General features: G+C 62.6%; 57 protein-coding genes, 1 tRNA gene and 1 pseudogene (2 of these 59 running past the window's edge). 22 read left to right on the top strand and 37 right to left on the bottom strand.

Going from position 1 to position 55,159, the window contains the following annotated elements:
* Positions 1–925, bottom strand: the start of a protein-coding gene (locus tag WFP36_RS12925) for a TonB-dependent receptor domain-containing protein (protein WP_336980928.1). 1,922 nt of this gene lie to the left of the window's left edge; the window shows 925 of its 2,847 coding nt (coding positions 1–925); its start codon is at positions 923–925; its stop codon lies beyond the left edge, outside the window.
* A gap of 293 nt (positions 926–1,218) precedes the next feature.
* Between WFP36_RS12925 and WFP36_RS12930 the strand changes: the two genes are divergently transcribed.
* Positions 1,219–2,394, top strand: a complete 1,176-nt coding sequence (locus tag WFP36_RS12930; protein ID WP_336980929.1) for a multidrug effflux MFS transporter — start codon at positions 1,219–1,221, stop codon at positions 2,392–2,394.
* On the opposite strand, the gene WFP36_RS12935 is transcribed toward WFP36_RS12930, so the two are convergent.
* From WFP36_RS12935 to WFP36_RS12950, 4 genes and pseudogenes are all read right to left on the bottom strand, one after another.
* Complete coding sequence (locus tag WFP36_RS12935; protein WP_336980931.1) at positions 2,382–3,398, bottom strand: LacI family DNA-binding transcriptional regulator; 1,017 nt, start codon at positions 3,396–3,398, stop codon at positions 2,382–2,384. The genes WFP36_RS12930 and WFP36_RS12935 overlap by 13 nt on opposite strands.
* Positions 3,399–3,645: 247 nt before the next feature.
* Positions 3,646–3,798, bottom strand: a pseudogene (locus tag WFP36_RS12940) (IS6 family transposase); the annotation flags it as partial.
* Between the two features lie 478 nt (positions 3,799–4,276).
* Positions 4,277–5,167 (bottom strand): ROK family protein, encoded by an 891-nt coding sequence (locus WFP36_RS12945; RefSeq protein ID WP_336980933.1) that lies wholly within the window; start codon positions 5,165–5,167, stop codon positions 4,277–4,279.
* Between the two features lie 3 nt (positions 5,168–5,170).
* Positions 5,171–6,250 carry a glycoside hydrolase family 68 protein gene (locus tag WFP36_RS12950; RefSeq protein WP_336980934.1) on the bottom strand — a complete coding sequence of 360 codons (1,080 nt, stop codon included), beginning with the start codon at positions 6,248–6,250 and terminating at the stop codon, positions 5,171–5,173.
* A 32-nt stretch (positions 6,251–6,282) separates the two neighbouring features.
* Here WFP36_RS12950 and WFP36_RS12955 point away from each other — a divergent pair, with 32 nt between their 5' ends.
* Both WFP36_RS12955 and WFP36_RS12960 read left to right on the top strand, forming a co-directional pair.
* The gene (locus WFP36_RS12955) at positions 6,283–7,032 is read left to right on the top strand and encodes a DUF3987 domain-containing protein (RefSeq protein WP_336981213.1); all 750 of its coding nucleotides are present in this window, start codon (positions 6,283–6,285) and stop codon (positions 7,030–7,032) included.
* Positions 7,029–7,460: a hypothetical protein gene (locus tag WFP36_RS12960; RefSeq protein ID WP_336980936.1), complete on the top strand. Its 432-nt coding sequence runs from the start codon at positions 7,029–7,031 to the stop codon at positions 7,458–7,460. Before WFP36_RS12955 ends, WFP36_RS12960 begins: the two co-directional genes overlap by 4 nt.
* Before the next feature lie 25 nt (positions 7,461–7,485).
* On the opposite strand, the gene WFP36_RS12965 is transcribed toward WFP36_RS12960, so the two are convergent.
* The 4 genes from WFP36_RS12965 to WFP36_RS12980 form a co-directional block, all read right to left on the bottom strand.
* Positions 7,486–8,250, bottom strand: a complete 765-nt coding sequence (locus tag WFP36_RS12965; RefSeq protein WP_336980938.1) for a hypothetical protein — start codon at positions 8,248–8,250, stop codon at positions 7,486–7,488.
* A 27-nt stretch (positions 8,251–8,277) separates the two neighbouring features.
* Positions 8,278–10,044, bottom strand: a complete 1,767-nt coding sequence (locus WFP36_RS12970; RefSeq protein ID WP_336980939.1) for an AIPR family protein — start codon at positions 10,042–10,044, stop codon at positions 8,278–8,280.
* A gap of 505 nt (positions 10,045–10,549) precedes the next feature.
* A complete protein-coding gene (locus WFP36_RS12975) occupies positions 10,550–13,165 on the bottom strand; it encodes an N-6 DNA methylase (RefSeq protein ID WP_336980941.1) in 2,616 nt (871 codons plus the stop codon).
* 172 nt (positions 13,166–13,337) lie between these two features.
* Positions 13,338–13,428 (bottom strand) — tRNA-Ser (locus WFP36_RS12980).
* A gap of 88 nt (positions 13,429–13,516) precedes the next feature.
* Here WFP36_RS12980 and WFP36_RS12985 point away from each other — a divergent pair.
* The 3 genes from WFP36_RS12985 (at position 13,517) to WFP36_RS12995 (ending at position 15,394) form a co-directional block, all read left to right on the top strand.
* A complete protein-coding gene (locus WFP36_RS12985; RefSeq protein WP_336980943.1) occupies positions 13,517–13,918 on the top strand; it encodes a metallopeptidase family protein in 402 nt (133 codons plus the stop codon).
* A gap of 128 nt (positions 13,919–14,046) precedes the next feature.
* Positions 14,047–14,970: a peptidylprolyl isomerase gene (locus WFP36_RS12990; RefSeq protein WP_336980945.1), complete on the top strand. Its 924-nt coding sequence runs from the start codon at positions 14,047–14,049 to the stop codon at positions 14,968–14,970.
* Positions 14,971–15,076: 106 nt separating this feature from the next.
* The gene (locus WFP36_RS12995) at positions 15,077–15,394 is read left to right on the top strand and encodes a DUF1905 domain-containing protein (protein ID WP_336980947.1); all 318 of its coding nucleotides are present in this window, start codon (positions 15,077–15,079) and stop codon (positions 15,392–15,394) included.
* Positions 15,395–16,241: 847 nt separating this feature from the next.
* On the opposite strand, the gene WFP36_RS13000 is transcribed toward WFP36_RS12995, so the two are convergent.
* Positions 16,242–18,326 (bottom strand): RelA/SpoT family protein, encoded by a 2,085-nt coding sequence (locus tag WFP36_RS13000; RefSeq protein WP_336980949.1) that lies wholly within the window; start codon positions 18,324–18,326, stop codon positions 16,242–16,244.
* A gap of 83 nt (positions 18,327–18,409) precedes the next feature.
* The gene (locus WFP36_RS13005) at positions 18,410–20,383 is read right to left on the bottom strand and encodes a M1 family metallopeptidase (protein ID WP_336980951.1); all 1,974 of its coding nucleotides are present in this window, start codon (positions 20,381–20,383) and stop codon (positions 18,410–18,412) included.
* 88 nt (positions 20,384–20,471) lie between these two features.
* Here WFP36_RS13005 and WFP36_RS13010 point away from each other — a divergent pair, with 88 nt between their 5' ends.
* Entirely contained in the window at positions 20,472–21,620 is a 1,149-nt protein-coding gene (locus WFP36_RS13010; RefSeq protein ID WP_336980953.1) for an aminotransferase, read from the top strand.
* 109 nt (positions 21,621–21,729) lie between these two features.
* Here WFP36_RS13010 and WFP36_RS13015 read toward each other — a convergent pair whose 3' ends face one another.
* Complete coding sequence (locus tag WFP36_RS13015) at positions 21,730–22,158, bottom strand: GlcG/HbpS family heme-binding protein (RefSeq protein WP_336980955.1); 429 nt, start codon at positions 22,156–22,158, stop codon at positions 21,730–21,732.
* 5 nt (positions 22,159–22,163) lie between these two features.
* A complete protein-coding gene (hemF, locus tag WFP36_RS13020) occupies positions 22,164–23,021 on the bottom strand; it encodes an oxygen-dependent coproporphyrinogen oxidase (protein WP_054530795.1) in 858 nt (285 codons plus the stop codon).
* Positions 23,022–23,170: 149 nt separating this feature from the next.
* On the opposite strand from hemF, the gene pdeM reads away from it, so the two are divergent.
* Together pdeM and infC are read left to right on the top strand one after the other, a co-directional pair.
* Positions 23,171–23,875, top strand: a complete 705-nt coding sequence (gene pdeM, locus WFP36_RS13025; protein WP_336980958.1) for a ligase-associated DNA damage response endonuclease PdeM — start codon at positions 23,171–23,173, stop codon at positions 23,873–23,875.
* Positions 23,876–23,994: 119 nt separating this feature from the next.
* Complete coding sequence (gene infC, locus WFP36_RS13030; RefSeq protein ID WP_336980960.1) at positions 23,995–24,516, top strand: translation initiation factor IF-3; 522 nt, start codon at positions 23,995–23,997, stop codon at positions 24,514–24,516.
* 86 nt (positions 24,517–24,602) lie between these two features.
* On the opposite strand, the gene WFP36_RS13035 is transcribed toward infC, so the two are convergent.
* Positions 24,603–24,995: a VOC family protein gene (locus WFP36_RS13035; protein ID WP_336980961.1), complete on the bottom strand. Its 393-nt coding sequence runs from the start codon at positions 24,993–24,995 to the stop codon at positions 24,603–24,605.
* An 87-nt stretch (positions 24,996–25,082) separates the two neighbouring features.
* Between WFP36_RS13035 and WFP36_RS13040 the strand changes: the two genes are divergently transcribed.
* The gene (locus tag WFP36_RS13040) at positions 25,083–26,495 is read left to right on the top strand and encodes an SLC13 family permease (RefSeq protein ID WP_336980963.1); all 1,413 of its coding nucleotides are present in this window, start codon (positions 25,083–25,085) and stop codon (positions 26,493–26,495) included.
* Positions 26,496–26,637: 142 nt separating this feature from the next.
* Here the strand turns inward: WFP36_RS13040 and WFP36_RS13045 are convergent, their stop codons facing one another.
* Both WFP36_RS13045 and WFP36_RS13050 read right to left on the bottom strand, forming a co-directional pair.
* On the bottom strand, positions 26,638–27,681 hold the full coding sequence (locus WFP36_RS13045; RefSeq protein ID WP_336980965.1) for an alpha/beta hydrolase: 1,044 nt from the start codon (positions 27,679–27,681) through the stop codon (positions 26,638–26,640).
* 96 nt (positions 27,682–27,777) lie between these two features.
* On the bottom strand, positions 27,778–28,311 hold the full coding sequence (locus WFP36_RS13050; RefSeq protein ID WP_336980966.1) for a J domain-containing protein: 534 nt from the start codon (positions 28,309–28,311) through the stop codon (positions 27,778–27,780).
* A 146-nt stretch (positions 28,312–28,457) separates the two neighbouring features.
* Here WFP36_RS13050 and WFP36_RS13055 point away from each other — a divergent pair, with 146 nt between their 5' ends.
* A complete protein-coding gene (locus WFP36_RS13055; protein ID WP_336980968.1) occupies positions 28,458–28,673 on the top strand; it encodes a hypothetical protein in 216 nt (71 codons plus the stop codon).
* On the opposite strand, the gene pal is transcribed toward WFP36_RS13055, so the two are convergent.
* The 13 genes from pal to hisB all read right to left on the bottom strand — a co-directional run bounded on the left by pal (position 28,670) and on the right by hisB (position 37,205).
* Positions 28,670–29,191: a peptidoglycan-associated lipoprotein Pal gene (pal, locus tag WFP36_RS13060; protein WP_336980969.1), complete on the bottom strand. Its 522-nt coding sequence runs from the start codon at positions 29,189–29,191 to the stop codon at positions 28,670–28,672. The genes WFP36_RS13055 and pal overlap by 4 nt on opposite strands.
* 62 nt (positions 29,192–29,253) lie before the next feature.
* A complete protein-coding gene (gene tolB / locus WFP36_RS13065) occupies positions 29,254–30,642 on the bottom strand; it encodes a Tol-Pal system beta propeller repeat protein TolB (RefSeq protein WP_336980971.1) in 1,389 nt (462 codons plus the stop codon).
* A complete protein-coding gene (locus tag WFP36_RS13070; RefSeq protein WP_336980973.1) occupies positions 30,639–31,529 on the bottom strand; it encodes an energy transducer TonB in 891 nt (296 codons plus the stop codon). The genes tolB and WFP36_RS13070 overlap by 4 nt, the downstream gene beginning before the upstream one ends.
* A 9-nt stretch (positions 31,530–31,538) precedes the next feature.
* Positions 31,539–31,994 carry an ExbD/TolR family protein gene (locus tag WFP36_RS13075; RefSeq protein WP_336980974.1) on the bottom strand — a complete coding sequence of 152 codons (456 nt, stop codon included), beginning with the start codon at positions 31,992–31,994 and terminating at the stop codon, positions 31,539–31,541.
* On the bottom strand, positions 31,994–32,695 hold the full coding sequence (tolQ, locus tag WFP36_RS13080; protein ID WP_336980976.1) for a protein TolQ: 702 nt from the start codon (positions 32,693–32,695) through the stop codon (positions 31,994–31,996). The genes WFP36_RS13075 and tolQ overlap by 1 nt, the downstream gene beginning before the upstream one ends.
* A complete protein-coding gene (locus tag WFP36_RS13085; protein ID WP_336980978.1) occupies positions 32,692–33,162 on the bottom strand; it encodes a YbgC/FadM family acyl-CoA thioesterase in 471 nt (156 codons plus the stop codon). Before WFP36_RS13085 ends, tolQ begins: the two co-directional genes overlap by 4 nt.
* An 88-nt stretch (positions 33,163–33,250) precedes the next feature.
* Positions 33,251–33,628 (bottom strand): histidine triad nucleotide-binding protein, encoded by a 378-nt coding sequence (locus WFP36_RS13090; protein ID WP_336980980.1) that lies wholly within the window; start codon positions 33,626–33,628, stop codon positions 33,251–33,253.
* Positions 33,628–33,942 (bottom strand): phosphoribosyl-ATP diphosphatase, encoded by a 315-nt coding sequence (locus WFP36_RS13095; RefSeq protein ID WP_336980982.1) that lies wholly within the window; start codon positions 33,940–33,942, stop codon positions 33,628–33,630. Before WFP36_RS13095 ends, WFP36_RS13090 begins: the two co-directional genes overlap by 1 nt.
* Before the next feature lie 68 nt (positions 33,943–34,010).
* Complete coding sequence (locus tag WFP36_RS13100; protein ID WP_336980984.1) at positions 34,011–34,202, bottom strand: hypothetical protein; 192 nt, start codon at positions 34,200–34,202, stop codon at positions 34,011–34,013.
* 188 nt (positions 34,203–34,390) lie between these two features.
* A complete protein-coding gene (gene hisF, locus WFP36_RS13105) occupies positions 34,391–35,149 on the bottom strand; it encodes an imidazole glycerol phosphate synthase subunit HisF (protein ID WP_336980985.1) in 759 nt (252 codons plus the stop codon).
* Between the two features lie 115 nt (positions 35,150–35,264).
* The gene (gene hisA / locus WFP36_RS13110; protein WP_336980987.1) at positions 35,265–35,993 is read right to left on the bottom strand and encodes a 1-(5-phosphoribosyl)-5-[(5-phosphoribosylamino)methylideneamino]imidazole-4-carboxamide isomerase; all 729 of its coding nucleotides are present in this window, start codon (positions 35,991–35,993) and stop codon (positions 35,265–35,267) included.
* A complete protein-coding gene (hisH, locus tag WFP36_RS13115; RefSeq protein ID WP_336980989.1) occupies positions 35,990–36,619 on the bottom strand; it encodes an imidazole glycerol phosphate synthase subunit HisH in 630 nt (209 codons plus the stop codon). Before hisH ends, hisA begins: the two co-directional genes overlap by 4 nt.
* On the bottom strand, positions 36,612–37,205 hold the full coding sequence (gene hisB, locus WFP36_RS13120) for an imidazoleglycerol-phosphate dehydratase HisB (protein ID WP_336980991.1): 594 nt from the start codon (positions 37,203–37,205) through the stop codon (positions 36,612–36,614). The genes hisH and hisB overlap by 8 nt, the downstream gene beginning before the upstream one ends.
* 95 nt (positions 37,206–37,300) lie before the next feature.
* Here hisB and WFP36_RS13125 point away from each other — a divergent pair, with 95 nt between their 5' ends.
* The 3 genes from WFP36_RS13125 to gmk are packed head-to-tail and all read left to right on the top strand — an operon-like array spanning position 37,301 to position 38,900.
* Positions 37,301–37,801, top strand: coding sequence for an SspB family protein (locus WFP36_RS13125; RefSeq protein WP_336980993.1), 501 nt, complete (start codon positions 37,301–37,303; stop codon positions 37,799–37,801).
* Positions 37,802–37,835: 34 nt separating this feature from the next.
* Positions 37,836–38,198 (top strand): hypothetical protein, encoded by a 363-nt coding sequence (locus WFP36_RS13130; protein ID WP_336980995.1) that lies wholly within the window; start codon positions 37,836–37,838, stop codon positions 38,196–38,198.
* Between the two features lie 60 nt (positions 38,199–38,258).
* Positions 38,259–38,900, top strand: a complete 642-nt coding sequence (gmk, locus tag WFP36_RS13135; RefSeq protein WP_336980996.1) for a guanylate kinase — start codon at positions 38,259–38,261, stop codon at positions 38,898–38,900.
* 1,069 nt (positions 38,901–39,969) lie between these two features.
* Here gmk and WFP36_RS13140 read toward each other — a convergent pair.
* Positions 39,970–42,324: a S8 family peptidase gene (locus tag WFP36_RS13140; RefSeq protein ID WP_336980998.1), complete on the bottom strand. Its 2,355-nt coding sequence runs from the start codon at positions 42,322–42,324 to the stop codon at positions 39,970–39,972.
* 321 nt (positions 42,325–42,645) lie between these two features.
* Here WFP36_RS13140 and dapD point away from each other — a divergent pair, with 321 nt between their 5' ends.
* From dapD to WFP36_RS13155, 3 genes are all read left to right on the top strand, one after another.
* On the top strand, positions 42,646–43,485 hold the full coding sequence (gene dapD, locus WFP36_RS13145) for a 2,3,4,5-tetrahydropyridine-2,6-dicarboxylate N-succinyltransferase (RefSeq protein ID WP_336981000.1): 840 nt from the start codon (positions 42,646–42,648) through the stop codon (positions 43,483–43,485).
* Positions 43,486–43,590: 105 nt separating this feature from the next.
* The gene (locus WFP36_RS13150) at positions 43,591–43,758 is read left to right on the top strand and encodes a hypothetical protein (protein WP_336981002.1); all 168 of its coding nucleotides are present in this window, start codon (positions 43,591–43,593) and stop codon (positions 43,756–43,758) included.
* Between the two features lie 11 nt (positions 43,759–43,769).
* Positions 43,770–43,952, top strand: coding sequence for a DUF3008 family protein (locus tag WFP36_RS13155; RefSeq protein WP_336981004.1), 183 nt, complete (start codon positions 43,770–43,772; stop codon positions 43,950–43,952).
* Here the strand turns inward: WFP36_RS13155 and WFP36_RS13160 are convergent.
* Positions 43,949–45,217 (bottom strand): dipeptidase, encoded by a 1,269-nt coding sequence (locus WFP36_RS13160; RefSeq protein WP_336981006.1) that lies wholly within the window; start codon positions 45,215–45,217, stop codon positions 43,949–43,951. The genes WFP36_RS13155 and WFP36_RS13160 overlap by 4 nt on opposite strands.
* A gap of 100 nt (positions 45,218–45,317) precedes the next feature.
* Here WFP36_RS13160 and WFP36_RS13165 point away from each other — a divergent pair, with 100 nt between their 5' ends.
* Complete coding sequence (locus WFP36_RS13165) at positions 45,318–45,755, top strand: cupin domain-containing protein (protein WP_336981007.1); 438 nt, start codon at positions 45,318–45,320, stop codon at positions 45,753–45,755.
* Positions 45,756–46,153: 398 nt separating this feature from the next.
* On the opposite strand, the gene WFP36_RS13170 is transcribed toward WFP36_RS13165, so the two are convergent.
* The 4 genes from WFP36_RS13170 to WFP36_RS13185 form a co-directional block, all read right to left on the bottom strand.
* Positions 46,154–47,419 carry a gallate dioxygenase gene (locus tag WFP36_RS13170; protein ID WP_336981009.1) on the bottom strand — a complete coding sequence of 422 codons (1,266 nt, stop codon included), beginning with the start codon at positions 47,417–47,419 and terminating at the stop codon, positions 46,154–46,156.
* A gap of 174 nt (positions 47,420–47,593) precedes the next feature.
* The gene (locus WFP36_RS13175; RefSeq protein WP_336981011.1) at positions 47,594–49,054 is read right to left on the bottom strand and encodes a tetratricopeptide repeat-containing sulfotransferase family protein; all 1,461 of its coding nucleotides are present in this window, start codon (positions 49,052–49,054) and stop codon (positions 47,594–47,596) included.
* 751 nt (positions 49,055–49,805) lie between these two features.
* Positions 49,806–51,068, bottom strand: a complete 1,263-nt coding sequence (locus WFP36_RS13180) for a gallate dioxygenase (protein WP_336981013.1) — start codon at positions 51,066–51,068, stop codon at positions 49,806–49,808.
* Between the two features lie 145 nt (positions 51,069–51,213).
* Positions 51,214–51,795 carry a YbhB/YbcL family Raf kinase inhibitor-like protein gene (locus WFP36_RS13185; protein ID WP_336981014.1) on the bottom strand — a complete coding sequence of 194 codons (582 nt, stop codon included), beginning with the start codon at positions 51,793–51,795 and terminating at the stop codon, positions 51,214–51,216.
* A 140-nt stretch (positions 51,796–51,935) separates the two neighbouring features.
* On the opposite strand from WFP36_RS13185, the gene WFP36_RS13190 reads away from it, so the two are divergent.
* A complete protein-coding gene (locus tag WFP36_RS13190) occupies positions 51,936–52,328 on the top strand; it encodes a hypothetical protein (protein ID WP_336981016.1) in 393 nt (130 codons plus the stop codon).
* 61 nt (positions 52,329–52,389) lie between these two features.
* The gene (locus WFP36_RS13195; protein ID WP_336981018.1) at positions 52,390–52,908 is read left to right on the top strand and encodes a cupin domain-containing protein; all 519 of its coding nucleotides are present in this window, start codon (positions 52,390–52,392) and stop codon (positions 52,906–52,908) included.
* A 21-nt stretch (positions 52,909–52,929) separates the two neighbouring features.
* Here WFP36_RS13195 and WFP36_RS13200 read toward each other — a convergent pair whose 3' ends face one another.
* Both WFP36_RS13200 and WFP36_RS13205 read right to left on the bottom strand, forming a co-directional pair.
* A complete protein-coding gene (locus WFP36_RS13200) occupies positions 52,930–53,718 on the bottom strand; it encodes a DODA-type extradiol aromatic ring-opening family dioxygenase (RefSeq protein ID WP_336981020.1) in 789 nt (262 codons plus the stop codon).
* Positions 53,719–53,819: 101 nt separating this feature from the next.
* On the bottom strand, positions 53,820–54,122 hold the full coding sequence (locus WFP36_RS13205) for a hypothetical protein (protein ID WP_336981021.1): 303 nt from the start codon (positions 54,120–54,122) through the stop codon (positions 53,820–53,822).
* A 249-nt stretch (positions 54,123–54,371) separates the two neighbouring features.
* On the opposite strand from WFP36_RS13205, the gene WFP36_RS13210 reads away from it, so the two are divergent.
* Together WFP36_RS13210 and WFP36_RS13215 are read left to right on the top strand one after the other, a co-directional pair.
* Entirely contained in the window at positions 54,372–54,680 is a 309-nt protein-coding gene (locus WFP36_RS13210; RefSeq protein WP_336981023.1) for an alkylphosphonate utilization protein, read from the top strand.
* Positions 54,681–54,947: 267 nt separating this feature from the next.
* Positions 54,948–55,159, top strand: the 5' portion of a protein-coding gene (locus WFP36_RS13215; protein WP_336981025.1) for a DUF2061 domain-containing protein. It continues 25 nt past the right edge of the window; only the first 212 of its 237 coding nucleotides appear in the window; it begins with the start codon at positions 54,948–54,950; its stop codon lies off the right edge, out of view.

The raw sequence follows: 55,159 nt of genomic DNA on the forward strand, positions 1-55,159 counted from the left end.
AGTCGCCATATTCGAAGGGATAGGGCGAACCGTCCGGTGCAAACTGGGTCCCCGCCAGCGGCCCCGAAGTAATAAGGCCGCCCGGCGCCCCGAAGCTCACACGCGCGCCAGCCGAAATGATATTGGCCGGCACCCCGCCGACACCGGGTGCGGGATTGGAAAGAATGCGGGTGCTGTCGCTGAGGATGACGGAAATCTCCGAACCGTCATTCGAGCCCCAACCGCGGGAAAGCTGATCGCCCGAACCTTCATTGTCGACATATTCCGCACCGACGATGAAATGGCCTGCACCGCCGCCAAAGCTGCCGCCATAGGCGAGAGCGGCCACATATTCCTGCATGTCGCCCAGTTCGGCCTGGCCATATTGCGCCTGTCCGCGCAGCCCTTCGAAATCCTTGTCGAGAAGCAGGTTGACCACGCCGGAGACTGCATCCGAACCATAGGCCGCGGATGCGCCGCCAGTGACGATCTCCGCGCGGTCGATCAGCAGGCTGGGCACGAGGTTGACGTCAACCGTGCCCGAAATGGAATTCGGCACGAAACGGCGGCCATCGACCAGCACCAGCGTGCGGTTGGCCCCCAGGCCACGCAGATCGAGGTAATTGCCGCCGACGTTGCCGGAATCGAATTGGGAGGTTGCTGGCGTCTTGTCCGGACGGAAAGACGGCAGGCGGTTCAGGCTGTCGGCGACATTGACCTGCGAAAACTGCGTCAGCGCTTCAGCGTCGGCCACCCGAACCGGGGTTGGCGCATCGGAACCGTCTCGCGCGATGCGCGAGCCCGTCACCACGATTGCCTCAGAAGATGCAGCGCTCTCGCCCGCAGAATCTTCCTGCGCGATAGCTGGGGCCGCGGAAACCGCGACAATGATTGCCGAAAGCGAGCAGCCAGCAAGGCGCACGCGCCGGTTCAAAGGAACCTTCATCCGTCATTCTCCCGTTCATGAATTTGGACTCTACCGGTCCGCTGAGGAGCATTGAAAACGTTTTCTATAATTTCGTCAAGCGCGCTTGTTGCGTTTCACGCAGATTCCTGGCTAAATTCTAGTTATATAATTGGTTTTAATAGATATTTTTCGATTTCCTTTCAGCTTCCGCCACACAGGTGCTCAACCAAGCCTCCTGAAAATCCTTTGCTTTTGTGAAATCGTTATCATAGGCATCTTCCCCTAAAACGACGCGAACGGGAGTTGGTGATATCCACACGAGTCATTTGAGGATGGCGGTTATCCTGGGGTTGATAACGGCGATCGGCCCTTCTGCGATTCACTTCTATCTGCCCGCCTTCCCCGCCATCGGGCGGGAACTGGCGGTGTCATCGAGCGCGCTGCAGCAGACCATGGTCAGCTTCTTCATCGGGCTTGCGGCAGGCCAGATCTTTTACGGCCCATTGTCCGACAGGGTCGGCAGAAAACCTCCGCTTTATGTCGGCCTTGCCATCTTCCTGTTCGGCTCGATCCTGTGCGCAATATCGCCTGACGCCGAAATCCTGACGCTGGCGCGATTCATCCAGGGCCTGGGCGCATGCGCGGGTATCGCCATCGCGCGGGCCATCGTCCGCGATCTGCACACCGGGCCTGAAGCCGCGAGCCTGATGGCCATCGTCGCCCTTGTATCCAGCGTATCGCCGACAATCGCCCCTCTGTTCGGCAGCATGCTGCTCACCGTTGCAGACTGGCGCGCCATATTCTGGGTAATCGCAGGAACGATCGTGGTCCTGACCTTGCTCGTTTACTTTTCACTGCCGGAAACCAACCCGCCAGCCCAGCAGAGCCAGGAACCTCTGACGAAGACCTTCGCCAGCTATTGGCAGGTCGCAAAAATGGCTGAATTTCGTTCTCTGGCTCTTTCCAGCGGCCTCGTCATGAGCACGTCATTCGCGTTTCTCGCCGGCGCGCCCTCCGTCCTTGCAGCCCAATATGGGTTCGACAGCTGGCACATCAGCGGGCTCATGGTCGCCTGCGGCATCGCGCAGGTAGGCGGCGCGCAGATCGTGCCCCGGATGATGAAGGCAGTGGGAACGAACAGGCTGGTTACAGGCGGTTTTGCCCTGATGATCGCCGCGGCGGCTGGACTGGTCGCCTCGGTCAATCAGCAGGACGCCCCTGTCTATCCGTCGATCTTCTTCGCGCTCGGCTATCTGGCGGTCGGCGTCCTGCTGACACCGCTGACCATCCTGCTGCTGCAACCGCTCAAACACAGCAGCGGCACGGCATCGTCCCTGCTGGGCATTGTCCAGCTATGCCTTGGCGCGTCGGTGAGTGCATTGGTCAGCCTGATCAACGACGGCACGCTTGCGCCGGTGGCGCTGTGCATCGTTGCCGCCAGCCTGCTTGCAAGCGCCTGTTTCGCAAGAGCGGTGCAGGTTGCCCGAAGAAGGCCTTACCCGCTCTGACGCTGGATGAGTTCGAAGCCCAGGTCCACAATCGGCTGGCGGACGGGCTTGCCTGACATCCTTTCCATCAGCAGTTCCACGATCTGGCAGGCGATCTTTTCGCCGTCGATCCGGATCGTGGTCAGCGACGGTTCGATGCCCTCGGCAAAATCGAGATCACCGAAACCGGTTACGGCAATATCTTCCGGAATCTTCATCCCCGACCCCAGGGCGCCGACGATGGCCCCGTGGGCCAGCCAGTCGGATGCGCAGATCACGCAATCAGGCCGCTTGTCTGCACCAAGCCGCGCAATTCCCTTCATCGCATTCTTGCCCTGCATGAAGTTGCCGGGGAACGGGAATATCTCGATCGAGGGTTCCGGCATCCCGTTTTCCAGCAGAATACGGGACAATCCGAACCTCATGAGCGAGCCTTTGGCCCCCGCGTTCCACAGCAGGTGAATCCGCTTGTAACCCATCCGCAGGGCATGTTCGCCCAGAGCCTCACCGACTTCCTCATGGGAAAATCCAGCCACCATCTCCACCGGGTTCTTCGGCCGTTCCCATGCCTGAACGATGGGAATACCTGCATCCAGCAGGCGCTTTCGCGTTTCCGGATAATAGGCGAGGCCAATCGTGATGATCGCATCAGGCTGCCGGGCCAAGGCCATCACCAGACTTCGGTTGAACTCCTCGTCCGAACGGCCGCCGAACCCCATCAGCACCTGATAACCGCGCGCCGCCATTTCCTGCACGAGCACGCGGATAGTGGTATCGAACAGGCCGAAAGCGACTGAGGGGATGAACAGCGCCACGGTTCGACTGCGTTTGGAAGAAAGGCCACCAGCAAGCAGATTGGGAACGAAGCCCGTATCGTCCAGCGCCTTCTTCACCTTCTTGCGGGTCTCGCTATTCACGAGATCGGGTGAATTGATCACGCGCGAAACGGTAGAGGGCGAAACGCCGGCCATACGCGCGACATCGATGATTGTGATCTTACCGTTCGTGCGAGCGTCGCCACTCATCGCCCGTTCCTCTCTTTGAGTCGAATGGTGGCTTGCACCAACCTGGCTTGTCTAGAGCAGGACAACGGCACTGTCAGGTTCAACGCGCTCTCGCCCCGTCCGCACCCATCCAAGATGCTTTGGGAATGCAAGATAAGCACCTCAGATATCCCTTGCTTGACGAAGACCATCAGGTCTTGGCCACACGCGAGCGATCATACTCTCGCGAGCGTAGATGACGAAAGCCGCGCATCCGGCTTACCCGCTACCTACGAATATCCGCAGCGAACAACGGGCCGAACCGGTTCCACCGAAGCTGCACAGTTTCTTGACAGATATCGATCCCGCACTTGAACAGCAGATCCTCGACGTTCCGCAAAGACAGGGAGAACTGGACATACATCGCGACCATGAGGCACATGATTCTTTGAGCGATCAGTTGAAGCGTTTGCACAGGCTACCGGGGCTTGCGAGGACGACACATTGCTGCCTCCTTCCCTACAGCTCTTTTACCGACCGCTGCGCCTCGTCTGACAGCACCCATAGGCGCACCCGGGACTTACCGGGGCAGTTTGGCAGAAGTGCAAGGGAGTATTTGGCGGAGCTGTCAGCCTATTCGCAACGTGCCTCCGGGCGGCGCAGTTCCACCCTTTTCGGAATGGGCCCAGGCGGCAGGGGTTCGCCACTCAGCCAAGGCCGCGGAACGGCGGGTCTTGTAAGCCTGACAATCAACAAGCTGGCGTTCCCGGCTGAAGTAGTTGCGGAGGCAAGGCCTCGCGGCGCGCCAACCCTCCCCGCTTACCAACCGCTGCACTTGGTCTAGCGAACCACTCGCAAGATGCGCATCCCTCGTCAAAAATGACAGAAAATCGACGCTCTACTAGGAGCACGGTAGCCGTTCATACATCAAGCCCCGCCAACGCAATTGCTCCCAATGGCCCGGACATTTCACCAAGTTCCGGCGGAGCCAGCAGCGTCTGCACGGTTTCGCTATTGAGGAACGGGAGGTATTTTCCCGCACGCGCCTCCACGAGTTGGCGGGCCATGTCGATCAACCGGGGGCGTGCAACGCCAATGCCACCGCCAATCAGAACCCGCTGCGCAGATGTGGTGAACAGGATAGCGCCGACGAGCTCTGCAAGGTCTGACGCAACGTGCCGCCAACGCTCATCATCGTCCGGAATCAGGGCCGGTTCGCTGCCAAATCTGCGGGCGAGCGCCGGTCCGCTGATCAACCCTTCGATACAATCACCATGGAATTCACAATTGCCCCGGAAGTCATCCCCCATTGATCGACGCAATCGTAAATGTCCGATTTCCGGGTGCATCGCGCCATGAACCGGACTCCCGCCAATGACCAGCCCTCCGCCGACGCCAGTGCCGATCGTAAGATAACAGAGGCTGTCACAGCCTCTCCCTCCTCCCCAGCGATACTCGGCCAGGGCCGCTCCGTTGACATCCGTGTCGATTGTCCAGGGGCAATCCAGTCCGGCTGTGAGCAACGCCGCCACCTGCGCACCGGACCACCCCGGCTTCGGAGTGTCCAGCATGGTGCCGAAATCCGCTCTCCCCGCATTCAGCTGCAATGGACCGAATGAAGCGATGCCCAACGACAGGAAGCCAGGGCTTTCCGCCCAGCATGCAAGCTGCGCCGCCAGCACCGCCAAAGTGACTTGCGGAGAGGTTGTGGGGACCCTGACCAGATCCACGATCTTACGCCCCTGAGCCAGAACCGCGATCGACTTGGTCCCGCCCAGTTCCACGCCAGCGAGAAAAGCCCCTTCATCCATAGCCTAAAGCTCCAGACCCGCCTCCTGACCATCCAGCCGGAGCTTCAGGACAGGCGCGAAACTACCGCCGAAACGCCGCGTGGCCGAACCTGCGGACTGTCCCCAATTATCGACAAAACTGATCACCGACAGGTCAGGCAGAACAAGCCAGCTGTAGGCCTGCCCCGGTGCCTCAGCCGGATTGGCGAAGACCAGTCCGGTGCCGTTAAGCGGCTGCCATCCCGCATCGATACGCTTCGACACCATACCGTAAAGGCCGGTCGGCCCCACCGGGCCGACAGGTTCGAAGACCTGGCTCTGTGTCGACCAGAACAGATAGTAGTTGCCGCCATGCATGATCATATGCGGGCGTTCCAGTTCGTTGTTCAGTCCGTCCGCGCTTATTAGAGGTGGCAACAAGGTCCATCCTCCCCCCGCGCCTCCTCGTGTACTGGCAACTCCGATCACCCCATTAAAATCATGAGACGAGCCAGCCAGAGACGCTGCAAAGAACATGTAACCCGCGCCGCTTGCAGGGTCATGGAAAAAGGCTGGGTCCCGAAACGCCTTGATGGTTCCCACTGAGCCAGTGCCGGCGTCACTGTCCATGTACCAGTTCGGATCGGGGCGGATAAACTCCTCCAGGCCCTTCCAACCCTCAAGACGATAGGCCCCATTATTGCCGACAAGGCGTGCACGGGCGGAGAACAGCCTTTGCGTAAAGCTCGGGGCTGTCTCTCCTCGCCAGCCTGCAGCAGTAAAATATACGGTCACTTCCATGCAGCCCGCGTCGAGCACCGCCGAGCCGGACCATTCTCGACTACCGGGAGTGAAGCCATCGGGAAAGACTGGCCCCAGATGCGTCCAACCCACCGCGTCCTTCTGGAAGAGGTGAATACGGGCAAGTCCATGGCGCTCATCGGGGTTTTCCTGATGCGGCGCGGCGAGCGCCATCCACAGCGTCTCGCCAGTGCCGACCGCGGCCGGATTTCCTGCACGGTCCTGCAATGGCCAGGCATCCCAGATATCGAGATCAGGAGAAATGCGCGTAAAATCGCCCGCGCAGATCAACGGAGCCGTATGCCGGACATCCGGCGCGATCATCAACACGTGACCCGACACCGGAAGCCCTTACGCTGCACCTTGCCCAAGGCCGTCCTATGGCTGGCGTGTTCACGGCGGAAGGCGGGCTGCTAATCGGCGGCGCGGCCTTCAATGATGAGGCGCGAATGCGCACCGCCGCGCTTTTCAACACGCTATGGGATGGCGATCCCATCCGGCGATTGCGCGTCGGCACGGGTGAAAAGTTCCTGCCCGGACGGCGCTGTTCGGCGCATGTCATGTTGCAGCCGGTGGTTGCCGATACGCTTTTCGGCGACACCATGTTTGACGGCATAGGCTTGTTGGCCCGAATGCTGATCGTCGCGCCGAACAGCACGGCGGGCACGCGCTTTTATCAGGAACCCGGCATCGGCACGGATACTGTGCTGACCGATTACAACAATCGGCTGGCCCTTTTGCTGAAGCGCCAGTTCGTCACGCGCCCCGATATGCCCGATGCCTTGGACCCGCCATCTATGCGATTGCATCCCGCCGTCACGCTCGCCACCTATTACGCCAATGAAATGTTGCGACTGAACGGCGGGGCAACGATTTCGCGCGAACTTCGCACGGCGCAACGATTGCTGAACTGGTGGCAGGGCCAGCCGAACCCCGTCCTGCATCTGGCGACGATCTATCAATTCGGCCCGTCAGAATTGCGTGAGGCGAAGGCCGCGCGCGCTGCCGTCACGGTCCTGGCCGAAAGCGGCTGGCTCGAACGCTTGCCGCCGAGCACAGTTGTTGACGGCAAGCCACGCAAGGAAGTTTGGAGACTGGTCCCATGAGCGACGACAATTCCGGCTGGCCCGCTAAGCCCGCTATCCTTGCTAAACTGGACAGCGGATTAGCGCCGATAGCGCCATTAGCAGGGGGGAGCCAAGTCGCCGAACGTGATGGGCAAGGCCGTTTTTTATCGGGCAATAACGGCGGTGGCCGCAAGAAAGGCAGCCGCAACCGGCTCACCGAAACCTTCCTTGCGGCCATCGAAGGCGACTTCGCCGAACATGGCGCGGACGCGCTGGAAAAGCTTCGCACGGACGATCCAGCCGCCTATCTGCGCATCATCGCGTCATTGGTGCCGCGCGGCCTGATCCTGAAGCGCGAACAGGAACCGGACTTTTCCGACATGGCCGACGAAGAACTTGCCGAAATGTTCGGTCGGGCGTTCCGCAACCGCAAGATTCGCCGGGATTTGGATATGTTGACGCGGTAGCGCATGAATCTGGTCGTTTTGCGACCTACAGTAGCGCAGTTAAGTGTTCGGCCCATTGCGCCAGTGTCGATCCAGCATCCTGAAGAACGTCCCAAAACGCATGTGGATCATTCCAAAGGTCTTCACCCATACCCTTGCCAACGCCAGCGACGACACCGCCAGCAAGCAAGCCCGCCCCTTTCTTGATCCAGCCCCAAACCTTATTGGCCAGCTTCTCAAATGCGCTTTCAGCACGTTCGATGACTTCAACGTCGGCTGTGTTCTCTCGGTCTGGCTTAGCCAGTTCAACGCGAATTTCGGCAACGCTGGCTTCGGCTGCCACCAAATCGGCGTCGTCAGGTTCAAGCCGGAATTCATCAGGTGGACCGTTATGGCCGATATTTGGGGGGCGATTACGCCAATAGGCAATATGCTGCTCTATGCGATCTAGCTGCCCGCCAAGCGCCTCAAGCCTTGCCTCAAGAGGTTCGTCGGGTTCATCATCCGGCTGAATGCGGCTTCCAGCCGGTGCCCAGTCGAACAGGCCATCGGCTTGAATTTCGTCAGCCGCACGGGAAATCAGTTCTTCGGTGGCGTCGGGAAAAGCGTCCCAAAGTTCCTCTTGCGCGTCATATGGACCGCCCCAAATGTATTGATAGCCACCTTCGGCGCTCTCGTAGGGCGTCTCCATGGCAGGGTCTTCGAAATTGGCGTGAAACCATTCAACCATGGCTTCAACGGCTGAATCGCCATCTTCCCAGTCGATTTCGGGCGGATTGGTTGTCGGCTTTAACTCAAGACCTGAACTCATGCGCAAGACCCCATCGGCATAAGATTTTTAGTCGGCGGACCAACGATATTCGAATGCTTCCTGTGGCAAAACGGCGGCGTCGTTCAGCTTCTTCTTCATTTCCGCACCGCCCGGCATGACGTTGAGCATGTTGAAATAGTTGCGGACGGCCATGTTGATGTTCGACAGGCAGCCCTTGGTTTTGATCCAGTTTTGCGGGCTGAAAACGCGGTTGGGCGGCTGCGTTTCGTTCGCTGCCGCTTCTAGCGCCATGTTCAACGCCGTTCCGCCAAGCCGCACGATTTCATCGACCATGCCAGCCGCTTCGGCAGCCTTCCATGCGCGCGCCGGGTTGGGAACCCGGTCTGACTGGTTGCTGGAAATGGCGAAGCACATCGCGACGGCGTAAAGGTGATGATACGGCGCATATGCTTTCATCGCCAACAACGTCTCGTTCAAGCTTAGCGGGTTGTCCGAAACCCAAGTGCGGCGAACGGCGTTCATCCATTTGTTCAATGCCATGACGTTTTCGGGGGGGTAGTCCTTGTTCTTGAACAGCGTTTCGAAATATTTGTCGAAAATCTTGGTTTCGCCGTAGGACAGGTTCGGCCTTAGCGTCTGCCACGCGATCAACGTCTTGGCATATTCCGACAGTTCGACGACTTCGGCCTTGTTGCGATCAGCGGGAGCCGCTTCGCCGCGCTTGGTGATGAAATAGCCGGTCGGGTATTTCAGTTCGAATGCCTTTTTCAGCGCCAGAACCCGCTTGTCATTGCTGCGCAAATCGCGTGCCTTCACAGCGCTTTGCGAGTTCGTGTTGATCGAAATCTTGTCCGCCCGGTCCCGCTGCGGAATTTCGTAGAACCGGAACAGGATGAAGGCATCATCAACCTTCTTCACCGTTTCGCTACACGACAATATGGTGTTGAGCGACTGGCAGCCGTTCACGACGCTAAGCCCGTGCAGCGAAAGCGACTGGCTGGCATCGTCATACGTCATCTTGTTGCAGAGTGCCGTCACGCCGTTGTGGAAAAAGAAGAAATCGCTGCGCTTATCGCCAAGGATCGAATGGCGAATGCCCTTGTTGACCGCGTTGCTCGTTCCAAGGCTTTGGCGCACGTTCTTCTGGAACAGCGTGCCGTCCTTGATACCGGGCAGCTTGATGCATTCCTTCAACGGTAGCGCCGCCACGACGACCGGCGTTCCCGCGATTTCGTGATACATGTGCTTCGCGCCGGACAGGTCCAGCTTGTAATTCAGGCTGGGGTTGTCGGCTTCAATGGCGTATTCGTAGCGCCGTTGAAGTTCGTCCGCGTCAATGACGTGAATCGTTGCGTCGAACGATTCATTTTCGCTTAGCTTCGCCAATTCCTCTTGGAACGCGGCCAAGTCGGCTTGCGCGGCTGGCGTCAGCGCCCCGGTGGTTATCAGTTCGAATGAAACTTCGTAATCGTCTTCAAGAGCCGTTGCCAGTTCGGACAGCTTAGCCTTCAGCTTGCTGTTCGCCACGTTTTGAAGCCGTGCCAAATCCTTGATTTGAATCCACGACGACAGCACTTCGCGTAGCGGTTCGCCATCAACGCTACCATTCCCGATGAACTTGCCTTGGATGATGCGGACAATGGATTTGTCATCATCGACGATAATTGCATCAATCTGCTTGTCGTCCGCGCCATCGGTTATGTCGGCCTTTGTCTCGTTCATGTCGCGGAACAGGACGTTACGCAAATACCAAGCTACGAAGCGCTGGCCGTCGTTCGGGAAATTCTGCTGGAAATAGTCGCTCGCAACTTGTGCTCTGATTTTATCGAACATTTCCCGCCCCATTGCCCTCAACCTCGGCGTCTTTTTGGCGGCTGGTCCGACGAAAGGCAATGCTTGTCGCTTTGACGAAACGGCTGCTAAGCAAGCGACCTTCATATTTGGCGAACGCCTTGCATCCGGCCATATCGAGTCCCGGGCTCGTGGCGATGTGGGTGGCCGTATCGCACCGGATCACAGACGGATAAGCGCGCCGGGAACCGCGCCGCAAGTGCCAAGCAAGAGAGGCGCGCAATGGAACGCAGCCTGTTGCCGAAACGGAAAGAGAGAGCGCGATTTCCTTAAGAGCTTAGCCATGGTCCATGGCTTTGTGCCTCAACTTCCGTAGCGCGCGTGGGCCAGCGCTAACGCTGGTGAGTAGGCAAACGGCTGCGTCAGATACCAGGCTAGCAGTAGCTGCCGCGCCCAAGTGCCTGAACGGCTAGTTTTCGATATAGAGCTTGCCTGAGGCTCGAAACCGACCGGTTCCGAGCCGCCGGAGCGGCCCGGTCGTGTTTATTTATTCGGTTCCCGCATTACCCGCAGCAGCGGCGATGAGTGTGTCGATGAGGGATGCAGTCTCCGCAGAGAGTTCCTGATTCAATGCGTCAAGCTCCTCACGTGCGCGCACGGTCATATTAGCCTTTTCAATGATGTCGCCAAGCCGGCTGCTGTCATCAGGCCAAGGGATCAGAATATCTCGGATGTGCTGCGGTTCAAGGTGTTGTTGTATGGCGCCATATTCGTTTCGACTCATTTGATCTTGGGCAAACCGCGACTGTAAATACGTGAATAGGAACGCGCGTTTTTCCTCGTCAGAAGTGCGAACCCTTATTAGATCATCGCTAACGATTGCTCCATCGTATTTGTTGGTTATGATAGCAACCCGCCCAACCGTTCCGGATCGGCTTATAACGATATCGCCCTTGTGGACTCGAATGGCATTAATGGTGGCTATTTGCTTTTTATCTGCACGGCTCACGTTTAGCCACTTTGCGCTATCGCCTTTCTCTTGGAGCATGGCACTCGGCGTATAGTATGGCTCTATGCCGCTGCCGGGACCTTCTACGATCAGATTTTCACTCTTGAGGCGAGGCCCTTTGAAAATCTTTATGCCTGGGTCCAGTTGATCAAGCGGGATTGCGGTCCATCCCGAAACTCCGTCGATACTCTCGATCTGCTTTACCGTTTCATTCAGATGCGGAAGGAACAGCTGCGGATTGATGCGGCGCAAGGCATCAACGTCACTTGCATTGATGGAGAAAACATATTGGCTTTTGACAAGGGAGTTCTTCAGAAAATCCCTGTATGAATTCAAAATGTCAGATATGTCTTCGTCGATATCAGACGTAAGGTTATTCAACGCGTCATGTTTGTAGACAGGGACGCCTTCGCTATTCTGTCCTACGCGCCGAGATATTGCCATGAAAATTGGGTAGTCACCAGCTTCCTCACCGAGCGGCAATTTCTCAGCTATAATGACGCAAGTGCGAGTTCCGGTATTCGGCTGGAACGTGTCTTTGTGTAAATTGATCACCGCCTTGATGCGGGTGGAGCGGAACAGCAGCTCTCGTCCAGGCCGATATGTATTCGTGTCGAGAAAGCTCTTAGGGAGGACGATGCCGAGTGTGCCGCCTGGCGCTAGCCAATCAAGGCAACGCTCCACGAACAGCAATTCAGGCGGAGCGCCTTCTGAAAGCAGGTCTCCCGTTGGGCGATACTCGCCATTCACATCGGCCCATCGCTGCCCAGTTTTGAAGCGATTTAGGGTTTCCTGGTGTGAGACTCTCCCTTCGCCGACACCAGCAAAAGGCGGATTTGTAAGGATGCAAGTCGGCATTCCCCGCCCGGCTCTAGCAATAATCGAGCGCTCGAAAGCGTCGTATTCACCCAGGCTGTCGCCCGGAGTCATACCGGCGTGGCCGTCGCCATTTAGGATCATAGCAGTCTTCGCAACGCGGACGAGGCGCTTGGTGCTTTCGACCATAAAAAGATTGGTGCGATGCCGATCCAGCTGTCGCGCCTTCGCTGTCGCGCTTCCTTGCCCGTTTACAATCTTGCTCCGCACATACCGCATAGCCCCTGTTAGGAAGCCGCCCGATCCTCCCGCGGGGTCGAGAATAATGTCCATGTAGTCGGGATTACACATTTCCACGACCATATCGATGACGATACGGTTAGTAAAAAATTGCCCTCTCTCCCTCCTGAGATGAACAGACGTATACTGTTCATAGGCATGGCCCATGATATCCCATTCAACCGCATCACTTATGGGCGATACGAGCTGATAATCCTGCAATTCAACTACGACGTCTGCGATAACACGCGTTCCGACCCCAATCCTATCTTCCGGCGAGAAGACATCGGAATTCGCTCGCTTAACCTCTTCAAAGAGATCGCATATGCGGTCAGCAACTGCTTCCCGGCCCTCGGGACTGCCATATTCTTCTGGCGTGCAATAAAACGCTGGAAGCGGGTCGGACCGCTCTTCGTCCATGGCTTTGGCGAGAATCAATCTCACCATGTCCATGGTGAGGTCAGATTCTTCGCCGTCTGTGCCGCGCCCATGCAGCTTATTGTGGCAGCGACGAAGTAGCCCTTTGATATCTTTGGGTCGAATAAGATCGGCCTTGGGTCTGCGGCCCAGCGAATCCCACGTTTCATTTGACCGGGGGATACCGACCCAAGGAATCAAACTGTTATCAGGTTGGCTCAGGCGTCGGTAATAAACGACTTCATCGTCTGCGCCGGAATCATTGAACCAGACACCACCAGCTGCGCTTGTGTTATATATATATGAAACGAGTTGATTATATCCGGTCTTCTCTGTGGGGGCTTTACACTCCACCACAATGAAGAATTTTCCCTGATCGTTGGTGCGCGCAGCCTGTGCTGTGGTGTAAATCACTATGTCAGCGCGAACGGGCTTACCGGCTCCATCAATTAAATTTGAGCTACCGCGCTGAATCGTAACCTCTCGGCGCATCCTGTCTTTGGGATAGCCATATTCGAGATGGAGAACCCTTAGATATCGTTGCCGGACCCGCTCTTCGGGCGTGGAAACGAGTTTATCGCCCGACAGGTAATCCACGATTGCGCCGTTTTCGTCGAACTCGACTTCGAAGGGTGTAACCATTTAGCTCTTCCCGAACACATTCGCACTGGTTGGCGCTGCTGTGGCTAATGGCAGCGCCAACGCAGGGACGCAATCACACACTACATGTCCGCAGATATGTTGGCTGGAATGTTGGGCGGGATCAGCCTCGCGCCACTAAACCTCTGATTTATAGACGGAAAAATAGATGGTGTGGCGGAGCGGGAGGGATTCGAACCCTCGATACGCTTTTGACGTATACTCACTTTCCAGGCGAGCGCCTTCGACCACTCGGCCACCGCTCCGCATGCCTGACGGAAGGCGGGCCGATAGCGCGGGTCGCGCAGTTGGGCAAGCTTGCAGGTGGCTATCTTGGCGTTAAATCGACATTCCATGGAAAGACGCTTCGGATTTGCCCCTTCCGCCGAGGAAATGGAGGCTATCGCCCTCGCCGCGCTGGAACGGCTTCCGGCGCAGTTTCGCGTGCATCTGGGCGATATCGTGCTGCGGGTGGAAGACTTCGCCGATGCCGAAACGCTGGCGGCCATGGGTATCGAGGATCCGTTCGAACTGACCGGAATTTACGAGGGCCTGCCCCTTGGCGAGAAGAGCATCGGCCATTCCGGCACCATGCCCGACCGGATTCGCCTGTTCCGCAGCCCGATCCTGGACGAATGGATCGCGCGCGGGGACGAGACGCTGGAACATCTGGTGGCCCATGTGGTGATTCACGAGGTGGGGCACCATTTCGGCCTGTCGGACGAGGCGATGCATGCGCTGGAGGAAATGGTTTAGCCCCCCCCGCTCGTGCTGAGCCTGTCGAAGCACAGTCTTTACCGTCAGGGGAAAACGGCCCTTCCACAAGCTCAGGGCGGGCGGATATTGGCTTTCGAATGTCGAGGGACAATGGCACTCTGCCACTCATGAAACGCCTCGCCCCGCTTGCGCTGCTTGCCCTTGCCCTGCCCGCTTCGGCCGAGGAGGCCGTGACGCCCACTTCCATCGTGGCGGCGGCGCCGGCGGCAGACTGGATTGCGATCGATCCTGCTGACCTGATGGTGATGGACCTTGCACCCGATCGCGACAGGAATGCCCGGCGGGTGGTGATCCAGCTGATGCCCGCGCCGTTCAGCCAGGGCTGGGTCGGCAATATCCGCAAGCTGGCGGCGGCGCATTGGTGGGACGGGACGAGCGTCTACCGCGTGCAGGACAATTACGTGGTCCAGTGGGGCGATGTGACGGAGGAGAAGGCCCTGCCGGAGGGGCTGAAGGTAGTGCCGGAGAGAGAGTATACAGTGCCGGATGAAGGCCGCCTGCCCCGCCCCACAGCCGTAAGGGCGCGTGATGCCTACGCTGTCTCAACTGGATTTGCTGCTGGCTTTCCGGTCGCGATGGAGCCGGCGATCATGCATGTGAGCGGCGGGAACTGGTGGCCCGTCCACTGCTACGGCATGGTCGGCGTGGCGCGCGATCTGGAAAGCACCGGCGCGGGCAGCGACCTCTATGTCGTGATCGGACAGGCGCCGCGCCAGCTGGACCGGAACATCGCGCTGGTGGGCCGGGTTATCGAAGGGATCGAGCATCTTTCCAGCCTGCCGCGCGGGCATGGCGAGTTGGGCTTCTATGGCGACGACGAGGCGGACAAGCGCGTGCCGATCCTGTCGGTACGGATCGGGGCGGAAGCGCGCAATTTGCCGCGGTTCGAATATCTCTCGACCGACAGCGACAGCTTCGCCGCCTATGCCCATTCGCGCGCCAACCGGCAGGACGAGTTCTACAAGGTCCCGGCGGGCGGCGCCGATATCTGCAATGTGCCGGTGCCCATCCGGCGGGTGTTGGCGCAATGATTTCCTGTTCGTCTTTGCGAGCGAAGCGAAGCAATCCAGGGCGGTTGCGCGCTGGGCCGTGGATTGCTTCGCGGCGTTGCCGCTCGCAATGACGAAGGGACGAACCATGAGCGAAACCATCCGCTTCGCAGCGCCCCTGCTCCACTGGGAACTCGGCGACTTTGCCGGGCTGGGCTATGTCAGCATCACCGGCGAGGCCGAGGAGGCGATCCGGGGGCATGAGCTGATGCGGAGGCTGGAACTGGGCAAAAGGCGCGGCTTCGGATCGGTGAAAGTGAATGTCAGCCTTGGTGACAGTCGCTGGTCCACTTCCGTCTTCCCGCAGAAGGAAGGCGGCTGGTTCCTGCCGGTCAAGAAGGCGATCCAGCGTGCGGAAGGGCTGGAGGAAGGCGACCTGCTCGAGATCGAGCTGGAGCTGCTTTAGGTTCGGAATGTGTGAACCCCGGCGGAGGCCGGGGTCCATGGTCAAGGCGCTCGGTTGGGCACTGGGTCCCTGCCTGCGCAGGGACTCACGACATTGCCGAATTCACACATATCTCTTGACATTTTAAACCTATTTGGTTATATGCACGCCCATCCTGCATCTCAAAACAGGATATGGAACCGGGAGGCGGCTCGGCCGGCTTGCCTTCCCCTCCAATCGCGGGTGCTCCTGCACACAACAGGGGAATGTCACTCCCGCATCGCGGCCGGCGCTCATGCGCCTTGGGCAGGCTCTCGCCGGCCCAGCCGCCGGATCGGATCAGGCGCGGCACCAGCCGCGATGGAAGTGCGCCTCGTGCGAGCCCGCCCGCGCTTCCCAGCCGCTCCGGACAGGGCCGAGCCCATGCGCGCTGCGGAACAGGCGCCCGGGCCACTCGCAAGATAAACCTTCCGCACTGCCTCCGGCGCATTGCCGGCCGCGCGGTTCCTTTGGATTTTCACACTGGCGTTAGGTCCGGGCTCGCCGCCGGATGATGGGGTGTGCGTGCGCCACGCTTCCCGCCCCACTCACCCACACCCGCTCATCCTGAGCTTGTCGAAGGACACAGGAAACGGCAGCCCCATGAGGCTGACTTGAATGCGCCCGGCCCAAAGGTCAGCGCGTGTCCTTCGACAGGCTCAGGATGGGCGGAGGTTTGGGTGGGGTGTGGGCTAGTTCCGTCATGCTGAACTCGTTTCAGCATCCATCCTTCCCCACGAACCACCGCTCGATCCGGAGAAATGGATCCTGAAACAAGTTCAGGATGACGAAGAGGGGATGTCCCGCCTCTTAGTCCTCGGTACCACCGCTACATCCGGCTCGCTTCGGCCAGTGCATCACTCGCTCGCAGGGCGCTGAGGATGCGGGTGAGGTGGGCCAAATCCTGCACTTCGAGGTCCACTTCATAAGTGTGGAACGGATCGTCGCGCTGGGAGAGGACCAGGTTCATCACATTGGCGTGGTTCTTGGCGAAGATGCCCGCGACTTCGGCCAGAGTGCCGGGGCGGTTGTAGAGCACCACGCGCACACGGCCGGTGGCGCCTTGCGAGCGTTCGCCCCATGACAGGTCCACCCAGTCCGCATCCACGCCGCTGGCCAGTTCCAGACAGTCGATCGTGTGGACTTCCACCACTTCGCCCGGATGGCGCAGGCCCACGATGCGGTCGCCCGGCACGGGGTGGCAGCATTCGGCCAGCTTGAAGCCCACGCCAGGGGTGAGGCCGCGGATGGAGATGGCGCGTTCCTGCTTTTCCGGCTCGGGCATGTCGGCCGTGCTGCCGGGCACCAGCGCTTCCATCACTTCGCGATCTTTGATCTTGGCCGCGCCGATGGCGTACATCAGCTCGTCCTCGTCCTCCATGCCCAGCCGGTCCACCGCAGCGCGGATGGCCTTCTTGCCGATCTTGGCGGGCAGGCGGTCGGCGATGTGATCGAACAGCTTGTGGCCGATGGCGGCGATCTCGGCCCGTTCCTTGGCGCGCACGGCGCGGCGGATGGAAGCGCGGGCCTTGCCGGTGACGACGAAGCCCAGCCAGGAAAGCTGCGGCTCGGAATGGCTGCCCTTGATGATCTCCACCACGTCGCCATTGTGCAGTTCGGTGCGCAGCGGCATGTGGCGGCCGTTGATCTTGGCACCCACGGCCTGCGCGCCCAGATCGGTATGGACGGCAAAGGCGAAGTCCACCGGCGTCGCCCCCTTGGGCAGCTGGTGCAGCGCGCCCTTGGGCGTGAAGGCGAAGATGCGGTCCTGATAGATCGCCAGCTTCGTGTTCTCGAGCAATTCGTCGGCATCGTGGCTGGCATCCACGATCTCGATCAGGTCGCGCAGCCAGCCAACCTGCCCGTCAGGCCGGGTGCCGCCCTGCTTGTAAGCCCAGTGAGCGGCGAGACCGAATTCGTTGAGCCTATGCATCTCGCGCGTGCGGACCTGCACTTCCATGCGCATGGAATTTTCATAGATCAGCGAGGTATGCAGCGAACGGTAACCGTTCGACTTGGGGGTGGAGATGTAATCCTTGTAGCGGCCGGGGATGAACTGCCAGGTGGTGTGCAGCACGCCCAATGCGCGATAGCAGTCCTCCACGCTTTCGGTCAGCACGCGGAAGGCCATGATATCGGTGATCTGTTCGAAGCTCACATGGCGTTCGGCCATCTTCTTCCAGATCGAATAGGGGTGTTTCTCGCGCCCCCATACTTCCACTTTCAGCCCGGCTTCGGCCAGCGCTTGCTTGATGGCCAGCGCGATGTCATCGACCTGCCCGCCTTCCTGGCTGCGGATCTGCGCCAACCGCCCGGTGATGGTGGCATAGGCTTCCGGCTCCAGCTGCTCGAAGGCGAGGAGCTGCATCTCGCGCATATATTCGTACATGCCCACCCGCTCGGCCAGCGGGGCATAGATATCCATCGTCTCGCGCGCGATGCGGCGGCGCTTTTCCGGCGATTTGATGAAGTGCAGCGTGCGCATGTTGTGCAGCCGGTCCGCCAGCTTCACCAGCAGCACGCGCAAATCCTCGCTCATGGCGAGGAGGAACTTGCGCAGGTTTTCGGCCGCCCGCTCGTCCTCGGGCATCTGCTCGATCTTGGAGAGCTTGGTGACGCCGTCCACCAGCCGGGCGACATCGGGGCCGAAATTCTTCTCGATATCCTCGATCGTGGCGAGCGTATCTTCCACCGTATCGTGGAGCAGCGCGGTGATGATCGTTTCCTGATCGAGCTTCAGGTCGGTCATCAACCCGGCGACTTCTACCGGATGGGAGAAATAGGGGTCCCCACTGGCGCGCTTCTGCGAACCGTGCTTCTGCACGGTGTAGACATAGGCGCGGTTAAGGAGCGCCTCATCGGCATCGGGGGCGTAATCCTTTACCCGCTCAACAAGTTCGTACTGACGCAGCATTGTGCTTCCCAAATGGGGGCAAGACCCCCCACTTTGCAACGGGAAAGCGCTCGAGTGGGAAAGCTATTGCAACGCGGCTGGCGTCAGGCGGGCTTGCCGACCACCTCGTCTACCGCGCCCTGCGTCACTGCGTGATAGCCCGAACGGGTCTTGGCATAGATGCGCTTGGCAATCGGCTGGCCCCAGCTGCCCTGTTTCATCAGCGCGGCAAAGAGCGGTTTGACGAACTTGGTCCGGCCCACGCTGGAGAGGAATTTCTCCGCCGCCGGCACTGCCGGATCGTAACGGTTGTTCAGCGCCAGTTCGAGCCAGGCGAACAGGATTTCCTTATTGCCGGACTTCGACAGGCCCAGCGAGGAATCCAGCGCGGCCAGCTTTGCCGCATCGAGCTTTGCCGGAACCTTCGACAGGAAGCGCAGCCGTTCCGCCGTGGTCCAGGTGCCCCATGCCCTAGCATCGGGCGTGCCGCTGGCGCGATAGGCTTCGGCAGCCTTGTCCACATCGGCAAAGGCGGAAGCGGGCGGGCGCAGGACGTTGGACGGCAGGCCGGGCTTGTAGACCCAGTCATCCAGCATCAGCTTCTTTTCCATCTCCGCATCGCCCTTCACCAGATGGGCGCGCATATCGTCCAGCAGCATGGCGGAGGTGGCGGGCTGGAAGGCGTGCTTGTCGAACCAGCTGCGCAGCCAGGCGTCGAACTTCTCGCGGCCCACGATGCTTTCCACCGTGCGCATGAAAGTGGCGCCCTTGTCGTAGATGATGCCGGAATTGCCGCCATCGGGCACGCCCAGTTCGGGCGAGAGGTGCAGCGCGGTGATCGGCGCATTCATGCCTTCCTCGGCCAGCGCCTTCTCCATTTCGGCAAAGCTCAGCGCGGCTTCCTGCTGCGCGCGCTTGGTGCCGTAGAGTTCTTCCACAATGCGGTTTTCGAAATAGGAGGTGATCCCCTCGTTCAGCCAGCTGTCGGACCAGTTGGCGTTGGTGACGAGATTGCCCGACCAGCTATGCGCCAGTTCATGCGCCACCAGCCCCGTCAGGCTGCGATCGCCCGCGATGAAGGTGGGCGTCAGGAAGGTCATGGTGGGGTTTTCCATGCCGCCATAGGGGAAGCTGGGCGGCAGGACGATCATCTCGTAGCGACCCCAGCGATAGGGGCCGTAGAGCTTCTCGGCTGCTTCCACCATCTTCTCCGTATCGGAAAGTTCGGCCGCAGCGGCATCCAGCATGGAAGGTTCGGTCCACACGCCGGTGCGCGGGCCGAGTTCGCGATAGGCCAGATCGCCCGCAGCAATGGCGATCAGGTAAGGCGCCACCGGCTTGTCCATGCGGAAGCGGAAGGCGCGGCGATTATCGCCCACATCCTCCGGCTCGCCCACGCGCAGGGCGGACATCACCACCGTCAGCGGCTTGGGCGCAGTGATCCGCGCTTCCCAGCTCTGGCGGATGCCGGGGCTGTCCTGTGTGGGAATCCAGCTGCGGTTGAGCGTGGCCTGCCCCTGGCTGAGCAGATAGGGCTGCTTGCCGCCCGCCGTCTGCTGCGGGGCCAGCCATTGCAGCGCCTCCGCATCGGGCGCGGCGGAATAGGCGATAGTGATCTTTCGGGCCTTGCCGATGGTCACGCTAATCGGCTCGCCCTTGCCTTCCACCTTCGCGCCAATTGTGAAGGGCAGCTGCGCCCCGCTCTCATCGGTGATCTTCGCGATCTTCAACCCGTTGCTGTCGAGCACGATGGTATCGGCATCGGGCCTGGCGAGAATATCCAGCGTGGCCGTGCCGCTCACCGTCTTCGCCGCGAAATCCAATGCGAGGTCCAGCGCCACATGCGTCACCCGCGCCACTTCGGGCTGGGCGAAAGTGGCCGCGTCCTTCGCGTCCTCGCTGGTGAGGATCGGGGAGACAATCGCTTCCTCGGCCGGCTTGTCCGCCCCGCCCGAACAGGCAGCGGCGAGCAGCGACAGGGGCAGCGAGAGAGACAGCAGGAACGACTTGAGCGCGGCGCGCATCGGATTCTCCGGACAGGGATCGGGGGAACTGGTTTCGTTTAACACCAATTCCACGATTAAGAGGCGCTCGTCAAATCCGCTCCGCAAATCCAGCAGCTCTGGCCGCTTGCAGGCCGCCGCAACGCGCTCCAGAAAGGCGGCGATGACCAACGCAGCCACGACGACCATCTTCGAACGCATGTCGGCCCTCGCGCGCGAAACGGGTGCGATCAATCTCGGCCAGGGCTTCCCCGACCGGGAGCATGCGCCCGAACTGCTGGAGGCCGCCCGGCGCGCGCTGGTGGAGAAATCGAACCAATATCCGCCCATGCGCGGCCTTGCCGAACTGCGCCGCGCGGTGTGCGACTATTACCGAAGCGAACAGGGGCTGGAAGTCGCGGAAGAGGAAGTGGTGGTCACCTCCGGCGCGACCGAGGCGCTGGCCGCCAGCATCCTCGCCCTGATCCAGCCGGGGGACGAGGCGATCCTGCTGCAGCCCTGCTATGACGCCTATCTGCCGCTGATCGAGCGGGCGGGCGGCACTGCAAAGCTGCTCAATCTGGTGCCCCCGCACTGGACCATCCCGATGGAGAAACTGGAAGAGGCCATCACGCCCCGCACGAAGCTGATCATCCTCAACACGCCCAACAACCCCACCGGCACGATCACGCCGCTTGCTGAGCTGGAACGGCTCGGCACGATCTGCGAGGCGCATGATCTGGCGCTGCTGTGCGACGAGGTATGGGAAGGCATGATCTTCGACCGCACGCCACATGTCTCGCCCCTCGCCATCCCGGTGCTGCGTGACCGGGCAATCAAGGTGGGCTCGGCGGGCAAGATCTTCTCCCTCACAGGCTGGAAGATCGGCTGGGCCGTCGCCGCGCCCAAGCTGGCCGATGCCATTGCAGCGCAGCACCAGTTCCTCACCTTCACTACTGCCACGCCGCTGCAATGGGCCGTGGCCGAAGGGCTGGCCCTGCCCCATCAATGGCACGAAGCCCACCGCGCCCAATATGGCGCCAGCCGCCGCCGTCTGGTGGAAGGGCTGGAGGCGGCGGGCTATGCCGTCCTGCCATCCAGCGGCACGTGGTTCGTCACGGTCGATCTCGCCGCCTCGGGCCTGCCCGCCGATGACGAGCAGATGGCCGAACGCCTGATCCGCGAGGCAGGCGTGGTGACGATCCCCGTCTCAGCCTTCTATCACGACACGAAGGAAAAAGGCTTCCTGCGCTTCTGCTTTGCCAAGCAGGACGCGACACTGGACGAGGCTTTGGCGAAGCTGGCGGAGTTCCGGGCGGCAGTTTCCAACTGAGCCATCCGTCATGCTGAACTCGTTTCAGCATCCATCCCTCCCCACGCACCGCCGCTCGATCCGGAGAAATAGATCCTGAAACGAGTTCAGGATGACGAAAATGTAGCCCTCAGTTCTTCGCCTTCAGCCCTACCGCCGCAAGGCCCGCCAGCGCGCAGGCTTCGTCATTGTCCGACGTATCGCCGGTAATGCCGATCGCGCCCACGACCACGCCGTCCGCATCGCAGGCGATCACGCCGCCCGCCGCCGGGACCATGCCGCCCTCGCCCATCGTGTCGACCGAGGCGATGAAGTGCGGGCGTTCCAGCGCCATGTCGCCGATGGTGCGGCTCGAAACGCCCAGCGCCAGCGCGCCTGCCGCCTTGCCGGTGGCCAGCTTGACCCGCATGTTCGAGGCCCCGTCCTGACGCTGGCAGGCGATCATGTGCCCGCCTGCATCGAGCACCACCACGGTCAGCGGCTTGAGCGCCAGTTCCGTGCCCTTGTTCAGGGCGGCTTCGATCATGGCATTGGCCTGGGCGAGGTCGATACGGTGCATGCGGGTCAGCTCCACTTCACTTCGGGGGGAAGGCTCATCAGGATGGCGTCGATATTGCCGCCGGTCCGCAGGCCGAACAATGTGCCCCGGTCATAGACCAGGTTGAATTCCACATAGCGGCCGCGCCATTCAAGCTGGGCCTGTTTTTCCGCCTCGCTGAATTCCATGCCCATGCGCTTGCGCACGATCCTGGGGAACACGTCGAGAAATGCCTCGCCCACGTCGCGGGTGAAGGCGAAATTGCGCTCCCATTCGGCGAGGTCCGCGCATTCGAGGTGATCGTAGAAAATGCCGCCCACGCCGCGCGCCACGTTACGATGGGGGATGAAGAAATAGTCATCCGCCCATTTCTTGAACTTCTCGTAATAGGTGGGGTTGTGGCCCGCGCAGGCCGCGCGGAAGGCGGCGTGGAAGGCTTCGGTATCTTCCTCGTAAGGGATCGGCGGATTGAGGTCCGCCCCGCCACCGAACCATGCCTTGCTGGTGGTGAGGAAGCGCGTGTTCATGTGCACTGCCGGAACATGCGGATTGGCCATGTGGGCCACAAGGCTGATGCCCGTGGCAGTGAAGCCGGGATCGTCCTCGCTCGCGCCATTGATCGTCTGGGCGAAACCGGGGGCGAAATTGCCCGACACGGTGGAGACGTTGACGCCCACCTTCTCGAACACCTTGCCCTTCATCTGGCCGCGCACACCGCCGCCGCCTTCTGTGCCGTCAGAGGTTTCGCGGTCCCACGGCGTATATTCGAAACTGGCATCGCTGCCCGCCTCCCGCTCGATCGCCTCGAAGGCGGCGCAGATTCGGTCGCGCAGGCTTTCGAACCATTCGCGGGATTGGGCGGTCTGAGGGGTCCAGTCGGTCATAACAAAATCCGTTCGTCCTGAGCTTGTCGAAGGACCGCACTTCATTCTTCGAGAAAGAAAGACTGCCCTTCGACAAGCTCAGGGCGGGCGGTTCACTTGCAGGCAAACGCCCCCTTGCCAAACCCGCCGCCCCACGGCAAGGCACTGCCATGGTTCCTCTTTCGTTCCTGCCCCACGGTTTCGCGGATGAGGAATTCGTGCTGGTCGATGGCCGCGCGCTGTACTGGCCGCGCGAACAGGCACTGCTGGTGGCCGATCTGCATCTGGAAAAGGCCAGCTTCTATGCAAGTCACGGCCAGATGCTGCCCCCCTATGACAGCCGCGAAACGCTCGGGCGCCTCGCACAGGCGATCCGCGCCACCGGCGCTCGCCGGGTCTTCACCCTGGGGGACAATTTCCATGACGATGGCGGCGCCCTGCGACTGGAACCCCATGCGGCCGGGATGCTCGATGCACTGACCCGCGCGGTGGACTGGGTGTGGATCACCGGCAACCACGATTCGCAGCTGCAGGGTTCAGCGGGCGGCACTCTGGTGGAGGAACTGGAAGTTTCCGGCATCATCTTGCGCCATCAGGCCCTGCCCGGAGAGGTGCGGGCGGAGCTTTCGGGCCATTTCCACCCCAAGTTCAAACTCACCGCGCGCGGCCGTTCGATCAGCCGCCCTTGCGCAGTGGCGGGATCGTCCCCATCTGGTGCTGGACGGATGATCCTGCCCGCTTTCGGCGCGTTGACGGGGGGTATGGACGCCGCCGATCCTGCCATCCTTCAGGCCATGCAGCCCGCCCGCCGGGTGGATGCGCTGGTGCCGACGAAGGACCGGTTGCTGCAATTCCCGCTCTGGCGTGCAGGATAGCGCCGAATTCCGCACCAGCCCCCTTTCGCTGGCGGAAGAATCCCATTAAGACGCGCGCTTCGAAAACCTAGACAAAAACGATTACAGGAGACCGCACAATAGCACGTCCTCCCCGGCGAATGCTGACGCCCCCCGTGAAAAGCGGGCCGCGCTTCGACAATTTCATCCAGTCCGACAAAGTTCGCGTCATTGACGAGAACGGAGAGAATCTGGGTGTGATGTATACGAGCGAGGCGATCGAACAGGCGGCCGATGTCGGCCTGAACCTGGTCGAGGTGTCGCCCAATGCGGATCCGCCAGTCTGCAAGTTCCTCGATGTCGGCAAGTACCGCTACGAGGCGCAGAAGAAGGCGAATGCTGCGCGCAAGACGCAGAAGACGCAGGAAATCAAAGAAATCAAGATGCGCCCCAACATCGACACGCATGACTATGACGTGAAGATGCGCAACGTGAACAAGTTTCTGCTGGAAGGCGACAAGGTGAAGATCACCCTGCGCTTCCGTGGCCGCGAAATGAGCCACCAGGAACTGGGCATGAACCTGCTCAAGCGGGTGCAGGAAGATGTGGCAGAGATCGCCAAGATCGAAGCCTATCCCCGGCTTGAAGGCCGCCAGATGCTGATGGTGCTGTCGCCGAAATAAGCGACGCCTCTATCGCAGAACCTCGCAAGGGCGCGCCGCAAGGTGCGCCTTTTGCTTTTGGGGCGGAGTCGTTTGTCAGCAGCGCCTCACCCCTTCGCGGGCGGTTCCCATAATTCGATGGGATTGCCTTCGGGATCGTGAATGCGCGCGAAGCGGCCGACATCGGGGTGATCCCACTCCTCGCGGGTTTCCACCGCAATGCCTGCCTGCCGCAGCCGCTCGATCAAGGCAGCGATGCCCGCCACGCGCAGATTGATCATCACCTGGCGATCCGTGGGGAAATAGCCACTGTCGCGCGGGAACAGCGAATAGACTGTCGCCCCGGCTTCCGCCTGCCAGAACCACGCCCCATCGGGCGATGGCTCACCCGCGGCGGTAACGGTGAAGCCCAACTGGTCACGATACCAAGCGGCAAGCGCGGCAGGATCGTCTGCCCGCAGGAACACGCCGCCAATCCCCAGAACCTTGCCTTCGGCCATTGCCAGACTCCTTGTCACGAGCCGCATGGAAGCTAGGATTGCGTCAGGGCGAGGTAAAGGGGGCAGAAGTTGGCGCAAAGTGGTGCCTTGACGGCGAAACATGTCGGCCTTGCGGCCGGAATCGCCGGTTTCCTCCTCACCCTGATCCTGCCTGCCCCTGCCGGAATGCCCTCACAGGCATGGACCGTGGCAGGGCTGACCTTCTGGATGGCCGCCTGGTGGATGACCGAGGCCGTGCCGCTTACCGCCACAGCCCTGCTGCCTTTCGTTGTCCTCCCCTTTGCCAAGGTCATGAACGCCAATGAGACGGCCTCGGCCTATTACTCGCCGATCCTGTTCCTGATCCTTGGCGGGGCGTTCCTTTCGCTCGCCATCGAGCGGACCGGGCTGCACCGGCGGCTTGCCCTCGCCATCCTGGCGCGGGTGGGCACGGGCGGAGGCAGCACGCGGCTGCTGCTGGCCTTCATGCTCGCCACTGCGGTGCTGTCCATGGGGATTTCCAACACGTCCACCGCGCTGATCATGATGCCCATGGCACTGGCCGTGCTGGATGGCGGCGGCGCATCGGCGCGGGATCAGGACGGGCTTTCGGGCGCCCTGCCCATGGGCATCGCCTTTGCCGCCTCCATCGGCGGGCTCGGCACTATCGTGGGCAGCCCGACCAATGCGATCGCGGTGGGCCTGCTGGAAAAATCCATCGGGCTGGACATCAGCTTTGCCGAATGGAGCCTTTACGGCATGCCCATCGTGCTGCTGGGCATTCCGCTGGCCGCCTTCATCATCGCTCGCGTGCAGAAAACGGCGCAGCACCCCTTCGACATCGCCGCCGCGCGCCAGGCGATTGCCTGCCCGCCCGAATGGTCGCTCCCCGAAAAGCGGCTCCTTCCCGTCCTCATCCTGGCATTCGTCGCCTGGATGGCGCAGCCCCTGCTCGAAACAGTGCTGCCCAAGGGATCGCTGACCGATGGGACCATCGGCGTGATCGCGGGCATCAGCCTGTTCCTGATCCCCGATGGCACCGGGCGGCCGATGCTGGTGTGGAGCGAGGCGGACCGCGCGCCCTGGGGCGTGATCATGATGTTCGGCGGCGGGCTGGCACTGGCAGCGGGGATGACCGCATCGGGGCTGGCGGACTGGCTGGGCCAGTCGCTGCTGCCGCTTTCTTCCGTGCCGCTGCTGGTGGTGGCACTGGCCGTGGTGGCGATGGTGATCGTCATCACCGAATTTGCCAGCAATGTCGCCACGGCCAGCGGGATCATCCCGGTGGTCGCCAGCTTGATCGTGGCGCTGGGCGCCGATCCGGTGCTGCTGGCCATTCCCGCCGCCATGGCCGCCAGCTGGGGCTTCATGCTGCCCGCGGGGACCGGCCCCAACGCCATCGCCTGGGCCACTGGCCGCATCCGCCTGCCGCGCATGGTGGGCGCGGGCATCGCGCTCGACATATCGGGCGCGATACTGATCGTGGCGGCGGTATGGGGCGTGGCGGCGCTGGCGGGCTAGGCGGCTGTTACCGCCTCCTCACCTTCGTCATTCCCGCGCAGGCGGGGAGTCGAAGACGTCCTTGGACAATCCAGCCGCAACCTCCGAACTGGATTCCCGCCTGCGCGGGAATGACGAAGGGGGAGAGGAAAACCCCCTCCATTCAGCGCCGATCCAGCCCCTGCTGCTTGAGGAAGGCCGATAGCTGATCCGCCACGGCGCGGTTGTTCATGTCCATGAAGGGGATATGCGTGTTGCCCTTCAGGCCCACATCGGTGAGCTTGAGGATCGAGGCCTTCCCGCCGCGCCGGTTGATCAGCTCTACGAATTGCTCGCATTGCTTCAGGCTGGCAGGCCAGGTGGCGGAGTCCGCGATATTGTCGCCCCAGACGAATTGCAGCGGGATCTTCGTCAGCCGGTCGAATTCCTCCTCGCTCACACGGATCGGGCCGAAGGGGCCTTCCGGCCCGGCAGGCCCGGCGCCTTCGGGGAAGGGAAAGCCCGGGTTCTCATAGGCGACAATGGCCTTCACATTGCCGCTCTGCGTCGCGGCAAGCAGCGCGCGCAGGCCGCCGGCAGAATTGGTGAGCACCACGCTGGGGCCCACTTCGTCGATCGCCTTCGCGCCCGCCGCCGCTTCAAGGCGGACATTCTTCACGATGTCGAATTCCTCGTAGCGGGCACGCATGGCCTGGTCGTAGGCCCGCTTGTCCTGCGTGGGGAACTGGATGCCGGGGAACCATTCGCCGAAGCTCTTGCCGAAGCGCCAAGCCGTGAAATTGCCCTGATCGCGTCCGACGAGCGGCTTGTAACTATATTCCTCGCAGCCCCAATTGGCCCGGCCCACCCGCGGGCCGTCCCATAGATAGACAGGGAAGCCGCGCTTCAGGAAAATGTCGCGGAAGCCTTCCCCGCCATCCCAGCGCTGTTGCCACACCAGTGCGCTGGAGCTGTGCCACATGAACAACGCCGTCTTCCGCGCCTTTACCGGGATCTGATATTCGACATAGCCGTGATCGCAATGGAGCGAGGATTTGGCCGGATCGCCCAGCACAGTGCCGCCCGCCGCGAAGCCGCCCTGCCGTTCGAGCACGATGCTGCCCTTCCCGGCCGCCTGCGCCCCGCAAAGCGCGGGAAACGCGCCTGCCACAAGGAACACGGCCGCCGCCGCGCATAGCCGGACCTTCCGGCGAAACACCGCCTGCATAATTCCTCTCCCCTTTGTGCCGCAATCGTCGAACGGCCTGCGCGCCTGTGCTTGCCTCAGGCTGCGCTAATTCTTGCCGGGCAGGAACAGGCGCCCTCAGCCCTTCCAGGTCCGCCGTTCTTCCGCCTGGCGGAGCACTTCGTAAGCCACCTGGAACGCCTGAAACGCCTTGGCCGCCTCTTCGTCGCCGGGGCGGACGTCGGGGTGCACTTCCTTGGCCTTGGCGCGCCATGCCTTTTTTACCGCATCGAAATCGGCGTCCGATTCAAGGCCGAGCACATCCAGCGCGCGCATCTCGTCGCTGCTGCGACTGCCGTCGCCGGAACCTGCCCAGCCATAATGCGAGGCTTCGGCATAGCCGGAATTGGCGCGCTGTTCGCTCTTGGCGCGGGCCTGCGCCTCTTCCTCGTCCAGCCCTTCGAAATAGTTCCACTTCGAGTTGTATTCGGCCGCGTGCTGCTGGCAGAAATACCAGCGATCCGGGCTGTTGGGCGATTTGGGCGCGGGGCAATTGCCCGGCTCCGTACAATTGTGCCGGTCGCACAGGCGCACGGTCGCCGCCTCGCGCGAGCTGCCATAGCCGCGCCAGCGGGGAAAGCCCCAGTCCAGCGTTCGTTTCGCGCGGCTCATAAAGTGAATTCCTTGACCATCCGCCAGACATAGGCGCTCGCCCCCGCCCCTGCAAAGGGGTTGAGGCGCGACACTTTGAGACAATTGCTGCGTTGCAAAAAGAAATTAGGGAACTATCCGAGGATCGGAGGAGTTACCCTAGGGACGTGAGCAAGCAACTCGCCATTTCCGCAGCCTTCTCCATCTTCGCGATGGCGGCCTATGCGCTTTGTGCCACCCCGTCCGCATTCGATGCGGATGCCGGGGGACTTGCCGCGCTCTCCGTGCGCGAAGGCATTGCGGGCGCCCCGATCGAAATCGAAGCGCCCGCCAATCTGCTGCGGCTGCCGGAACTTCCGGCGCTGCAATTCACCGCCGATTAGTCGATCGTAATCGTGGCGGCGCGGCGGTTCTGCGCCCATGCGGCTTCATCGGAGCCCAGCGCCACCGGACGTTCCTTGCCATAGCTGACCACCGCCAGGCGCGAGGCATCGATGCCCACGCTGACAAGATAGTTCTTGGCCGCATTGGCGCGGCGCTCGCCCAGCGCGATATTGTATTCGCGCGTGCCGCGTTCGTCGCAGTGACCTTCGATAGTGGCGCGCTTGGCCGGGTAACGCTTCAGCCATTCGGCCTGGGCACGAAGGGCCGCCGCGTCGGTCGCGTCGATGTCGAACTTGTCCGTGTCGAAATAGACCACGTTGCGGCCCTGCATCTGCGCCACGAAGTCCGCATTGCTGCCCGGGATCGGGCCGGTCGGCGTCGGGGTGGGGCGCGGTGCCGGGGTGGGCGTTGCCACCGTGGCGGGCTGCGGCGGAAGCTGTTCGGGTTCGGCGTTCTTGCTGCAACCGGCAAGCGCGATTGCACCGGCGATCGCTGCTACGGAAACGAGACGTTGCATATTCGCTCTCCTACGAAGGGGCTAACGGGGGGGTTAGCCGGTAAAATCCTAATGTAACACTTTTACGGCAGTACGGGACCCCATGCCGGGTCGGAAGCCCCAACGGGGGTTGGCAGCTTGCGTTCGTTGCGCCCGGTCAGGTCGACCTGCCACAGGGACGTCTCGCCCGAATTGCGGGTATTGCGGAAAAACTGCACAATACGGCCATTGGGCGCCCAAGTGGGGGCCTCATCCTGCCAGCTATCTGTCAGGTGGCGCACATTCTTGCCATCGGGGGTCATCACCGCGATGCGGAAATTGCCGACGATATGGGTGAAGGCGATCTGGTCGCCGCGCGGGCTCCATTCCGGCGTGGCCGCACGCCCGCCGAAAAAGGTGATGCGCTTCTGGTTCGATCCGTCGGCATTCATCACATAGACCTGCTGGGTGCCCGAACGGTCGCTTTCGAACACGATCCTGCTGCCGTCCGGCGAATAGGAACCGCCCACATCGATGCCCGGGCTGTCGGTCAGTCGCTCGCTCTGCCCGCCTTCGGCACGGATGCGATAGATGTCGGTATTGCCGCCCACCGCCATGGAATAGAGAATCCACTTGCCGTCCGGCGACCAGCGCGGGGCGAAGGTCGGGTTATTGCTCTTGGTCACGAGGTGCTGTTTGCCCGTGCCGATATCGTAGATGTAGATGCTCGGATTGCCGTTCAGATAGCTGAGATAGACGATCTGCTTGTAATCCGGCGAATAGCGCGGGGTCAGCGCAGTGGCCTGGCCATTGGTGATGAAGCGGTGGTTCGCGCCATCGGAATCCATGATCGCCAGTCGCTTGATCCGGCGATCCTTCGGGCCGGTTTCGGCGATATAGGCGATCTTGCTGTCGAAGAACGGGCTTTCGCCGGACAGGCGCGAATAGACGAGGTCAGCGCATTTATGCGCCGCACGGCGCCAGTCGCTGGGCGGAACCACCCAGCCTTCGCGCACCAGTTCGTCCTTCAGGGTGATGTCATAGAGATAGCAGCCCACGGTCAGCCGCCCGTCGCTGCCCGCGCGGACATAGCCATGAACCAGCATTTCCGCGCTGCGCGACTGCCAGACGGACCATTTGGGCGCGGTGATATCCGGATAATCCGGACGCGGCAGGCTGTCCGGCCCCACCGGGCGGAACAGGCCGTTATTCTTGAGGTCCGCCGTAATCACCCGCGCCAGTTCGCGCCCCAACGCGGCCGTGCCTTCGGTATTGGCGGCCGTGGGGACATTGGCGTTGGTGGCGAAGGACGGAATGGCGATGCCCAGATCCTGCCAGGCGCTCTCGTCGGTAACGGAACCGACCAGACCTTCATCCACGTCCGCGGCATCCCCGGCTGCAGTCGAAGCGGGCGCGAGTTCGCCACCCCCCGCCTGTGCGGCAAGCGGCGCCGAGACGAACACCGCAAGCAGGATAGCCATTCGCTTGCTCATTGCGACAAGGCCTTGTCGAAACGGAATGCTGAGACTTTCTTCCATGCTTCGTAATACTCTTTCGGCAATTTGAAGGGCGCTGCCCGCTGGACAGCACTGACGGCGATTTCTGCATGACGCCCGGCTTGGGCGCGATTGGCATCGTTGATCCCTTCCTGACGCACGACCTTGGGCCGCCCGGCCAGCGTGCCGTCAGGATTGAGGCTGAACGAAAGGATGGTCACCAACTTTTCCGCATCGAGCCCCTGAGGCGAGCGGCCCTGCCATTCCGGCTTGATCTGGCGGGAAATCGCCTGAACCAGCGAAGCCTTTTCCGAGGCCCCGATCTGCGAGGCAGGGATCAGCGCCTCGGCCTCGCTGCTACCCGCGCCGGCCAGGAAATTGTCGCCCAGGCGGCTGCCGCCCCCGGTCTTGGCAGGCTGCGGCTGCGGCGGTTTGGGAGGCTGCTTGGCAGGCGTAGCACTCGCCGGGCGCTGCTGCGCGCTGGGAGAAGCGCGCGGCGGTTCCGGCTTTTTCTGCGGCGTTGGTTTCGCGCTTGGTTTCGGTGACGGCTTGGGGGAAGGCTTGGCCGACGGCTTCGGCTCCGGCTTTACGCTCGGCTTCGGAACCGGCTTCGGTTCAGGGGCCGGAGCGGGCGGCGGAGCGATATCCTTGGCGATGGTCGGCGCGACCGAGGCCTGCGCTTCCTGCGCCACCTGCGGCCCTTCGTTCACCAGCCCCACTTCCTCGGTCAGGTTCACGGTTACGCGCGGCGGCGGCGGGATGACCGCGGGCGCGCGCAGGGCATGGATGGTCAACGCGACGATCAGCGCAAGATGCGCCACGACCGCGATGATCAGGCCGATCAGTTCGTCGCTGCGAAGACGGGGGCGAGGAAGCGCGATCATGGCCAGACGCTATGGAGCCTCGACTGAACTGTTGGTGACCAGCGAGATCGATCCGAAGCCCGCATGGCTCAACTCGCCCATCACTTCCATCACCCTGCCGTAATCCAGCGCCCTGTCGGCGCGCAGGGTGACCAGCGGCGGCTTGCCTTCCGCGTCGCGCGGAATGTTCGCCAGCGCCGCTTCCAGCCCGCCACGCTCGATCGGCGCCTCGTCCAGATAGACAGTGCCGTCATCGGCGATGGAAATCGTGATCTGGTCCTTCTCCTGCGACAGGGCATCGGCCCGGCTGTCAGGCAGGTCGAGCGGCACGCCCGCGGTCAGCAGCGGCGCGGTGACCATGAAGATGATCAGCAGCACCAGCATCACGTCCACCAGCGGGGTGACGTTGATCTCGGCCATCGGCGCGCGGCGATTGCGCCCGCGCCGGCGCCGCCCGGAGGAAGAGGAGGCAACCCCCATCGACATCAGATGCGCTCCAGATCGCGGCTGAGCTTCGCGCCGAAGCGGTCGGCAAAGCGCTGCAGGCTCGCCTCGAACAGGCCCACGCGGTTGCTGAAGCGGTTATAGGCGATCACTGCCGGAATGGCCGCGAACAGCCCGATGGCAGTGGCGAACAAGGCTTCCGAAATACCGGGGGCAACCACGGCGAGCGAGGAATTCTGCTGCTGCCCGATCTGGAAGAAGCTGTTCATGATGCCCCAGACGGTGCCGAACAGGCCGACGAACGGCCCCACGGAACCGGTGGTGGCAAGGAAGTTCAGGCGCGCGGCGAGATTGTCGGATTCCTCGGCCACCTGGCCTTCCATCGCGGTCGCCACGCGCTGGCGCACGCCCTCGCGGTCGAAACCGGGGCGAGCAGTGGACTTGCGGAATTCAGCCAGACCGGCCGCGGCGATGGCGGCGGAGGGCACCTGCTGGCGGCGGCGTTCGCCCAGCAATGCCTCCGGATTGTCGAGCGTGAGGAACTCACCTTCGAAATCGTCGCAGCGGCGCTTCACCGAGGCCATGCGCAGGCTGAACGACACGATGATCATCCACACCCACATGCTGGCGAGCAGCAGGCCGCCCATCACCACCTGCACCACGATATCGGCATCGAGGAAGAGCTGGATCGGATCGAGACGGCTGGGCGCGGCGGAGGCGGCCAGGAAAGCGAGCTGGGTCATGCGGTTCCTTCTGGAGCAAGCAGGGGAGCGAAGGCATCGCGCCATGCGGCCGGCTGGCGGCGCGGGCGGCCTTCGGGAGAGACGAAGCCGACGCGGACATCCGCCTCGGCCAGGAGAATATCGTGGCGAAACGCCTTCTGGCGCAGAGTGACGCTGGCGGCCCCGAGATCGAGCGCGTGGCTTTCGATCCGTACCGCGTCGTCGAGCCGGGCAGGCGCGGCATAGCGAATGGTCAGCCCTGCCACGGCATAGACGCCCTCGCCCGATTCCTGCGCGGCGCGCTGGTCAATCCCCAGCAGGCGCAGCATGTCGGACCGGGCACGTTCGAACCAGCGCAGGTAATTGGCGTGATAGACGATGCCGGACAGGTCGGTATCCTCGTAATAGACGCGCACGGCGAAAAGGTGGCGCCACCTGCCGTCCGGGCCTTCGAAGCGGCCGGTGTGGGGTTCGATCTGCGTCACCATGCTCTCCCACAGCGGTTTAGCCCGTTGCCGACTCGCTCGGCAAGAACGGCTTTTTTACATTGTGGGATGAACCGTTGATGGCCCGCGATCAGCGGCTGAGCATCGGCCCCAGCGGCTGCCCGCCGAACAGGTGAACATGCAGATGCGGCACTTCCTGCCCGCCATGGGCACCCAGATTGGCCAGCAGGCGATAGCCCGGCTGCACCAGATCCAGTTCCCGCGCGACATGGCCCACGGCACGCACGAAGCCCGCGATTTCCTCCGCTGCGGCGCGCGCGGAGAAATCGTCCCAGCTCACATAGGCGCCCTTGGGGATCACCAGGACGTGAACCGGCGCCTGCGGCGCGATATCGTGGAAAGCCAATGCCCATTCATCCTCGAAGACGGTGCGGTTCGGGATTTCCCCGCGCAGAATCTTCGCGAAAATATTCTGGTCGTCATACGGCAGGGTGGCGTCGATCGGCATCATTCGCTCCGCGAGGCTTTTTCAACGAGGCCCGACGTGCCCTCGCGCCGGTCAAGCTCGGCCATGATAACGGAAAGCGGCACCTGCTTTTCAGCCAGCAGCACCATCAGGTGGAACAGCAGGTCGGCCGCTTCGCCCACCAGTTCTTCCTCGCTGCCGGAAAGGGCTGCGATCACCGTCTCCACCGCTTCCTCGCCCAGCTTGCGCGCGATCACGGGCAGGCCGCGCGCGTGGAGCTTGGCGACATAGCTGGAATCGGGCGAGGCACCCATGCGCTGGGCGATGGTCTGTTCGAGGCGAGTAAGCGTATCCATGGCCACGCGACATGGACAGGGCGCGCGGCCCGGTCAAGCGTTTGAGGGCGGACTCGGCCGGTTCCGGCCTACTTGCGACGCTTGCTGCGATCCTTGGGGCGCATTCCGCCCCGCCAGCCAACAATCACGCCGACAATGCCCAGCGCGAACAGGGCCAGAGCCGATCCTTCCGGCACGGCAGCGCCGTCACCGGCGAGTACGGGCGCGGCGGCGCATAGCGCGGGCAGCATCGAGAGCAGGCGGGCGGCAATTCGTTTCATCGGAAATATTAACGCAAACCGCATGCCACCACCCAGTATTCAGCCTGCTTCGCCCGATTTGTTGGTTAACACAGAAGAGCGCCAGCCGCGTTCTGTAAGCCCACCCGACAGTATCCAGCCGATCTGTCCATCGTCATTGCGAGCGTAGCGAAGCAATCCAGCGCGTATCGCCTGAGATTGCCGCCCGATCAGCCTCGGGCAGGAAGCCCCGCCGCGCGCAGGGCCGCATGGGCATCGGCAATGGAATAGGTGCCGAAATGGAAGATCGAGGCAGCCAGAACCGCGCTCGCCCCGCCCTTGGTCACGCCTTCCACCAGATGGTCGAGCGTGCCCACGCCGCCGCTGGCGATTACCGGCACGGAGACCGCGTCGGCAATAGTTCGAGTTAACTTGAGGTCATAGCCCTTCTGGGTTCCGTCCCCGTCCATCGAGGTGACGAGCAACTCGCCCGCGCCCATCCGGGCCAGCTTCACGGCATGTTCCACTGCGTCGATCCCGGTCGCGCGGCGGCCGCCATGAGTGAAGATTTCCCAGTGGTCATGGCTCCAGCGCGCATCGACCGAGGCGACGATGCACTGGCTGCCCATGCGCTCGGCAATCTCGCTCACCACTTCGGGGCGCGTTACGGCGGCGGAATTGACCGCCACCTTGTCGGCACCGGCCAGCAGCAGCGCGCGCGCATCGTCCACGCTACGCACCCCGCCGCCCACGGTCAGCGGCATGAAACACACTTCCGCCGTGCGACGCACGATATCGATCAGCGTGCCGCGCCCTTCATGCGTGGCGGAAATATCGAGGAAGCACAGCTCGTCCGCGCCCGCCGCATCATAGGCGCGGGCCTGCTCCACCGGATCGCCGGCATCCTTCAGATCGACGAAATTGACGCCCTTCACCACGCGGCCATCGGCCACGTCGAGACAGGGGATGACGCGAATGCGGACGGTCATGCTCGCTTACCTTTGCGCGTGGCCTTCGACAGGCTCAGGCTGAGCGGGTGCAGGAAGGCCGGACACAAGGTCCGCTCATGCTGAGCCTGTCGAAGGCCACGCGCCAACGTCACAGTCACGCCCGCCCCGCCATCTGGATCGCCGCCGCCAGATCGAGCCGCCCTTCATACAGGGCACGGCCCGTGATGACGCCTTCGATCCCGTCCTGCGCATGGAGAGAGAGGATATGGATATCGTCCAGCCCCTTCACCCCGCCGCTGGCGATCACGGGAATGTCCACGCGCCGGGCAAGGTCCACCGTCGCTTCGATATTCACGCCCTTGAGCAGGCCGTCGCGGCCGATATCGGTGAACAGCAGGCTGGCGACGCCCGCATCTTCGAAGCGGCGGGCGAGATCGACCACCGGCACGTCCGACACATCGGCCCAGCCCTCGGTCGCGACCATGCCGTCCTTCGCATCCACGGCCACCACGATCCCGCCGGGGAATTCGCGCGCCATGTCCTTCACGAATTCCGGGTCTTTCAGCGCGGCCGAACCCATTACCACGCGGGCAACGCCCAGATCGAACCAGCCTTCGACTGCCTCGCGATTGCGGATGCCGCCGCCCAGCTGGACATAGCCGGGAAAGGCCTCGACGATGGCTTCCACCGCCTCGCGGTTTTCCGCCCGGCCCGCGAAGCTGCCGTCCAGGTCAACCACATGCAGGTGCTGCGCGCCCGCTTCGGCAAAGATCAGCGACTGCGCCGCCGGATTGTCGCCATAGATGGTCGCCCGGTTCATGTCGCCTTCGGCAAGGCGCACCACCTGTCCGCCCTTGAGGTCGATGGCGGGAAATACGATCACGGCTGCCACTCCAGAAAACGCTTGAGCAGGCCAAGGCCATAGGCCTGGCTCTTTTCGGGATGGAACTGCACCCCCAGCAGATTGTCGCGCGCCACGGCGGCCACCAGCCCGCCGCCATGATCGGTCATCGCGGCGACATGCTGGCCGTCATCGGGCACGAAATGATAGGAATGAAGGAAATAGGCCTCGCCCGGCTCGATCAGTTCCGACCCGTCATGATGGGCACTGCGGATCACGTCGTTCCAGCCCATATGCGGGATCTTGATCGCCGGATCGGTCCGCTCGATCGGGCGAACTTCGCCCTTGATCCAGCCAAGGCCGGGGCATTCGCCGAATTCCAGTCCACGGCTGGCGAGAAGCTGCATGCCCACGCAGATGCCCAGGAACGGCACGCCGTCGCCCAGCACGCGATCCTCGATCGCGTCCACCAGGCCTTCGATGGCGGTCAGCCCTTCGAAGCAGGCGCGAAACGAGCCGACGCCCGGCAGAACGACGCGCTTGGCCATGCGGACAAGTTCAGGGTCCGCCGTGACCATCACCGATTCCGCCCCGGCGGCGACCAGCGCGTTCTTCACCGAGTGGAGATTGCCGGCGCCGTAATCGATCAGCGCGAGAGGCTCAGCCACCAAGCTGCCCCTTCGTGGAAGGGATCGCCCCGCCCTTGCGCGGATCGATCTCCACCGCGGTGCGCATCGCGCGGGCGAAACCCTTGAAGGTCGCCTCGCAGATGTGGTGGTTGTTCTGGCCGTAGAGCAGCTCGATATGCAGCGTGATGCCCAGCGTCTGCGCGATGGAGTGGAACCAGTGCTCGACCAGTTCCGTATCCAGTTCGCCCAGCTTTTCCTGCGTGAACTTGGCGTGCCACACGAAATAGGGGCGGCCGGAAATATCCAGCGCCACGCGCACCAGCGTCTCGTCCATCGGGGAATAGGCACTGCCGTATCGGCCGATCCCGCCCTTGTCGCCCAGGGCCTGGCCGATGGCCTGACCGAGCGCGAGGGCCGAATCTTCCGTCGTATGGTGCTGGTCGACATGCAGGTCGCCCTTCACCTTCAGGGTGACGTCGATCAGCGAGTGGCGGCTGAACTGTTCGATCATGTGATCGAGAAAGCCGATCCCCGTGGAGACGTCATAAGCCCCCGTCCCGTCGAGATTCACCTCGACGAGGATTTCGGTTTCCTTGGTGTTCCGTTCGATCCGGGCTGTACGCATGGCTCGCCTATAGGCCTGTGGGCAGGGGAATCAATCTCCTGCACGGCTTTCAAAACGGCTTGACCGGGCCGATTGCCCCCGCCACTTGTGCGCCCATGAGCGACGATACGCCCGACAGCCTGATCCCCTACGACGAAATCGTGCAGGAAGCGCTGCGCGCGGTGGTCGGCCGCGTGCTTGGCGAAGTGCAAGCCACCGGCGGCACGCTGCCCGGCGCGCACCACTTCTACATCACCTTCAAGACCGGGGCGCCCGGCGTTTCGATCCCTGCCCATCTGCGCGAACGCTTCCCGGATGAGATGACGATCGTGCTCCAGAACAAGTTCTGGGATCTCAAGGTGGACGAAGAGGGCTTCACTGTGGGGCTGAGCTTCAACCAGGTGCCCGCCAAGCTGGACATCCCCTTCGCCGCGATCACGGCCTTCGTCGATCCGGCAGTGGATTTCGGCCTGCAGTTCCAGGCCGCCGTGGGCGATCTGGAGCCCGAGCCGCATGACGATGCGGAAAACGATTCGCGCGATAGCGAAGGCAAGCCCGCCGCCACGAGCGAAGACGGTTCCAACGTCGTGACCGTGGATTTCGGGCGCAAGAAGTAAACCGCAAGCAGGGCCGGGGGCGAAAGGCAGCACCGTGGCAAAAGAGACCGGGGCAAACCTAAACGGCGGCAAATCGACAGGGGCGAAACTTGCGGGCCTTGCCATGCGGCAAGGCGCCCGGATCGCCCGTCATTCGCTGGACAAGCGCCTGAATGTCGCGGGCTACAAGCCCAGCGAGCTTGAAGATGCCGTGGTCGGCCGCGGCATTGTCAGCACCATCGCGATTGCCGCGGTTACCCGCCTTGCCACGCGATCCGTCCCCGGCGCGATTGTGGTGGGCGGCGGGCTGGTGGCCAAGGCCCTGTATGAACGGCGCAAGCGTGTGCGCGAGGCGGAAGAGCAGGCCGCAACCGAAATGGCGGCAGCCCCCGAAAAGGCAGAGGAAAAGGGCCGCTGATCGCCCTGCCCGCACTCGTCCGGGCTTGATTCACCCCGCCTGCATGCGGCAACAGCGCGCATGGCCAATCAAGACTCCCTGCATCGGCGCGGCCTGATGTTCATCCTCTCCTCGCCCTCGGGCGCGGGGAAGACCACGATCGCGCGCAAGATCCTGCAACAGGTTCCCGGCATCGCCATGTCGGTTTCCGTCACCACCCGCCCGATGCGCCCCGGCGAAGTCGACGGGAAGGACTACATCTTCGTGGACCGCCCCACTTTCGACCGGATGGTGGAAGAGGAGGAATTCCTCGAATGGGCGGAAGTCTTCGGCAATTGCTACGGAACGCCCAAGGCGCAGATCAAGGCAGGCCTGCGCGCCGGGCAGGATTTCCTGTTCGATATCGACTGGCAGGGCACCCAGCAGCTCTATCAACGCATGGAAGTGGACGTGGTCCGCGTGTTCCTGCTGCCGCCGAGCATAGAGGAACTGGAACAGCGCCTGCGCTCCCGCGCGACCGATGCGGAAGAGGTGATCCAGGGCCGCATGGCCCGCGCCCGCAGCGAGATCAGCCATTGGGACGGTTACGACTACGTCGTGATCAACGAGAATATCGATCCCTGCTTCGAAAAGGTGCGCGGCATCCTCGAAGCGGAACGCCTCAAGCGCATGCGCCAGACCGGCCTGATCGATTTCGTGCGCGGCCTGATGCGGGAGCCCTGAGCGGGCTGGTCTGACGGCGGTTTTGGGGTTCGCGCAGAGAGCGCAAAGGCCGCTGAGGGGGTGTGCCCAACCCAACCTTTGTCATTCCCGCGCAGGCGGGAACCTAGTTCGACGGTTGCTGCTGGATCCCCGCCTGCGCGGGAATGACGAAGATTGGGTTCACCTCCTTTGTCATCCCGGACTTGTTCCGGGATCCCGCTTTCTACGCGGAAGGAGCTGGACCCCGGAACAAGTCCGGGGTGACAGGTGATGTGAAGTGGCGCATTTGGCGATTATACTTGACTTCACGAACCGTTTCGGTTATATGCCCCGCACCTTGCTGCGATAGCAAGTCGCAAGGTTCAATCCGGAGGGCGGCATGTCGACTGCCTTTCCTCCCTTGTTCGCTTCGAACAACGCGGCCGGTGCGGGTGCGTGTCTTTGGGGGCGTTACCCCACGGCAAAGCCTCTTGCGCCAGATGCGGTTACCGGATGCGCGGCTTCACCGGCTCCCTCACGATCCCGGCCCTACGTGGGCAGGCTTTCCCGGGATGTTCGCGATGAACCACGAATGGCGCGGGATTATCACCCGCAAGGAAAGGATGCCCGGCTGCGAGCCCGCGGGCGCCTTTCCCGGCCGGTTTCCGATTGGGCAGAGCCAGGTGCACGGTGGAGGTGCCCGGCCTTTCGCTATTCTCCCCCCGCCTCCTGCACGCGCCAATCCTGACGCCGTGCCGGCCGCGCGATTGGTTTACTCGCACTACGCTGGCGTAAAGGTCCGGGTCGCCGCCGGATGGAGTTTTGTGCCTGCGCTCCAACCCCAACCTTCGTCATTCCCGCGAAGGCGGGAACCCAGTTCGACGGTTGCTGCTGGATTGTCCAAGGACGTCTTCGACTCCCCGCCTGCGCGGGAATGACGAAAGGGAGGAACTCACCCACACCCGCCCATCCTGAGCCTGTCGAAGGACACTCGCTGAGTTCTGGACTGGGCGCACTCGAACATTGTGGTTGGGCAAATGTCCCGCGTGTCCTTCGACAAGCTCAGGACGAACGGAGGTTGGAGGGACTGGGATGACAAAGCCCAGCGCCCTTAGAAATCCGTATTCCAGCGCAGCGCCACGCCCTGATCGTCGGGCATGGCCGCGTAATGGCCCGGTTCGCGCCGGTAATAGACGCTGGCCGAGGCCGAGCCGCCCCAGAGCGGGCCGTTCCAGGCCAGTTCGCCCATAAGCTCGCGCCCGTCAGGCGCCAGCGAGAGCGGGACCGAGCCGAAAGTCGCGCTTTCGGTGTCGTAGCTATAGGCAATCGGCAGGTTGAGCTTCAACCCGCCGCTCTCCACCCGGAGCGGCTGGGCCACGCGCAGTCCGACACTGTCGGAATTGCCGAACAGGCCCCTGCGCTGGAGATCGATTGACCAGGCGCGGCTGTAGATCACCGATCCGCTCTCGATCACGCTGCTGGTATCCGCATAGGTCCAGCCGTTCCGCATCGATCCGAACAGTTTCCAGCGGGGCGCGAACTGCCATCCGGCGCTGGCATCGACGAACAGCGTATTCGCCCCGCCGCCGCCGAACGCCTCGTGGAAGCGGCCGCCCAGCACGGTGCGCTCTTCCTGCATCCAGTCGAACCCGAGCGACGTCTGCAATCCGCCCCATTGCCGGTCGGCCGTCAGCGAGAAGCTGCGCATCGCATCGCGCGTGCGGCGGCCGGAAACCTCCTGCGCCAGCCACATCGAATTTCCACTCATCACCGCGCCGGATTCGCCCGCCAGCGTCAGGCCCCAGCCGCCGAACTGCTTGCGCATGGCAACCGACATATCCGCACGGTGGAAGGTGCCGTCATCCGAGCCTGCAAAGCGCGCGATCAGGAATGCGGGGCGATCCTGGCCCTGCATCTGCATCACCAGCCCATCGGGCCGCTCGGCATAGGCAAAGCCGAGCTGCATGTCCGGTGCCAGCTTGAGCGCCACCCGTGCGGCAAGAACCCGCGCAGTATCGGCCTCTTCCGTGGTCAGCATCAGTTCCTGCGGAATGCCGCGCACCGCATTGCGGTTCGAAGCGTCTATCGTATAGGCGATCGCCGCCTTGTCGCTGGTCGAGGAAACCGAGCGCGTCTGCCCACCGATCGCGTCGTACAGCCGGGTCTGCAAAGTGGCGGAGCGCATCGACGTGCCGATATTGTAACTGAAGGCCCGCCGATATTTGTCGAGCACCACGGTATTGACCGAAGCGGTGGTGAGCGCATCGCCCATCGCGGGGGAACCCACGGCAGTAGTATCATTCAACGCCAGCGCCACCGGGCTCTTGCCCGCCAGAGTGGTCGTACCCTGCGGCTGGAACGCTTCGTGTATGTCCAGAATGCCCCGGCCATACACACTGTCAGTGCCGGGCGTGCCCACATCCTGTGCGGTAGTGAGCAGCAGTTCGATGATTTCGGACGCCGTAAGAGTCGGGAAAGCCTGGGCGAGCAGCGCGACAGCGCCCGCGACCTGGGGCGCAGCGAAGCTCGTCCCGCTGATCAGCCAATAGCCACCGTCGATATAGACTGTGACGTCCTCGCCCAGTGCGGCCAGATAGACGTCCTCACGCCCGCGCGCCTGATTGCTGAAATCGGAGATTACACCCGCACCATTGACCGAACCGACAATGATCACGTTGTCGAAGCCGGTGCCTGTCAGGCTGCGGGGGAACGGATCGGGCCGGTTCGCCCCGTCATTGCCCGCGGCGATGACGACCACGATCCCCGCAGCCGAAGCATCCTTAATGGCCTGAATCTCTGTCGAAGATGCGGATGACCCGCCCAGCGACAGGTTGATGACGGTGGCGTTATGCGCGATCGCGTATTGGATCGCCGCCCCGATATCGCCGAAGGAACAGTCATTCGCGCTGGCGCAGGTTCCGGGCTCGTCGGCGCGGATGGCAAGGATCGTGGCGTTATAGGCAATGCCGACCGTACCGTTCGCGCCATTGTCGTTATCCGCCGCGGCGACCATCGCCACCAGCGTACCGTGATCGTCCTCGGCCTCGAGAATGCCGCGCGAAGAGAATATATCAGTGGAATCCGGGCTGATACGACCGGTGAATTCCGGGTTCGACTGGAAGATGCCAGTATCGATCACCGCAATGACCGATCCCTGCCCAGTATTCCCCGCCACCCATGCCGTGGCCGCGCCGTGGAAGGACGGCCCATCGGACCGGCGGTATTCGGTCGTATTGTAACCGATCGTGTCGCTCGGCTGGGGCGGCGGCACATAGCTGATCGGTGTCGGCGTTGGAGTTGGCGTGGGGGTGGGTGTCGGAGTTGGAGTAGGGGTAGGCGTCGGTGTGGGCACCGGTGTCGGCGTAGGGGTCGGAACCGGCGTGGGCGTTGGGGTTGGCACCGGCGTCGGGCTGGGCGTGGGCGTGCTGTTCACGCCGCCTCCGCCGCAGGCAGTCAGCAGGGCCATGGAGAACAGGATGGCCCCGTTCCCGACGGAAGCTCGAAGCGAATGAATTACCCTCATGATTGCCCCCAGTCTTGGCAATTCTACCTAACAAGCCGAATTCGCCCCTCCAGGGTAAAGATGAGGTAAACTCGCCCTCCCCCGGCCGCACGGCTTTGCCCTTTTCCCGGCCACGCATCCCGATTGCGCGACGGAACCCTTGCGCCGTGTCTGCAATGCGCCTTGCCCCAAGGCAAGCGAGGGGTTAGTCGCTCGCCCGTTCCCTTGAACAGTTCATCGCCAGTCCGGCAGATGACGGTTGATAACAGATACAGGAGTTGCCCCATGTCCGCCCAGCTCGAAACCGCGATCGAAGCCGCCTGGGAAGCCCGCGACACCGTCACTCCTGCCAGCGCCGATGTGCGCGAAGTGGTGGAAGCCGCGCTGGAACTGCTCGATGGCGGCAAGGCCCGCGTGGCCGAACCCGATGGGAATGGCGGCTGGACGGTCAACCAGTGGCTCAAGAAGGCCGTGCTGCTCTCCTTCCGCCTGAACGACAATGTCGTGGTCGATGGCGGCGCGGCCGGCGCCCCCGCTTTCGACAAGGTGCCGAGCAAGTTCGCCGGCTGGGACGATGCGCGCTTCCGCGAAGGCGGTTTCCGCGTGGTGCCCGGCGCCGTGGCCCGCCGCGGTAGCTTCATCGGCAAGGGCGTGATCCTGATGCCCAGCTTCGTGAATATCGGCGCCTATGTCGGCGAAGGCACGATGGTCGACACCTGGGCCACGGTGGGCAGCTGCGCCCAGATCGGCAAGAACGTCCACCTTTCCGGCGGCGTCGGCATTGGCGGCGTGCTCGAACCGCTGCAGGCCGGCCCGGTGGTGATCGAGGATAATTGCTTCATCGGCGCCCGCAGCGAAGTGGTGGAAGGCGTGACCATCGGCGAAGGCGCAGTGCTTTCGATGGGCGTCTATATCGGCGCCTCGACCAAGATCGTGGATCGCGCCACTGGCGAGGTCCATTACGGCAAGGTCCCGCCCTACAGCGTGGTCGTGCCCGGCTCCATGCCCGGCAAGCCCCTGCCCGACGGCACGCCGGGCCCGAGCCTCTATTGCGCCGTCATCGTCAAGACAGTGGACGCGCAGACCCGCTCCAAGACCGGGATCAACGACCTGCTGCGCGACTGATCGCACGGGCGGCCCGCTCCGCCCGTCCTTGCGGAACGCTCTCCCCTTCCCGCCCGTAGATCGGGTGAGGCCCCGCAGCCGGGGCCGCGGAAGAGGAGAATTCCGATGCAACAGCCTTCTGGAAAGCGGGGCGAGGAAATCCGCCTCGAAACCGACGAAGCGCGCGCCGGGTCCACCCCGCATATCGTGCGCTACGTGCTGTTCTTCAGCCTCACCCTGGCAATCGTGGCGATGACCGTCGTGTGGGTCAGCGCGGCGCTGAGCACGAGTTGAGGGAGGCTGCCATGCCCGCCCGCTCGAAGAAGCAGCAGATGGCCGCCGGAGCCGCACTTTCCGCCAAGCAGGGCGATACCGGCAAATCCTCCCTCAAGGGCGCTTCCCGCGAGATGTATGAATCCATGAGCGAGAAGGAACTGAAAGACCTGGCCTCCACCGCTCGCAAAGGCCTGCCGCGCAAGAAGGGCTAGTCCTTCTCGGGATATTCGATCGGCGGATCGGCCCGATGTGCCGCCGCATAGGCTTCCGCGGCTTTCAGCACCCGCATCATGTTGCGGCTGGCGATCTTTTCAAGGTCGGCCTGGCTGTAGCCGCGCCGGGCCAGTTCCACGAACAGCGCCGGATAGCCCGCCACGTCTTCCATGCCGACCGGCCCGGTGTCCATCCCGTCATAATCGCCGCCAAGGCCGATATGGTCGATACCCGCCACCTTGCGGATCTGGTCCACATGGTCGGCCATGTCGGCCACACTCGTCTTGGGCTCGGGATGCGCCTTGCCCCAGGCCTCCATCGCGTCCTTCACTCTGTCGGGCTGGCCCTGCCACAGCGCCTTGAGCCGGGCCTCCTCGCCCGCACGATCCGCACCCCACTGGCGGCGCTTCTCGCCCAGATAGTTCGGCAGGCCGACCACCATCACGATGCCGCCATTGTCCTTCAGGCGCGAGAGCACCGCATCGGGCACATTGCGCGGATGGCCGTTCACCGCGCGCGCGCCGGAATGGCTGAAGATCACCGGGGCCTTCGCCACATCCAGCGCGTCGAACATCGTGTCCTCGCTCACATGGCTGAGGTCCACCAGCATGCCGATGCGCTGCATTTCGCGCACCACATCCTTGCCGAAATCGGTCAGGCCGCCATGCCTGGGCGTATCCGTAGCACTGTCCGCCCAGTCGAGCGTCTTCGAGTGCGTAAGAGTGAGATAGCGCGCACCGAGATCGTACATCTGGCGCAGCACGCCCAGGCTGCCGTCGATGGAACTGCCGCCTTCCATTCCCATCAGCGAGGCGATCTTGCCCTGCTTCATCGCCGCTTCCACATCGGCGGAACTGGTCGCCAGCATCAGATCGTTCGGATAGCGCACCACCAGCCGCTTGAGCACGTCGATCTGCTCCAGCGTGGTGACCACCGCCTCGGGCTGAGGCAGGTCCGCATCGACATAGACCGACCAGAACTGCGCCCCGACCTTGCCCTTGCGCAAGCGCGGAAGGTCGGTGTGCATGCCCACCCCGCTCCATTCGGTCGCCGGGGCCTTGCTGGTATCGGTGAAGTCGAACTGGTTGATCACATTGCCGTATCGGCCGCGCAATTGCTCCGGCACGTCATTGTGTCCGTCCCAGACCGGCGCGGCAGCCAGAGCGGCGGCGGCGGTTTCCTCCGGGCTTTTGGCGGACAAGGGTGCGGCAAGGAAAGCGGCGGAAAGCGCGGTGACAAGCAGAGCGGTGCGGAAGCGCGGCATGGAAACTCCTGTTGCAGGGCAGCATATCAGCGCGCCCGGCATGAAATCGCAAGCCCTGGCCACATTGATAGCCGCCGCGCGCGCATGTTAGGCCAATCGCATGAGCAATGCCCGCCAGATCATCGACCGCTTGTCCCTCACCCCGCATCCCGAGGGAGGCTGGTATCGCGAGACCTGGCGCGCGCCCGCCCCGGACGGCACCCGCGCGGGCGGCACGGCGATCCACTTCCTGCTGGAGGCCGGTCAGCGATCCCACTGGCACAGAGTGGACGCGGCGGAAATCTGGCTGTTCCACGCGGGCGATCCGCTACGCCTGTCGCTCAGCCCCGGCGATGCGGGGCCGGTTTCGAGCGTGATACTGGGGCACGATGTTGCGGCCGGTCACGCCGTCCAGCACGTAATCGCGCCGGGCGAATGGCAGGCCGCCGAGGCCCCGCCGGTCGGCTCGGCAGGCTATTCGCTGGTGAGCTGCGTGGTGGTGCCGGGGTTCGAGTTTGCGGGGTTTACGCTGGCGCCCGAGGGGTGGGCGCCGGGGTGAGTCAATCTTGGCGACGCACCGGCTTTTCGTCACCCCGGGCTTGTCCCGGGGTCCCGTTGGCTTCTCACGCGGAAAGTAGCTGCCCCCCTTCGCGGGGGTAACGAAGGGTGGGGACTCGCGGTAACGCCTTTACGGTCTTTGCGGCCTTTGTTGGAAGCCGATAACTTCTCTCGCGAACACACAGACGGACGGCGTCCGGGCACAACCGCTCCGCGCCTTTGCGCCTCTGCGAGCGCCGAAAAGCGGGATCCCGGAACAGGTCCGGGATGACAAGGAAGGCTGACAGACGGGGAAGGTACACCTGCCCACCCCGCTGCGACTAGGCGGCTACGCCGCCAAGTCTCGCTGCCCCTCCCGCAAGCGGGAGGGGTTGGGGTGGGCCCGCCCAAGGGTCAAAATCAGCTCGGGTTCGCTTCCACCGAGTAATTGATCGCGGCGTTGCGGGTCTTCTGGAAGTCCGGCACGCTCATGCCCTTCATCGCGGCATAGACGTCGATATTGCCGAGGCCGACCACCGGGGCGAGCTTCTCCAGGTTGAAGAAGATCACGCCGTAATGGATCATGCCGATCCAATCCAAGTCGCGGATCAGGCGCTTTTCCTCGTCGGTCAGCTTGTATTCGGCCGCCAGCCCTTCAAAGTCGGTCTTGAAGCGTTCGCGGAAGCCCGGTTCCACGATGGTGTGGAGGAAATTGTTGATCCGCCAAGCCCTGGCGCTGACGCCCACGGTGAAGGGATAGGTTCCTTCAAGGCCCAGCGCGGGGGCCACGTCTGCCATCATGCGCGCGGCATATTCTTCCTTCGTCACCGGCAGCGGATCAGGTTCCGCATCCTCGAAGATCATGCTGGCGATGGAGGTCATGGAGGGCAGGAAGAAGCTCTGGTGCAGCTTGTTGACCTTGGGCGCCAGCGCGCCGCGCATCAGCATCCACATCACGATTTCGGCGCCTTCCATGCCGCCCAGCTTCACCAACTCGCCCACCGGGATGTCGATCAGGCTTTCCGGGTCCTTGTGCAGGCGGTCCATGAATTCCATGTCCCATTCGACATTGTTGAAGCCACAGCGTTCGCCGTGCACCTGGTGGGAGAGGCCGCCAGTGCCCGCGATGGCCACCTTGATGTCCTTGGGATAGGACTGGATCGCCCGGCGCAGGGATCGGCCGAAATTCCAGAAGCGCTTCGCACGCGGGATCGGCAGTTCCAGCACGCCGCATTGCAGCGGCACGATCTTCACGGGCCAGCCATTCTCATCATCATAGGGCAGCAGCACGGACAGCGGCGAGAAGGCCCCATGGTCCAGCCCCATGCCCTGCCAATAGGACAGGTCGAAATCGTCTGCCACCATGCCGAAGGCGATGTGCTGGGCAAGCTCCGGATCGCCCTTGATCGGCGGGATGTTGCGCGGGCCGCCGCCTTCGTCGGCCGCGGCATATTCCTCGCCGATGCCCAGCGCGAAATGGGAATAATGTCGCATCCAGAAGGAGGTCATGTGATCGTTGTAGATATACAGGATCACGTCCGGCTTCTTTTCGGCGAGCCACTGCTTCACCGGTTCGAAGCCCTCGAAGATCGGTTTCCACACGGGATCGTCATATTTGCCCGCATCATGGGCAAAGGCGATGGTGGGGGTGTGCGAAACGGCGAAACCGCCGACAATCTCGGCCATGGCAATGCTCTCCCTCTCCACGGGATGGCCGCCATTATGCCATGCGACTCCCGGATCGAACAATGATGCCGGATTAGGAGGATAGGGCCCTACGCACTTTGAGCGAGGTCAAAGCGTGAAAACTTCATATTTGTGAAGAAGCAGGCCGAACCTGTCCGGATCGGCCTGCAGGGGTCAGCCCTGATAGGCCCTGACGAAGGGCGCGAGGAATTCCCGATAGGGCTGCGCCGCACCGATCCCCGCGCGGTTGATCGGCTTGCGCACCTGCATCACGCTGGAGGTGGTCACCGTGCGGCGGTTCTCATGCGGGCTGAACACCTGCGGTTCCTCGGCCAGGCCGCAATGCTGCAATATCCGCCTGATCCAGATTTCCGGCTGAGTCACCAGGCTCTCATAGGATACCACCAGCAGGCGATCCCCCAGGATTTCCTGCCACCGGGCCATCAGCGCATCTTCCAGCTGGAAATGGAAGGCGATGTCTTCCAGATCGTAGCTCCACGGGATGCGGTGCATAAAACAGGTCCGGAAACAGGACCACGCGCAATCGAGTGGATCGCGCCTGAGCCAGATGAGAGGCGCCTGCGGCAGCAGGGAAGCCGCGAAGCCCAGCAGGCGGCTGCTATTGTTGGTCTTGTCCACGATGCGGCCCGAACCGGGGAAGCGTTCGTCCAGCCAGTGATGCCACAGGCGCGCAATTTCCGGCGCTCCCTCAGCCGCGGCATATCGGGCGAGTGCATCGTATGAAACGCCCGCCACATCCTTGGCGAACAATCCAAGGCGATTGATCTCGCCCCCGTCGCTCACGGCGCTGTGGCTGGTGAGAATCTGTTCGACCAGAGTAGTGCCGGATCGGGGCAGGCCCATGACGAAAATCGTGCGGTCGGTCGCTTCCCGTTGCTTGCGCCCCAGTTCGGCAATCCGTGCGGCGGTATAGCCGTTCACTGCCTCTTGCGCGCCGATACGGTCGCGCTCGCGGCTGTATGGTGCAATCGCCGTCATCCGGCGTGCGCCATCCGCAAATGCGGCAAAGGCCAGCGCATGGTCGCCCCGGTCCGCATGGACCTTGCCCACGGCGTAAAGATAGCTCGCCTGATCGATCGGGGACGCGCCCCTCTGTGCCTGTCCCGCCGCGAGAAGCCGCTCTGCCAGTTCCGGTTCGGAGGCGAAGTCGATCAGCGTCGCCAGCGAATGCCAAGCCGTGCCCGATTGAGGGCGCAGATCGGTCGCAAGTTCCAGCAGATTGCGCGCCTGCTCGGTCTCTCCGACATAGAGCGCCGAGGTGCCGCGACTATAGGCATTCGAAGCCCGGTCGGGCACGACCTCCGGCAACCCGCTCATCAGGTCATAGGCATCCTGCCAGATGCCGATTTCCGCGAGCAGGCCGGCCTTCTGGAAAACGGCCATGGAATTGTCGTTCGCGCTTTGCGTGAACAGGTCGAGCGCCTGCCGTGCCAGCGTCACCTCGCCATTATCGGCAGCGATCTGCGCAATGACATGCCATTGCGGCCCGATCGGGGCATCCAGCCGGATTAGTTCACGAATTAGATCATTTGTTCTGCGGCGATCGTCCTGCTCGACCGCAGCCTTCAGCCTGCCGCCGAGGGCCTGCACGCTGGCAAGATTGTTAACTAACATACATCACGTCTAATTTCGCACGAATCGCCTGATTAACGAGGATATTCCTCGCATACAAATGTCCTAAGAGACAGAAATCGGACAGGCATCAACGGCGAAAAGGTAACGAAGTGTAACGATTGCACACAGGGCGGATACCACAACGCAGCGACCGGATTTTCGGGGGCGTTTAGAACGCCTTTTGAGACGGGCAGTTCCCAAAAAATCGCTCAGGGACGATATTTTTCGACCAATGTCGCAAATCGCGCTCAACCCGCGACACGGGGCGCCATCCGCAGGCGAGCGGATGGGTAGCAAGCTACCCTTGCGAAAACGCCGCAAGGGGGTGCAGGGAGGGGGAAAAGGAGGGGGTCAGGGTGAGGCCGCTGGGCGATACGGCTACAAATGCAAGCGCGTGACGCGGCGTGTAGGGTATCCGGATTCAGCCCTACACGCAGCGGGCAATACGCGCAGTCCGCATTGCCTGTTTCACGACCCAGCGCGCAGCTTTAATTTTGGCACGGGGTGGCTTCCCTCAGGGAAGCGACGGCGGATAGAACACCGGCTATCCATTTTTTACCGGTGCCCCGGCTAGCCCAAATCAGTCCCGACTCCCAGCTGCGTCGCGACGCGACCCTAGTTGTAAAGAATTCCGACACAACTCAATTGCGCTACGCAATTGTACGTCAGTATTACCCCGTGATAACAGGCTATTAGGCCTGAAAATAAGGCATTGCGCCGGCACCGCAACGATGCCGGCGCAATGAAGCAATCAGTCTTCCTTGCCAGCCACGCCGTAATTGATCTGGGCGTTGCGGGTCTTCTGGAATTCGGGAACCGACAGGCCCTTCATCGCGGCATAGATGTCGATATTGCCGATGCCGGTCACGGCGCCGAGCTTTTCGAGCATGAAGAAGATCACGCCGTAATGGATCATGCCGATCCAGTCGCGTGTCCGCACAAGGCGGCGTTCTTCCTCGGTCAGTCCGGCCTGCTCGTAAGCGGCTTCCTCGTCCTCTCGGAACAGCTTGCGGATCTTGGGATCGGTCAGCGAGTGGAGGAAGTGGTTGAGGCGGAAGCCTTTCACCGCGCGCTCGATAGTGAAGGGATAGGTGCCCTCCATTTCCTCGGCGCCTTCATAGTCCCAATTCGCGCGGGCGATGGTTTCTTCCGGAGTTTCGGCCGGCTTGTCGGCGCTGCGCTCTTCCAGGATCATCGTGGCGATGGGGCACATGGAGGGCAGGAAGTAGGTCTTGTGAGTCACTTCCACTTCGGCCGCCAGCGCGCCGCGCATCATCAGCCACATGACCACTTCCGCGCCTTCCCAGCCGCCACGGCGGGCCAGTTCGGCAATCGGCAGGTCGAGCAGGCTTTCCGGATCCTTTTCCAGCAGTTCCATGAACTCGGCATCCCACTTGGGATCGTTGAAGCCGCAGCCTTCGCCATGCACCTGGTGCGACAGGCCGCCCGTGCCGGCAATCGCCACCTTGATGTCTTCGGGATAGGACAGGATCGCCTGGCGCAGGCTCTTGCCGAATTTGTAGAAGCGGCGGGCGCTGGGCAGCGGCACGGTCAGCACGCCGCACACGATCGGCAGCAGCTTTACCGCCCAGCCGTTTTCCTTGTCGTGATCGACCATGACGGAGAGCGGGCTGAAAGCGCCGTGATCCAGCCCCTTGCCCTGGAAATAGGACAGGTCGAATTCATTGGCCACCATCACGCGGGCGACATGTTCGGCGAATTTCGGATCGCCCTTGATCGCGGGAATATCGCGCGGGCCGCCACCTTCGTCCGCCGCCGAATAGCTTTCGCCCACGCCCAGCGCGAAATGGCTGTAATGGTCGAAGAACGAGGTCATGTGGTCGTTGTAGATATAGACCAGCACATCCGGCTTCTTCTCGCGGAACCACGCCTGCACCGGCTCATAACCTTCGAAGATCGGCTGCCAGACTGGATCGTTCTGCTTGCCGCCGTCCTTGGCGAAGGCGATGGTGGGGGTGTGCGACGTCGCGACGCCGCCGACGATGGTAGCCATTTTGCGCTTCTCCTCTCGCGCGGCCCCCGCTCGTCAGAAGCGGCGAATCCGCGAGTTGTTATTCAGATGGGCACTGCCGATAGCACGCGCAAGCGAGTGGCGCTTCATCATTTTGAATATTTCGCGGATGCGAAGGAGTAGCGCGTCAGTTCCCGTCGAAATCGATCGCGTCGATTTCGACATCGTCCCAGTCGCCTTCTTCCTCGCCGTCCTGCCCTTCATAGAAGGCCGTGAGGATAGTGGCGGCAATGACCTTGCCCTCCATCGCTTCGAGCAGTGCCTTGCGGCTGCTGCCGGGCGAGAGATCGAGCCTGGTATCCAGCGCGAAGAGCTGGAACACATATTGGTGCCGGTCGCCCTCTTCCAGCCGGGGCAACATCCATTCGCTGTTGCCCTGCGCATTCTTGCCAGTGCGCGGCGGGGTTTCTCCTTCCAGCAGCTGGCCCTTTTGCGGGGCGAGGCCCCAGACGAGCCAGTGGCACGCCGGTTCCTTGCCCGCGGCATCGGGATCTTCCACGATCAGCACCAGCTCCGCCGCGCCTTCGGGCGGGGCCGTCCATTCCAGCGGCGGGGCGACGGCATCGTCCTCGTCAGCCGTGAAGCTGGGATCGAGTTCCTCGCCATCGTCGAAGGCGGCGGATTTGAGGCGGAAGCCGCCCTTGCCCATCAGGCCGGGCGCGCCGAGGCGGGCGATTGCGAGTGCCGCATGTCCTGCGCTGGCTGCCATGGTGAATCCTTTCAAAACTGGCGGGCAATGCGATCCCCTTAGGTCCCAGTCCGGGCAAAGGACAAGGGCAAGCAGCAGGGCATGGCGGGAATTTCCCCCGCGCTCTTGCCCCGATGCGGCAGGCGCGCCATTCCCGGCCGATGGCGGAAAAGCGCATCATTCATGGCTGGCTGCTCGATCCCGAAACGAGGGAAAACCTGCTGGCGCTCCACCCGCCCCGCTATGAGCAGGTGATGGCCGAGCATGTCACCTACAAGACCGGCGCGGACGGGGCGGCCCTGCCGGATGCGGTCGATTGCCTTGTCGTGGGCCGGGCCGATGACGGCGAAGGAGTGGAAGCACTGGTAGTTTCGATCTCCGGATCGACCGACCGGCCGGACGGCTCCACCTGGCACATCACCTGGTCGCTGGCGGAAGGACGCCGGGCGAAGGAAAGCAATGGCGTGATCGCTGCGCTGGGCTGGGAGGCCTTTGCTCAGCCCCATGCCATCACGCTGATCCCCGGCTGGTGGAAATGGATCGAGGGGCGCTGACTTCCCAGGAACCGGTTGCACCAGCCCGCGTTCCCAAAGCACTATAACAAGGGGAGAGAGCATGATGGAACTCAAGGGCAGGCGCGTGGTCACGGGCCATGATGCGCAGGGCAATTCGGTGGTGATTTCAGACGGGCCGCCACCCCAGAACCACCCCATGCAGGGCGAAGCAGTGGGTGCCGATTTCATCGAAATCTGGAGCACGCCGCAGACTGTCCCTTCGCTGACCTCCCTGCCCGAGGGCGAGCCCAACGAACGCCCCTTCACTATCATGCCGCCCAGCGGCCATCTGATCCGGCAGATCGAGCTTTATCCCGCCAGCCAGGGCGGCACAAAGACCGTGATGCACCGCACCCGTACGCTGGATTATGCGATGGTGATCGAAGGCGAGGTCGTGCTGCACCTGACCGACAGCGAAGTCGTGCTGGGCCCCGGCGACGTGGTGGTTCAGCGCGGGACCGACCATGCGTGGGAAAACCGCAGCGATGCCATTACCCGCATGGTGTTCTTCCACATCGACGCGGTGTTTTCGGACGAATTGCTCGCCAAACTACCCCAGCCGCTTGAGCTGATGGAGTGAGGTAGCGGCCCCGCCCGCCCCTCAAGGAAAGCGAAAGGCGCTGACCGCGCTGTTTAGCACGACCTCGCCATAGTCGCGCGTGCCCGGCTCGCCCGATGCACCGGCGGCGACCACCAGCGGAATGAGATGCTCCTCGCGCGGATGGCAGAAGCGCGCAAAGGGCGCCGCCTGCCAGCCGGTGAGCAATTCCGCCCGTTCGCCCGCATCGGCTTCGGCTGCCTGTTCGAGCCATTGGTCGAACTCGCGCGAGGGCGCTTCGGAACGCGGATCGCCATAGGCGCGCATGTTGTGGAAGCTCATGCCCGATCCGATAATCAGCACGCCTTCCTCGCGCAGGGGCGCCAGCGCCTCGCCCGCGGCAAGGTGCAGCGCCGGGTCCAGTCCAGCGGTCAGCGACATCTGCACACAGGGAATATCCGCATCCGGGAAGGCGACCTTCATGGGCACGAACACCCCGTGATCGTATCCGCGCGACGGGTGGATACCCGCGGGCATACCTGCGGCGCGGATCAGCTCCGCACCCTTTTCGGCCAGCCACGGCGCCCCCGGCGCGGGCCAGGTGAGCTTGTAGGTTTCCGGCGGGAAGCCGTAATAGTCGAACACCAGATCGGGCGCACTCGCGCCGGTAAAGGCAAAGCCACGCTCTTCCCAATGGCCGGAAACGATGAGGATCGCCCTGGGCCGCTCCGGCAGGCTGGCGGCCAGCCCTTTCAGATAGGCTTCCATCCCGCGCCAGATCCCCTGCGGATCGGGCATGAAGAAGCACGGGCCGCCGCCATGCGGAATATAGAGGCTGGGCTGCACGGCCATGGTCGGAAATCCTTCGGGCTTCAGGAAAACCGGAGGTGGCCCGGCGGCCGGGCGGCGTCAACCGGCATTCGGCCAAGCCGCCCGTCCGGCAGGAAACGCCGTCAGCCGGCGCGCAGGGCCGAGCAGAGCCGTTCGTCGTCGCCCTTGGTGATCTCGATGCTCTGTTTCACCGATTTCTGCTGTTTTTCGGCGGATTCGGTTTCCTTGCGGCGCTTGAGTTCCTTCGCGGCGTAAATCATCCGGTCGAGCAGTGCATCGGCCTTGCCCAGATGGTCCAGCTTCTCCGCCAGCAGCCCGCAACCTTCCTTGAGGTCGGTCGTCGCGGCAATCTTCTTGTCGATCCCGGCGACGATCTCGGTTTCCTTCTTCACTTCCGTGACCGAGAAATTGAATTCCTGCGCCATGGCGACATCTTTCTGCCCGCTGACCTCTTTCTGCGCAGAAAGCGAAGGGGCGATGACCAGAAGGCTCAGTGGAACGAGTAAAAGAGACTTGCAGCGCATCTCACTTCTTCTCCCATATTTGATTTTGTCCGCATGATGCCCAAGCCGGACCTGTCGGGCAAGGCGGCATAATTACGTGCCTGCATAAGAGGGGTGGCCAAGGCCCTGCGCGCCTGCCATGGCACCCGGCAATTCCAACAGGAGCAGATCATGGCCGGCAACGACGAAGACTATGTCTATGACGAGGAAAGCGGCGAATGGATGCCGGCTTCCGAACTGGCGGCCAAGCAGGCGGCTGCCGATCAGGTGGAAGTGCGCGATGCGGTGGGCAATCTGCTGGCCGATGGCGACCAGGTGACGCTGATCAAGGATCTGGAAGTCAAGGGCGCCGGGCAGACCCTGAAGCAGGGCACCCTGATCAAGTCCATCCGCCTGGCCGGCGACCCGCAGGAAATCGACTGCAAATATCCCGGCATCAAGGGCCTGGTGCTGCGCGCGGAGTTCGTGAAGAAGCGCTAAGGCGCCGTCACGAACAGATGTCGTCCCCCCGCACCTTGTAGGACATTTCCATCTGCCACAGCCGGTCGAACTGGCTGGCGGCCCTGTCGCAACTCTCCATGTCGCCAATCGCCCACGTTCTATCCCCGTCGTCCGGCTCTATCGCTCGTTCAGGCCGGGCGAAAGGCGCCTTCTTCGCCCTTTCCGATCAGTGTGAGCGGAGCAATGCGCTGGAAGATGCGAACCATTCGCAATAGTCTCGACGCACTGAAAGCGAAGAGAAACACCATGAACCGCGACCTGATCAAAACGCTGACCTATCTGTCCGTCCACCTCACCGTCGGCTTCACGGTCGCCTATGCCCTCACCGGTTCCATCGCGCTGGCCGGCGGCATCGCCCTGATCGAGCCCTGCATCAATGCCGTGGCCTTCTATTTCCACGAACAGGCGTGGAAGAAGGCCGATGCCCGCAAGGCGCGCCCCGCTGGCGGAGCCTTCGT

The sequence above is a fragment of the Fulverythrobacter fulvus genome (assembly GCF_037154085.1).
In the GTDB taxonomy this organism is placed as follows: domain Bacteria; phylum Pseudomonadota; class Alphaproteobacteria; order Sphingomonadales; family Sphingomonadaceae; genus Andeanibacterium; species Andeanibacterium fulvum.

Coding starts and splice junctions, on each gene's coding strand:
- WFP36_RS12930 (WP_336980929.1), top strand. CDS start 1,219: ATGGCGGTTATCCTGGGGTTGATAACGGCGATCGGCCCTTCTGCGATT.
- WFP36_RS12935 (WP_336980931.1), bottom strand. CDS start 3,398: ATGAGTGGCGACGCTCGCACGAACGGTAAGATCACAATCATCGATGTC.
- WFP36_RS12945 (WP_336980933.1), bottom strand. CDS start 5,167: ATGGATGAAGGGGCTTTTCTCGCTGGCGTGGAACTGGGCGGGACCAAG.
- WFP36_RS12950 (WP_336980934.1), bottom strand. CDS start 6,250: ATGATCGCGCCGGATGTCCGGCATACGGCTCCGTTGATCTGCGCGGGC.
- WFP36_RS12960 (WP_336980936.1), top strand. CDS start 7,029: ATGAGCGACGACAATTCCGGCTGGCCCGCTAAGCCCGCTATCCTTGCT.
- WFP36_RS12965 (WP_336980938.1), bottom strand. CDS start 8,250: ATGAGTTCAGGTCTTGAGTTAAAGCCGACAACCAATCCGCCCGAAATC.
- WFP36_RS12970 (WP_336980939.1), bottom strand. CDS start 10,044: ATGTTCGATAAAATCAGAGCACAAGTTGCGAGCGACTATTTCCAGCAG.
- WFP36_RS12975 (WP_336980941.1), bottom strand. CDS start 13,165: ATGGTTACACCCTTCGAAGTCGAGTTCGACGAAAACGGCGCAATCGTG.
- WFP36_RS12985 (WP_336980943.1), top strand. CDS start 13,517: ATGGAAAGACGCTTCGGATTTGCCCCTTCCGCCGAGGAAATGGAGGCT.
- WFP36_RS12990 (WP_336980945.1), top strand. CDS start 14,047: ATGAAACGCCTCGCCCCGCTTGCGCTGCTTGCCCTTGCCCTGCCCGCT.
- WFP36_RS12995 (WP_336980947.1), top strand. CDS start 15,077: ATGAGCGAAACCATCCGCTTCGCAGCGCCCCTGCTCCACTGGGAACTC.
- WFP36_RS13000 (WP_336980949.1), bottom strand. CDS start 18,326: ATGCTGCGTCAGTACGAACTTGTTGAGCGGGTAAAGGATTACGCCCCC.
- WFP36_RS13010 (WP_336980953.1), top strand. CDS start 20,472: ATGACCAACGCAGCCACGACGACCATCTTCGAACGCATGTCGGCCCTC.
- WFP36_RS13015 (WP_336980955.1), bottom strand. CDS start 22,158: ATGCACCGTATCGACCTCGCCCAGGCCAATGCCATGATCGAAGCCGCC.
- hemF (WP_054530795.1), bottom strand. CDS start 23,021: ATGACCGACTGGACCCCTCAGACCGCCCAATCCCGCGAATGGTTCGAA.
- pdeM (WP_336980958.1), top strand. CDS start 23,171: ATGGTTCCTCTTTCGTTCCTGCCCCACGGTTTCGCGGATGAGGAATTC.
- infC (WP_336980960.1), top strand. CDS start 23,995: ATGCTGACGCCCCCCGTGAAAAGCGGGCCGCGCTTCGACAATTTCATC.
- WFP36_RS13035 (WP_336980961.1), bottom strand. CDS start 24,995: ATGGCCGAAGGCAAGGTTCTGGGGATTGGCGGCGTGTTCCTGCGGGCA.
- WFP36_RS13045 (WP_336980965.1), bottom strand. CDS start 27,681: ATGCAGGCGGTGTTTCGCCGGAAGGTCCGGCTATGCGCGGCGGCGGCC.
- WFP36_RS13050 (WP_336980966.1), bottom strand. CDS start 28,311: ATGAGCCGCGCGAAACGAACGCTGGACTGGGGCTTTCCCCGCTGGCGC.
- pal (WP_336980969.1), bottom strand. CDS start 29,191: ATGCAACGTCTCGTTTCCGTAGCAGCGATCGCCGGTGCAATCGCGCTT.
- tolB (WP_336980971.1), bottom strand. CDS start 30,642: ATGAGCAAGCGAATGGCTATCCTGCTTGCGGTGTTCGTCTCGGCGCCG.
- WFP36_RS13070 (WP_336980973.1), bottom strand. CDS start 31,529: ATGATCGCGCTTCCTCGCCCCCGTCTTCGCAGCGACGAACTGATCGGC.
- WFP36_RS13075 (WP_336980974.1), bottom strand. CDS start 31,994: ATGTCGATGGGGGTTGCCTCCTCTTCCTCCGGGCGGCGCCGGCGCGGG.
- tolQ (WP_336980976.1), bottom strand. CDS start 32,695: ATGACCCAGCTCGCTTTCCTGGCCGCCTCCGCCGCGCCCAGCCGTCTC.
- WFP36_RS13085 (WP_336980978.1), bottom strand. CDS start 33,162: ATGGTGACGCAGATCGAACCCCACACCGGCCGCTTCGAAGGCCCGGAC.
- WFP36_RS13090 (WP_336980980.1), bottom strand. CDS start 33,628: ATGCCGATCGACGCCACCCTGCCGTATGACGACCAGAATATTTTCGCG.
- WFP36_RS13095 (WP_336980982.1), bottom strand. CDS start 33,942: ATGGATACGCTTACTCGCCTCGAACAGACCATCGCCCAGCGCATGGGT.
- WFP36_RS13100 (WP_336980984.1), bottom strand. CDS start 34,202: ATGAAACGAATTGCCGCCCGCCTGCTCTCGATGCTGCCCGCGCTATGC.
- hisF (WP_336980985.1), bottom strand. CDS start 35,149: ATGACCGTCCGCATTCGCGTCATCCCCTGTCTCGACGTGGCCGATGGC.
- hisB (WP_336980991.1), bottom strand. CDS start 37,205: ATGCGTACAGCCCGGATCGAACGGAACACCAAGGAAACCGAAATCCTC.
- WFP36_RS13125 (WP_336980993.1), top strand. CDS start 37,301: ATGAGCGACGATACGCCCGACAGCCTGATCCCCTACGACGAAATCGTG.
- gmk (WP_336980996.1), top strand. CDS start 38,259: ATGGCCAATCAAGACTCCCTGCATCGGCGCGGCCTGATGTTCATCCTC.
- WFP36_RS13140 (WP_336980998.1), bottom strand. CDS start 42,324: ATGGCCCTGCTGACTGCCTGCGGCGGAGGCGGCGTGAACAGCACGCCC.
- dapD (WP_336981000.1), top strand. CDS start 42,646: ATGTCCGCCCAGCTCGAAACCGCGATCGAAGCCGCCTGGGAAGCCCGC.
- WFP36_RS13150 (WP_336981002.1), top strand. CDS start 43,591: ATGCAACAGCCTTCTGGAAAGCGGGGCGAGGAAATCCGCCTCGAAACC.
- WFP36_RS13155 (WP_336981004.1), top strand. CDS start 43,770: ATGCCCGCCCGCTCGAAGAAGCAGCAGATGGCCGCCGGAGCCGCACTT.
- WFP36_RS13160 (WP_336981006.1), bottom strand. CDS start 45,217: ATGCCGCGCTTCCGCACCGCTCTGCTTGTCACCGCGCTTTCCGCCGCT.
- WFP36_RS13165 (WP_336981007.1), top strand. CDS start 45,318: ATGAGCAATGCCCGCCAGATCATCGACCGCTTGTCCCTCACCCCGCAT.
- WFP36_RS13170 (WP_336981009.1), bottom strand. CDS start 47,419: ATGGCCGAGATTGTCGGCGGTTTCGCCGTTTCGCACACCCCCACCATC.
- WFP36_RS13175 (WP_336981011.1), bottom strand. CDS start 49,054: ATGTTAGTTAACAATCTTGCCAGCGTGCAGGCCCTCGGCGGCAGGCTG.
- WFP36_RS13180 (WP_336981013.1), bottom strand. CDS start 51,068: ATGGCTACCATCGTCGGCGGCGTCGCGACGTCGCACACCCCCACCATC.
- WFP36_RS13185 (WP_336981014.1), bottom strand. CDS start 51,795: ATGGCAGCCAGCGCAGGACATGCGGCACTCGCAATCGCCCGCCTCGGC.
- WFP36_RS13190 (WP_336981016.1), top strand. CDS start 51,936: ATGGCGGAAAAGCGCATCATTCATGGCTGGCTGCTCGATCCCGAAACG.
- WFP36_RS13195 (WP_336981018.1), top strand. CDS start 52,390: ATGATGGAACTCAAGGGCAGGCGCGTGGTCACGGGCCATGATGCGCAG.
- WFP36_RS13200 (WP_336981020.1), bottom strand. CDS start 53,718: ATGGCCGTGCAGCCCAGCCTCTATATTCCGCATGGCGGCGGCCCGTGC.
- WFP36_RS13205 (WP_336981021.1), bottom strand. CDS start 54,122: ATGGCGCAGGAATTCAATTTCTCGGTCACGGAAGTGAAGAAGGAAACC.
- WFP36_RS13210 (WP_336981023.1), top strand. CDS start 54,372: ATGGCCGGCAACGACGAAGACTATGTCTATGACGAGGAAAGCGGCGAA.